This is a genomic window from Nonlabens ulvanivorans, from assembly GCF_000732625.1.
In the GTDB taxonomy this organism is placed as follows: Bacteria; Bacteroidota; Bacteroidia; order Flavobacteriales; family Flavobacteriaceae; genus Nonlabens; species Nonlabens ulvanivorans.
The window spans coordinates 1-57,671 of sequence record NZ_JPJI01000026.1; the positions used below are offsets into that span (position 1 = coordinate 1).

General features: G+C 35.2%; 44 protein-coding genes (1 of these 44 running past the window's edge). 32 read left to right on the forward strand and 12 right to left on the reverse strand.

Annotated features, from left to right (window positions below):
* Positions 1 to 98 precede the first annotated feature (98 nt).
* On the forward strand, positions 99 to 1,049 hold the full coding sequence (locus tag IL45_RS03825) for a hypothetical protein (RefSeq protein ID WP_036580567.1): 951 nt from the start codon (positions 99 to 101) through the stop codon (positions 1,047 to 1,049).
* 279 nt (positions 1,050 to 1,328) lie between these two features.
* Positions 1,329 to 2,111, forward strand: a complete 783-nt coding sequence (locus IL45_RS14690) for a DUF6090 family protein (RefSeq protein ID WP_051788633.1) — start codon at positions 1,329 to 1,331, stop codon at positions 2,109 to 2,111.
* A 336-nt stretch (positions 2,112 to 2,447) separates the two neighbouring features.
* Here the strand turns inward: IL45_RS14690 and IL45_RS03835 are convergent, their stop codons facing one another.
* Both IL45_RS03835 and IL45_RS03840 read right to left on the reverse strand, forming a co-directional pair.
* Entirely contained in the window at positions 2,448 to 3,149 is a 702-nt protein-coding gene (locus tag IL45_RS03835; protein WP_036580570.1) for a LytR/AlgR family response regulator transcription factor, read from the reverse strand.
* A 26-nt stretch (positions 3,150 to 3,175) separates the two neighbouring features.
* Entirely contained in the window at positions 3,176 to 4,192 is a 1,017-nt protein-coding gene (locus IL45_RS03840) for a sensor histidine kinase (protein ID WP_081866525.1), read from the reverse strand.
* A gap of 263 nt (positions 4,193 to 4,455) precedes the next feature.
* Between IL45_RS03840 and IL45_RS03845 the strand changes: the two genes are divergently transcribed.
* From IL45_RS03845 to ald, 3 genes are all read left to right on the forward strand, one after another.
* The gene (locus IL45_RS03845) at positions 4,456 to 5,343 is read left to right on the forward strand and encodes a DUF5694 domain-containing protein (RefSeq protein ID WP_051788635.1); all 888 of its coding nucleotides are present in this window, start codon (positions 4,456 to 4,458) and stop codon (positions 5,341 to 5,343) included.
* 279 nt (positions 5,344 to 5,622) lie between these two features.
* Positions 5,623 to 6,699, forward strand: coding sequence for a DUF6090 family protein (locus IL45_RS14695; protein WP_051788636.1), 1,077 nt, complete (start codon positions 5,623 to 5,625; stop codon positions 6,697 to 6,699).
* Positions 6,700 to 7,197: 498 nt separating this feature from the next.
* Positions 7,198 to 8,292: an alanine dehydrogenase gene (gene ald, locus IL45_RS03855; protein ID WP_036580572.1), complete on the forward strand. Its 1,095-nt coding sequence runs from the start codon at positions 7,198 to 7,200 to the stop codon at positions 8,290 to 8,292.
* Between the two features lie 133 nt (positions 8,293 to 8,425).
* Here ald and IL45_RS03860 read toward each other — a convergent pair whose 3' ends face one another.
* Together IL45_RS03860 and IL45_RS03865 are read right to left on the reverse strand one after the other, a co-directional pair.
* Complete coding sequence (locus IL45_RS03860) at positions 8,426 to 9,502, reverse strand: methyltransferase (protein ID WP_036580575.1); 1,077 nt, start codon at positions 9,500 to 9,502, stop codon at positions 8,426 to 8,428.
* Between the two features lie 260 nt (positions 9,503 to 9,762).
* Complete coding sequence (locus IL45_RS03865) at positions 9,763 to 10,014, reverse strand: type B 50S ribosomal protein L31 (protein ID WP_036580578.1); 252 nt, start codon at positions 10,012 to 10,014, stop codon at positions 9,763 to 9,765.
* Positions 10,015 to 10,159: 145 nt separating this feature from the next.
* On the opposite strand from IL45_RS03865, the gene IL45_RS03870 reads away from it, so the two are divergent.
* From IL45_RS03870 to IL45_RS03905, 8 genes are all read left to right on the forward strand, one after another.
* Positions 10,160 to 10,657 carry a DUF4199 domain-containing protein gene (locus IL45_RS03870; protein WP_160165383.1) on the forward strand — a complete coding sequence of 166 codons (498 nt, stop codon included), beginning with the start codon at positions 10,160 to 10,162 and terminating at the stop codon, positions 10,655 to 10,657.
* A 27-nt stretch (positions 10,658 to 10,684) separates the two neighbouring features.
* Positions 10,685 to 11,635 carry a glycosyltransferase family 2 protein gene (locus tag IL45_RS03875; protein ID WP_036580582.1) on the forward strand — a complete coding sequence of 317 codons (951 nt, stop codon included), beginning with the start codon at positions 10,685 to 10,687 and terminating at the stop codon, positions 11,633 to 11,635.
* 146 nt (positions 11,636 to 11,781) lie between these two features.
* Complete coding sequence (locus IL45_RS03880) at positions 11,782 to 13,494, forward strand: phospho-sugar mutase (protein WP_036580584.1); 1,713 nt, start codon at positions 11,782 to 11,784, stop codon at positions 13,492 to 13,494.
* A 3-nt stretch (positions 13,495 to 13,497) separates the two neighbouring features.
* Complete coding sequence (locus IL45_RS03885) at positions 13,498 to 15,318, forward strand: ABC transporter ATP-binding protein (RefSeq protein WP_036580587.1); 1,821 nt, start codon at positions 13,498 to 13,500, stop codon at positions 15,316 to 15,318.
* An 87-nt stretch (positions 15,319 to 15,405) separates the two neighbouring features.
* Positions 15,406 to 17,091: an RluA family pseudouridine synthase gene (locus tag IL45_RS03890; RefSeq protein ID WP_036580589.1), complete on the forward strand. Its 1,686-nt coding sequence runs from the start codon at positions 15,406 to 15,408 to the stop codon at positions 17,089 to 17,091.
* Positions 17,092 to 17,093: 2 nt separating this feature from the next.
* Positions 17,094 to 18,044: a tRNA dihydrouridine synthase gene (locus IL45_RS03895; RefSeq protein WP_036580592.1), complete on the forward strand. Its 951-nt coding sequence runs from the start codon at positions 17,094 to 17,096 to the stop codon at positions 18,042 to 18,044.
* Positions 18,045 to 18,102: 58 nt separating this feature from the next.
* Positions 18,103 to 20,298: a B12-binding domain-containing radical SAM protein gene (locus IL45_RS03900; RefSeq protein WP_036580594.1), complete on the forward strand. Its 2,196-nt coding sequence runs from the start codon at positions 18,103 to 18,105 to the stop codon at positions 20,296 to 20,298.
* 70 nt (positions 20,299 to 20,368) lie between these two features.
* Positions 20,369 to 21,802, forward strand: a complete 1,434-nt coding sequence (locus IL45_RS03905; protein WP_036580596.1) for a DUF6794 domain-containing protein — start codon at positions 20,369 to 20,371, stop codon at positions 21,800 to 21,802.
* Positions 21,803 to 22,079: 277 nt separating this feature from the next.
* On the opposite strand, the gene IL45_RS03910 is transcribed toward IL45_RS03905, so the two are convergent.
* The gene (locus tag IL45_RS03910) at positions 22,080 to 23,156 is read right to left on the reverse strand and encodes a WD40/YVTN/BNR-like repeat-containing protein (RefSeq protein ID WP_036580599.1); all 1,077 of its coding nucleotides are present in this window, start codon (positions 23,154 to 23,156) and stop codon (positions 22,080 to 22,082) included.
* Positions 23,157 to 23,297: 141 nt separating this feature from the next.
* Here IL45_RS03910 and IL45_RS03915 point away from each other — a divergent pair, with 141 nt between their 5' ends.
* Positions 23,298 to 24,506: an RsmB/NOP family class I SAM-dependent RNA methyltransferase gene (locus tag IL45_RS03915; protein ID WP_036580602.1), complete on the forward strand. Its 1,209-nt coding sequence runs from the start codon at positions 23,298 to 23,300 to the stop codon at positions 24,504 to 24,506.
* Positions 24,507 to 24,558: 52 nt separating this feature from the next.
* Positions 24,559 to 26,577 (forward strand): endonuclease, encoded by a 2,019-nt coding sequence (locus IL45_RS03920; RefSeq protein ID WP_036580605.1) that lies wholly within the window; start codon positions 24,559 to 24,561, stop codon positions 26,575 to 26,577.
* Between the two features lie 88 nt (positions 26,578 to 26,665).
* Here the strand turns inward: IL45_RS03920 and IL45_RS03925 are convergent, their stop codons facing one another.
* Positions 26,666 to 27,685, reverse strand: a complete 1,020-nt coding sequence (locus tag IL45_RS03925) for a hypothetical protein (protein WP_036580607.1) — start codon at positions 27,683 to 27,685, stop codon at positions 26,666 to 26,668.
* A 138-nt stretch (positions 27,686 to 27,823) separates the two neighbouring features.
* On the opposite strand from IL45_RS03925, the gene purL reads away from it, so the two are divergent.
* The 4 genes from purL (at position 27,824) to IL45_RS03945 (ending at position 34,225) form a co-directional block, all read left to right on the forward strand.
* Positions 27,824 to 31,465 (forward strand): phosphoribosylformylglycinamidine synthase, encoded by a 3,642-nt coding sequence (gene purL, locus IL45_RS03930; RefSeq protein ID WP_036580610.1) that lies wholly within the window; start codon positions 27,824 to 27,826, stop codon positions 31,463 to 31,465.
* Between the two features lie 187 nt (positions 31,466 to 31,652).
* Positions 31,653 to 32,249, forward strand: coding sequence for a hypothetical protein (locus IL45_RS03935; RefSeq protein WP_006796918.1), 597 nt, complete (start codon positions 31,653 to 31,655; stop codon positions 32,247 to 32,249).
* Between the two features lie 428 nt (positions 32,250 to 32,677).
* Positions 32,678 to 33,427 carry a DUF6090 family protein gene (locus IL45_RS14700; protein ID WP_170062951.1) on the forward strand — a complete coding sequence of 250 codons (750 nt, stop codon included), beginning with the start codon at positions 32,678 to 32,680 and terminating at the stop codon, positions 33,425 to 33,427.
* Between the two features lie 117 nt (positions 33,428 to 33,544).
* Complete coding sequence (locus IL45_RS03945; RefSeq protein ID WP_051788638.1) at positions 33,545 to 34,225, forward strand: hypothetical protein; 681 nt, start codon at positions 33,545 to 33,547, stop codon at positions 34,223 to 34,225.
* Between the two features lie 292 nt (positions 34,226 to 34,517).
* On the opposite strand, the gene IL45_RS03950 is transcribed toward IL45_RS03945, so the two are convergent.
* Positions 34,518 to 35,894, reverse strand: coding sequence for an NAD-dependent succinate-semialdehyde dehydrogenase (locus IL45_RS03950; protein WP_036580616.1), 1,377 nt, complete (start codon positions 35,892 to 35,894; stop codon positions 34,518 to 34,520).
* A 175-nt stretch (positions 35,895 to 36,069) separates the two neighbouring features.
* Positions 36,070 to 36,939 carry a helix-turn-helix domain-containing protein gene (locus IL45_RS03955; protein WP_036580618.1) on the reverse strand — a complete coding sequence of 290 codons (870 nt, stop codon included), beginning with the start codon at positions 36,937 to 36,939 and terminating at the stop codon, positions 36,070 to 36,072.
* 193 nt (positions 36,940 to 37,132) lie between these two features.
* On the opposite strand from IL45_RS03955, the gene IL45_RS03960 reads away from it, so the two are divergent.
* Together IL45_RS03960 and IL45_RS03965 are read left to right on the forward strand one after the other, a co-directional pair.
* The gene (locus IL45_RS03960; RefSeq protein ID WP_160165384.1) at positions 37,133 to 37,693 is read left to right on the forward strand and encodes a DUF3244 domain-containing protein; all 561 of its coding nucleotides are present in this window, start codon (positions 37,133 to 37,135) and stop codon (positions 37,691 to 37,693) included.
* 193 nt (positions 37,694 to 37,886) lie between these two features.
* The gene (locus tag IL45_RS03965; protein ID WP_316930404.1) at positions 37,887 to 39,077 is read left to right on the forward strand and encodes an MFS transporter; all 1,191 of its coding nucleotides are present in this window, start codon (positions 37,887 to 37,889) and stop codon (positions 39,075 to 39,077) included.
* Between the two features lie 78 nt (positions 39,078 to 39,155).
* Here the strand turns inward: IL45_RS03965 and IL45_RS03970 are convergent, their stop codons facing one another.
* A complete protein-coding gene (locus IL45_RS03970; RefSeq protein WP_036580625.1) occupies positions 39,156 to 41,594 on the reverse strand; it encodes a zinc-dependent metalloprotease in 2,439 nt (812 codons plus the stop codon).
* A 147-nt stretch (positions 41,595 to 41,741) separates the two neighbouring features.
* On the opposite strand from IL45_RS03970, the gene IL45_RS03975 reads away from it, so the two are divergent.
* From IL45_RS03975 to IL45_RS04020, 10 genes are all read left to right on the forward strand, one after another.
* On the forward strand, positions 41,742 to 42,467 hold the full coding sequence (locus IL45_RS03975; protein WP_036580627.1) for a phosphodiester glycosidase family protein: 726 nt from the start codon (positions 41,742 to 41,744) through the stop codon (positions 42,465 to 42,467).
* 114 nt (positions 42,468 to 42,581) lie between these two features.
* The gene (locus IL45_RS03980; protein ID WP_036580629.1) at positions 42,582 to 44,783 is read left to right on the forward strand and encodes a RelA/SpoT family protein; all 2,202 of its coding nucleotides are present in this window, start codon (positions 42,582 to 42,584) and stop codon (positions 44,781 to 44,783) included.
* Positions 44,784 to 44,788: 5 nt separating this feature from the next.
* The gene (locus tag IL45_RS03985) at positions 44,789 to 45,256 is read left to right on the forward strand and encodes a Fur family transcriptional regulator (protein WP_036580631.1); all 468 of its coding nucleotides are present in this window, start codon (positions 44,789 to 44,791) and stop codon (positions 45,254 to 45,256) included.
* Positions 45,256 to 46,527, forward strand: coding sequence for an adenylosuccinate synthase (locus IL45_RS03990; RefSeq protein ID WP_036580632.1), 1,272 nt, complete (start codon positions 45,256 to 45,258; stop codon positions 46,525 to 46,527). The genes IL45_RS03985 and IL45_RS03990 overlap by 1 nt, the downstream gene beginning before the upstream one ends.
* A 53-nt stretch (positions 46,528 to 46,580) precedes the next feature.
* Positions 46,581 to 47,534 (forward strand): DUF368 domain-containing protein, encoded by a 954-nt coding sequence (locus IL45_RS03995; RefSeq protein ID WP_036581992.1) that lies wholly within the window; start codon positions 46,581 to 46,583, stop codon positions 47,532 to 47,534.
* Positions 47,534 to 48,553, forward strand: coding sequence for a DUF368 domain-containing protein (locus tag IL45_RS04000; RefSeq protein WP_036580634.1), 1,020 nt, complete (start codon positions 47,534 to 47,536; stop codon positions 48,551 to 48,553). The genes IL45_RS03995 and IL45_RS04000 overlap by 1 nt, the downstream gene beginning before the upstream one ends.
* The gene (locus tag IL45_RS04005; protein ID WP_036580636.1) at positions 48,528 to 49,319 is read left to right on the forward strand and encodes a shikimate dehydrogenase family protein; all 792 of its coding nucleotides are present in this window, start codon (positions 48,528 to 48,530) and stop codon (positions 49,317 to 49,319) included. The genes IL45_RS04000 and IL45_RS04005 overlap by 26 nt, the downstream gene beginning before the upstream one ends.
* 63 nt (positions 49,320 to 49,382) lie before the next feature.
* Positions 49,383 to 51,443, forward strand: a complete 2,061-nt coding sequence (locus IL45_RS04010) for a DUF349 domain-containing protein (protein ID WP_200875682.1) — start codon at positions 49,383 to 49,385, stop codon at positions 51,441 to 51,443.
* 85 nt (positions 51,444 to 51,528) lie between these two features.
* Positions 51,529 to 52,251: a hypothetical protein gene (locus tag IL45_RS04015; RefSeq protein WP_036580638.1), complete on the forward strand. Its 723-nt coding sequence runs from the start codon at positions 51,529 to 51,531 to the stop codon at positions 52,249 to 52,251.
* Positions 52,252 to 52,366: 115 nt separating this feature from the next.
* Positions 52,367 to 52,867 carry a CIA30 family protein gene (locus IL45_RS04020; RefSeq protein ID WP_051788640.1) on the forward strand — a complete coding sequence of 167 codons (501 nt, stop codon included), beginning with the start codon at positions 52,367 to 52,369 and terminating at the stop codon, positions 52,865 to 52,867.
* Here the strand turns inward: IL45_RS04020 and IL45_RS04025 are convergent.
* From IL45_RS04025 to pfkA, 3 genes are all read right to left on the reverse strand, one after another.
* On the reverse strand, positions 52,864 to 53,721 hold the full coding sequence (locus IL45_RS04025) for a BadF/BadG/BcrA/BcrD ATPase family protein (RefSeq protein WP_036580644.1): 858 nt from the start codon (positions 53,719 to 53,721) through the stop codon (positions 52,864 to 52,866). The genes IL45_RS04020 and IL45_RS04025 overlap by 4 nt on opposite strands.
* Before the next feature lie 82 nt (positions 53,722 to 53,803).
* Positions 53,804 to 54,808 (reverse strand): type I glyceraldehyde-3-phosphate dehydrogenase, encoded by a 1,005-nt coding sequence (gene gap / locus IL45_RS04030; protein WP_036580647.1) that lies wholly within the window; start codon positions 54,806 to 54,808, stop codon positions 53,804 to 53,806.
* Between the two features lie 70 nt (positions 54,809 to 54,878).
* On the reverse strand, positions 54,879 to 55,865 hold the full coding sequence (gene pfkA / locus IL45_RS04035) for a 6-phosphofructokinase (protein WP_036581996.1): 987 nt from the start codon (positions 55,863 to 55,865) through the stop codon (positions 54,879 to 54,881).
* A gap of 116 nt (positions 55,866 to 55,981) precedes the next feature.
* Between pfkA and IL45_RS04040 the strand changes: the two genes are divergently transcribed.
* Positions 55,982 to 57,671, forward strand: partial view of a sodium:solute symporter family protein gene (locus tag IL45_RS04040; RefSeq protein ID WP_036580650.1) — the 5' portion only. The gene runs 41 nt beyond the window's last position; the window shows 1,690 of its 1,731 coding nt (coding positions 1-1,690); the start codon lies at positions 55,982 to 55,984; its stop codon lies off the right edge, out of view.

Here is a 57,671-nt window from a genome sequence, read left to right on the forward strand (position 1 = left end):
CAACCAATAACCAACATACAAAAGGTCTACGCGTACCGGCTAAAACGCCTCACTCGCCTTATACCTTTGCCATTGTACCTCATTTGAAAAAAAACTGAATGAAAATAATTGAAACAAAAAGACATCCGTTAAAATTCTACACAACTTTAACATTTGGCTTTCTGTTTTTATTTGCTCTAGGCTCATTTATGATTTTCATTGGTTTAAATAATGAAGTAAATGACCAATCAAAATACAAACATATAATTATGCCAATATTTGGCAGTCTAGTTTGTCTTTTAGCGATTTGGATGGTCTATTCATATTGGAAAAATTCACCAAAAATTACTATTGACAAGAATAATTTAAAAATTGGAAATGAAACATTTAGGTTAAACAGTATCAAAGATGTAATACTAACAGGCAAAATGCCTTTTCGTTTTATAATAAACTTTCCAATGGAGGGAACTGCAATTTTATTTGATGATGGTAAAGATAAAATTTTGTTCGATGATATGTATACAAATAGTTACGAAGTGAAATCTTTTCTCGAACAAGTTATTATCAACAAGCAAGAATTTAAAATAAATACACCAAAGAAAGTTAACAGTAGAGAACTTCGATTTGAAAATAAAGAAGTATTTAAAGGGAATCAGTTCACAAGTTTGAGGGGAATTTCACTTTGGGCATTAATAGGAACTTTTGCCTTCCCATTAATCATTAAAGGGACAAGTATGAAATTTGGAGCTTTAATATTCTTATGCCTTTTTGGAACTTTTTGGTTTGCTTTGCATTCTTGGTTAATGCACTATTTTGAACTAACAAAAAATTTCTTAATAATTCGAAACCACAATTTTATTTGGAAAATGAAAGTTTATGGCTTTTCTGATATAAAAGAGATTGTTTTCGAGACACAAGGTAATCAACCAAACTGTATGAGAGTTATAACAAATGATTTTAAAAATAATCTTTATCCAGCAGGAACATTAAGAGACAAAATTTGGTTGGAAATGAAAAAGAAGTTAGAAGCAAAAGGTGTGCAAGTAAGAAATGAATGTATTTACGAATAAAAAAACGAGGTACAACAAAGAACTGAGGTAAAAAACAACTCTTTTCTTCATTAATTTAAGACATTATTAATTTGGGCTCATAGAATCGATCTGTTGATTCTGGAGCCTTTATTATTTTCAATCTTCACTAGTCTTAGATTAAAAACTACCTCTATTTACTTAATAAACTGTAACTTAACAACCATTAACCAACATTAGATGGTACAGGCTTACCAGTTAAAACGCTTTACTCACCTAATACTATTGCCATTGTGCTTCATTACCAGAAACCGCTAACCCATGATAAAATTCTTTAGAAAAATTAGACAAAAACTATTAACTGAAAATAAACTCAGTAATTATTTTATTTATGCTATTGGAGAAGTTATTCTTGTTGTAATTGGTATTCTTATTGCCTTGCAATTAAATAATCTTAATGATATAAAAAAAGACAAAGGTGATGAAAAGAAATACCTTGCTAGAATACAATTAGATATTAAACAGGACTTAGCAGAATTAGAAAGGCTTTTTCAAGGGGATACTATTCAATTAGATGCTTATACTTTTTTGGGACGTTATTTGCAGTCAGATTCAATAGCCACAGACCCTATTGTATTAGTCACAAAGTCAGGTAATGCTTTTGGAATCCATTGGTTTGAAGGTAAAAATATAGTTTTTGATGACATGAAATCGTCTGGCAAAACAGGACTCATTACTTCAGATTCTTTAAGAAATAGTATTCAATATTACTACAGATTATTTGATGAAGTCATAAAAGAAGAGAGTGTACACAATAATTCAATCTTAAAATATAATGATAATATTTATCCTTTTTTCGAAACAGGTTCTGGATCAGATATTGGGATGCCGGAAAGGTGGAAAGAAAACTCGAATGAAAAATCATTTTATAAAATTTATAATTCCGTGATAAACCTAGATGAAGACCAAAAAAAAATAATTTCCGATAATTTTGGCTTGACGAAAGCTAACATTTTACTAAATCATAGAGTTCGACTGTTACTACATAAAGAGGGACTAAAGACAATTACGGCTATTGATGCTTATTTAAAACAAGAAAAATAACGAAAGCACAACACCGTATATAATTTATTGCTAGTTCTAGCCTACTTACGAAAATCCTCGCGGATTTTCTATTCAGTTTTTATTTACTAACTTAGTGACTTGATCACGCAACGAAATCATACACTAGACCGTTCTAGTCCATTGCCTGCGGCCGTAGGTTTTCGCTTTTGTAATTTATAATTACACTCTTGGGATTAGAAACTATAGAACTGCAATAACGCTGCGATAGATCAACCAGCTTTAGTAATTATAAATCACAAGTCTCCCAACCTACTCAATGTATTAGAATAGTATTAACTATCGGAAATCCTTTAAAAATTCAATAATTTTAATAATCTATTCTCTTCCAATTTTATATTGAAATTTTTTTTGGTAAGTTTTTGAAATAGGAATATACCTGTTGACAATAATAACACGATTCTTTTCAATAAAATCAATTTTAGAAATAGAAATAATAAAGGATCGATGAACTCTAATAAATTGATTTTCAGGCAAAGTCGATTCAAAATACCCCATGTTGTCTAAGGTTAATATTTTACCAGAACTAGTATTAATCTCTACATAATCATTCGAGGCCTCAAAATAGAAAATATCAGAAAAATTAATTCTCATTGTTTTATAGCCACTTTTAACAAAAATATATTCAGTACTTTTAATATTGCCTTCTTTTATTGAAACTTGAGTTTGCAATCGTTTCTTAAGCTTTTCAACACTTAATAAAAAACGGTCAAAGGATATTGGTTTCAATAAAAAATCAATAACATCCAAAGAAAAACTATCTACAGCATATTGATCATAAGCGGTTGTAAAAATAACTTGAGACTTATTATTGATTATCTTATGCAGTTGCATACCAGATAGTTCAGGCATTTGAATATCTAAAAACAATAAATCGATTGTATTATTATTCAAAAAATGAAATGCTTCGATAGGGTTGGTATAAGTTCCAACTAATATTAATTCTTTACTTTTCTCCACATAATCTGCAATTAATGCTGCCGCATGAGGTTCATCATCGATTACTAAGCATTTTATCATTCTATAGGTATTAAAAATTTGGAGGATTAAAATATAAGTTTCAACGATACATCAAAAATAGATTTGTCATTATGAATTACTAATTCACAGTTATTGCCATAAATTAACCCTAAACGTTTCTTGATATTTTTCAACCCTAAACCACCGACTTCATCTTTTTGCTTTTCGATGATGTAATTTATTACTTTAACATTCAGTTTCTTTTCTGCAATATCAATGTGAATTTTTAGAGGACATTTCATATCGCCATGTTTAAATGCATTCTCCACTATTGGTAGTAAAAGAAATGGTGGTATAAGAACTCCTGCTAGATCTCCATTTATTTTAAAATCAATATTCAAAGGGTAATCATATCTCATTTGTTCTAAATTAATATAATTATCAATAATATCAATTTCCTTCTTTAAGGGTATTTTAAATTCACTTTCATATAAACTGTAACGTAAAATTGTAGTCAATTTTTCCAATGCAGGCAGAGCTTTATTTGACTTTCTGTAAACTAAACTATAAATATTATTCAGAGTGTTGAATAAAAAATGAGGATTCAACTGTGCACGTAAAAATGCCAATTCTGTTCTCTTGTTTTCAACTAATAATCTTTGGGTTTGCATCTCATGGTATTTGCTACTTTGTATAAAGAAAAAAACTACTCCAAAACTTATATGCAAGGCTGCATAAAATAAATTTCCGAGAACATAAAGGCTCGGTGATATAGCATCATAATAGTTGTCAAAACCAAATACTTTCATGTAAAAAATTTCTTCGATAAAATAACGGATACTTACTACAAGAATAGAAACCATTATTAAACCGATTGAAACTTTTAAAAATGATTTTTTATAATAGTTATATAGCACTATATAAGCACCTAAGGCATAAAAAGAAAAAACTAAAAAACTAGAAAGTCGCAATAAATTGCCTTTTAATTCAAACCATTTTTTAAATAATTCAAAATTATCAATCTCCATGCTTGTTCTAAATTCATAAAACAAGATGTAAAACAGAAAATGATACAATAAAAGCTCTAAAATTTTTAATTTCATTATTAATCGGAATTAATCTTATACAACTGATTTATAATTATTTATAATAGGAAACAAATTAAATCAAGTTAGTCATTTTTGTATTATTTGTAAAAATTAATCTCTAAAAAGACTAATATATTCTGTCAAACAACAATTCAATTCGGTCAATTAAAGTTATTCTAGTGATCAATTTACAGAGGAAATATACTCTTCTATAGATTTCATTTTCATCAAAAGAATCCATCATCTAATTTGCTCCAATAACATAAAAATATAATATTATGAAAATGAAAGTATTTACAATCGTATCGATGATTTTTGCAATCGGAGTATGTCATTCCCAATCCAATGTTTTTATCGACCCAGACAGTATTTTGATTAAAAATGAATCACCATTAAAAGTATTACTTGTTGGGAGCTGGCATTTTGACTATCCAGGATTAGATGCGCATAAAGCTGAAAGTAAAGACAAAATAAATATTTATTCTGATGATAGACAAAAAGAATTAAACGAATTGCTAGACTATATTTCTAAATTTAAACCTACTAAAATCCTAGTTGAATCAGGAGCAAATACTGGGTATTTAAAATATAACTTCAATGAATATATGGATAAGAAAGCAAAACTTTATGCCAATGAGCGAAGCCAAATTGGTATGAGATTAGTTGACCGCTTTAAACTAGATACGATATATGGAGTTGATGCATGGTCACTACTATTAGAGCTAAATGATAAGAGAGATACACTTCAACAAATAGGATACACTGATAAAATTCTTGAAAGACATTATTTTGGAGGAGAAGACGAGATATCAAAAAAATACTCCGAATTTTATAATTACCGAAATGTTATGACTACTAAAAAAACTTTGCTCGAAAGTTTTTTATATATGAATTCAGAAAAAGTTATAAATAGAGGCTTTGGAGCTTATATCGCTGGAGGACAATTTGAGTCAGAAAACTTTGAAGGACCAGATGCTTTATCCATGTTTTGGATGAATAGAAATTTAAGGATTTTTAAAAATATTAAAGATATAGAATATGAAAAAGATGATCGAATTTTAGTGCTTTTTGGGGCTGGTCATATATCTATTTTACACTGGCTATTTAAATGTTCGCCCGAATATGAACTAGTTGATTTTGGCAAACTAGATGAACTGGATGACTAAAATAACTTTAGTAAGCAAAGAACTAACGAAAAACACAACACTTTTCTTCATTAATTTATGACATTATTAATTTGGGCTCATAGAATCGATCTGTTGATTCTGGAGCCTTTATTATTTTCAATCTTCACTAGTCTTAGATTAAAAACTACCTCTATTTACTTAATAAACTGTAACTTAACAACCATTAACCAACATTAAATGGTACAGGCTTACCAGTTAAAACGCTTTACTCACCTAATACTATTGCCATTGTGCTTTTTTACCAGAAACCGCTAACCAATGATAAAATTCTTTAGAAAAATTCGCAAAAACCTTCTCTCAGAAAATAAATTTAGCAAATACATACTGTACGCTATAGGCGAAATTGTACTTGTCATTATTGGTATTCTTATCGCGCTTCATATAAATAATAAAAACGAAGAGCGAAAAACCGAAAATAAGATTGTTTCAATTTTAAAAGAAGTACAACATGATTTAGGATTAGATATTCAAAAATCGGACGAGCTAATTGCCTATTATAAAACAAAAGATTCAATCATCAACCTAATACAAGCAAATAAACTTACCTATGATGACTATAAAAATGAAAACCGAAATGCTTTAAGATATGCTATCATGAATGCTTTTCATATGAAAATTCATGAAAATGGATATACTAATCTCACAGAAAATGTTGATAATGTACCAAAAAAGCTAAAAGCAGTTATTGAGCCATTAAACGAGATCTATATTTATAATAAATACGAAATAGACAAGTTCGATACTCGCGTGGACTTGATTACTGATAGAGTCATGGACGGGTTGGCTAAAAATAAAGAATGGTATTACAGATTAGATCAGCCTCAATTAGAAGATGAGATGATAGATTTTTTTCTAAATGATCCTTACTATAAAAATGATGTAGATCTATACCAAAATGCTGGCTGGACGAACTTGACAAATCATGTTACTATATTTAGAGAAAATGCAATTAATGCATACAAACAAATCAACTTACTTATTGAAAGTAATGAACCGCTTCCTGATTTTATACCACATAATTTAGTTCATCTAACAAAGGCACAACTAAATGAATATGTAGGAACTTATAAGGTTGTAAAGTTTGAAGGCTATGATGGTCCATTACCAGAATTAAACTATAAAATTCAGATACAAAACAATGACCTAGTAGGCGTTATGAATGGAGATCTTGGAGATATGGATTATTTCTATTTTAAAACGAAAGATAAGATATTTGGCCAAACTGATATTTACTTCAAAGGAGAGTTTGTAAGAGATAGTTTGAATGAAATTACATCTTTATTTGTTATGAAAAATGGAATGGAAGCTCACTTAAATAAACTTGAAACTAATTAGAACAAATTAATAACGAAAGGCTAACAAAGAACTGAGGTAACAAACAACTCTTTTCTTCAATAATTTAAGACACTATTGTTCTTGGCTCTATGTATCTATCATTTGATTCTAGAGCCTTTTTTTTCAGTTCTTTTTCTTGATTTATCGAGGCCAGATGAAAATCTGTATTTCATCATATCGCCTGGCCGATTTAGCTATAGCAATACATGATTTCAGAAACTGACCAATTCTATCAAAATATACTTGAATTTTTGATTTCATATAATTAGGATAAACTTCACTCAAAGAATTGTCTAATTCGTTTAGAAAAACTAACTAAAAACGAATAATTCACTATAGACTTAATCTTAATTAAAATCAATATACCCCATAAAAAATAGGGTTCAAATATTTAAAAACACACTTTTAAATCAATATACCCTATATAATTAATGATTTATACTTTTATAAGTCAATAAAAAGTCACAACTTCGGTTTTTTAATATAAATGGCTTAAAAATGATCGTAGGGATTCCAAAAGAGATTAAAAATAACGAAAGTAGAGTAAGTATGACACCTGCCGGAGTTTATGAAATGGTAAAAAACAACCACACCGTTTATGTGCAATCCACCGCTGGTGAAGGAAGCGGCTTTTTTGACAACGACTATAAAAAAGCCGGTGCGATCATAGTTAACACCATTGAAGAAGTATATACCATTGCAGAATTAATCGTAAAAGTAAAAGAACCTATCGAGCTAGAATATGATCTGGTGAGAGAAGGACAAGTGCTGTTTACCTATTTTCACTTTGCTTCTAGCGAGCCTCTTACGGCCGCTATGATAAAAGCCAAAGCCATTTGCATCGCTTATGAAACCGTAGAAGATCAAGAAGGCACCTTACCACTACTAACACCTATGTCTGAGGTTGCTGGTAGACTCGCCATACAACAAGGTGCAAAATATTTAGAAAAACCCGTAAAAGGAAGAGGTGTTCTATTAGGTGGTGTTCCTGGTGTTGCTCCTGGTAAGGTTCTTGTTTTAGGAGCTGGCGTGGTAGGAATTCAGGCCGCAAAAATGGCCGCAGGTCTTGGCGCACACGTCACCATCATGGATATTAATATGAAACGATTGCGCTATGTAAATGATGTAATGCCACCGCACGTCGTGACAGAATTCTCAAATGAATTCAACATCAGGAAACACATCAAGACGCACGACCTAATTATAGGTGGTGTACTTTTAAAAGGTGCCAAAGCTCCTAACCTAATCACACGTGACATGCTTAAAGAAATGCGTCCAGGTACTGTGATTGTAGATGTCGCTGTTGATCAAGGTGGTTGTGTTGAAACTACTAGACCTACCACACATGAAGATCCTATTTACATCATCGATGACGTCGTACATTACACCGTTGCAAATATGCCTGGTGCAGTACCCTATACCTCTACCGTGGCACTTACTAATGTGACCTTACCTTATGCGCTTCAACTAGCTCGTCATGGTTGGGAAAAAGCTTGCAGCCAGAATCCAAGCCTAGAAAAAGGACTTAATATCATATCTGGTAAAGTGGTCTACAACGAGATAAATGAGGCCTTTGGTTGGTCATCAAAATAGTGTTTTGTGTTCTATAAGATGATTAATATCACGCTTTCGCGAAAGCGTGATTAAAAAATCCATGATAACCAAATGATATCAAAGAGATCAAAACCAGAACTTACTGTTACCGTGACAAGTGGAAACAGATGTATTAATCACTGTTTTTATGAACCAAAACCCATAGTTCTACTTCTTCACTAGCACGCCAGTTTTGTTCTCTAGTAGTTTTATCTGAAGCAGCTTTAACCCTTTTTTTATAACATCGTTCTAATTGAAATCTGTCATGATGTGCGATCTCGTTTTCAATAGGATGATCATTAGTGACATCAGTTATTTGTGCAAGATTAGAAAATAAGATTAGTAGTTTTCCTTCTACAGCCAGTCGTTCTTTTGCAGCAGCAAAAAATTCTGAGAATAACTCTTCTGGGTAATACATCGCCTTATCGGTCCTATCGTTTTCTGAAGAAATGGGTAACCACGGTGGATTAAATACTATTAATTCTGTCTGTTTATCCCATTTACCAAATAATGGTGCATGATCCAGCTCTATCTTTCTAGAAAGCTTTGTATCGCCCATAAATTCATTAAGACCTATAATAGCATTAGGATTGATATCTGTCCCATATACTTTTTGAAAACCATGACCTACTAATTGAAAAGAAAGCGCACCACTACCTACACCTATGTCTATAGCTGCTTTTTTAGGACCTTCATATCGCTTTAACCAGTTATCAAAAACGGTTAAATGATCAAATCTAGTCGGGAAATAAACACCATAGTAAGGATGTATCTTATTTCTTAAGGTAGGTACCGATATTCCATTTTGATACCACTGCCAGGAACTATTTAATCCTTGAACTTGTGGAAACGTAAGTAAAAAATTAGTGTTACCGGTATACAGTTTTTCAAGCCAGCCTATAGCAGGTGCTTTTTTTACATCGATTTTATAATTGATGATTTCTAGAAGAATGAGATTAGACAGCTTGTGATAAGCAGCACGATACTCACGTTGTTCTTGAAATGTTTTATGGGGCATCTTACTTTTAAGATACTGCTGTAGTTCTTTAAGTAGTAGAACTCCATTGCTATAATAATCTGCAATAAGAACTGGTTTACCAGCTTCTAGCGCTTGAATGGTTTTCTTAATTTCTGCAGAAAGATTAAAAACTTCTAATCGTTTACCTGTTACAAATGGTGCAGGCTTATGGGCATTGATTTCTGTATTCATCAATTTGCGTTGTGAAGAACGAGTTGCAAATTAATGAGAAGAGCAAAGCGCGTGATTATATAACACTGTAAGTATAGTTACTTACCAGCAATCAGGCATTAAGTGTTTGCTAGAGTTCATTAGACTATCGTGACCGTATATGGCACTACAATAGGATTGTATTAATGAATAAATAATTATAAAGTAAAGGTACTTTTTAAAAAACAAAAAAAGCCTCGCACAAGGCGAAGCTTTTTAATATCGTTAAAATTCTAAGAAGATTACTTCTTGAATTTTGCATATTTAGTTTTGAACTTGTCAATACGACCAGCCGTATCTAAAAGTTTAGTCTCACCAGTATAGAAAGGATGAGAAGTACGAGAGATTTCCAATTTAATAAGTGGATACTCGTTACCTTCAAACTCAATCGTTTCCTTAGTAGGAGCTGTCGATTTAGTTAAAAATATTTGTTCGTTAGACATGTCTTTAAAAGCTACTAGTCTATAATCTTCTGGGTGAATTCCTTTTTGCATGATCTTAATCTTATTCTTTTGCGGCTGCAAATTTAATCATTATAATTAAATCTACAAATAGATTGCTTAAATATATCTGTGCAATTTATAGCTTTCGGGCGTAATGCAAACCATTATATTTGTATTTCTTAAAAAAAAGAACATTTTGGATCAAATAGTAAAGAAAAACGCTTTCATAGTAGGCCTTATCGGTGCGGTGGCAAATCTAGCTTTAGTCATTTATATATGGCAAATTCAAGCATTTAGCAGTGTAGGCTTAGGTATTGCCATGATGATATTACCTATTCCCTTTGGAATTGCCGCACAATGGTGGAGCAAGTCCAGCCTCAACAGTTATCTATCCTTAAAGCAAGGTGTCCTCGCTTTTTTCTTGTGTATGCTTGTTATTTTTCTGGTAGATTTTATCGCAAACTATCTTATTTATGTACAAATAGATCCAGGTGCACAAGCCATAGCCGAAAAAGCTACGGAAGAGTTTGCTCAGAAAAATGAAAATGCTCTCGCAAATCAAGATGTTTTTAAAAAACCTGTTTATAGTCTAGGCAGCTACTTTACTGGCTTTATTTCTAAACTATTGTTTTACACTATTTTTGGAATCTTATCAGCTTTAATTTTCAGAAAAGAAGCGCCACAACAGGCTTAGTTGTCATATTTATATAGAATCTCTTGCATGAATTTATCCATTGTCATACCGCTGTTAAATGAGGAAGAATCTCTTCCAGAATTACACGCTTGGATCCTACGCGTTATGGAGACCATGGACATCAGCTATGAGATCATTTTTATAGATGATGGTAGTACAGATGGCAGTTGGGATGTTTTGGATACGCTTTCGCGTAAGCATGAAACCACACATACCATAAAGTTTTTGAGTAATTATGGGAAATCACAAGCCTTGCATGCCGGTTTTCATAAGGCACAAGGCGAAGTCGTAATTACTATGGATGCAGACTTGCAAGACAGTCCAGATGAGATTCCGGAATTATACCACATGATTGCTGATCAACATCATGACCTAGTAAGCGGCTGGAAGAAAAAAAGGTATGATAGCGTTATTGCAAAAAATTTACCTAGTAAACTATTCAACTGGGCAGCACGTAAAACCAGCGGCGTACAATTAAATGATTTTAACTGTGGTTTAAAAGCATATAAAGCAACGGTTATTAAAAATATAGATGTTCATGGCGAGATGCATCGTTATATACCTGTGCTGGCCAAAAATGCTGGTTTTAGCGACATCGCTCAAAAAGAAGTGATCCATCAAGCTAGAAAATATGGAACGACTAAATTTGGTTATGAACGCTTCATTAATGGGTTTTTGGATTTGATTACCATTGCTTTTATATCAAAATACGGTAAACGACCTATGCATCTTTTCGGCGCACTAGGTGTTATTATGTTTATGCTAGGTTTTATAACCGCTGGTTATGTAGGGTTTTCAAAACTTTATAAAATGGCAAATGATATTCCTTATGGATTAGTAACCGATAATCCGTGGTTCTTTATTGCACTCACCACTATGCTATTGGGCGTTTTATTCTTTATTGCTGGTTTTCTAGGAGAATTAATTCTTAGAAATGGGAACCAAGTGAACCGTTACCGCATTGAAAAAGAAGTTTAAAATTTAGGAAGTAACCCCATTAAGGTACCTAGATTTTTCAAGAACAGATAAAATTGGACTGCACGGTATTGCGGTACACGCAAATCAGACCTGCCTACGACCTACTATTTTCTGTTATCTTTGTATTTCATTCATACGTCATAAAAATGGATAAAGAAGCTATTCTTAAAAATGCTCAATCATGGACTAAAGCTCCATTTGATACCGATACAATTACAAAAACACTTGCTTTAATTAGCGCCAATAACGCAGATTTTCAAGAATCTTTTTATAAAGATTTAGAATTTGGAACTGGTGGTATGCGTGGTATTATGGGTGTTGGGACTAATCGTATTAATAAATATACGTTAGGGAAGAACACTCAAGGTCTTTCTCAATATTTAAAAGAGACCTTTAAAGATGAACAAATTAAAGTAGCTATCGCCTTTGATTGTCGTCATAATTCTAAAGAACTAGCACAAGTAGTGGCAGACGTTTTTAGCGCAAACGGTATACATGTATATCTTTTTGAAGACTTACGCCCTACTCCATTACTATCCTATACCGTAAAAGCCAAAGATTGCCATGCTGGTATTGTACTTACTGCTAGCCATAATCCGCCAGAGTATAATGGTTATAAAGTATACTGGCAAGATGGCGGACAATTAGTGCCACCACAAGATAAAGCTATACTAGACCTTATCGCTTCTCTTCATTTTGAAGATATTAATTTTAATGGTAATCCAGATCTCATTGAATTATTAACGCCTGAGGATGATAATGCATTCATCGTGGACAGTATTAAAGCTGGTAAAATTGCTGGCGATGTAGATCGCTCTCGATTAAAAATAGTTTTTACGAGTTTACACGGTACGAGTATTACATTAATTCCAGAGACGCTAAAAAGAGCTGGTTTTACAGACTTGCACGTCGTTAAAGAACAAGCGATTCCAGACGGTAATTTCCCAACGGTAGCTTCTCCTAATCCAGAAGAACCAGAAGCTCTTAAAATGGCTGTAGAACTGGCAGATAAAATCCATGCAGACATTGTCATAGGAACAGATCCAGACAGCGATCGTCTAGGTGTTGCTGTACGAGATAATGATGGTAAAATGGTCTTGCTTAATGGTAATCAAACCATGATTGCCATGACAGACTTTCTTTTACAACAATCAGATTTAAAAAACGCGACGCAACCATTCATAGGATCTACCATTGTATCAACACCTATGATGCATGATCTAGCAATGGATTATCAAGTGGAATGCAAAGAAGGATTGACTGGATTTAAGTGGATCGCAAAGATGATTAAAGACCATCCACAACAAGACTTTATCGGTGGTGGCGAGGAAAGCTTTGGCTACATGGTTGGTGACTTTGTACGTGATAAGGATGCGGTTACTGCGGCATTGTTAGCTTGTGAGATGTACGCTTACGCGAAAGCGAACTCATCCACAACCTATCAAGAACTATTAAAACTTTACGTAAAACACGGCTGTTATCAAGAAAGACTTGTGTCTCTAGTTAAAAAAGGAATCTCGGGTGCTCAAGAAATCAAACAAATGATGATCGACCTGCGAGAAAACACACCAAAACAAATTGCAGGACAAGATGTCATTATAGTAGAAGACTATGCTGCGAGTACTAGAATAAACAAGGATTTAAATAAAACAGAAACACTAGAAGTTCCTAAATCTAACGTTTTAATCTTTTATCTAGCAGATGGCTCAAAGATTGCAGCGAGACCTAGTGGAACTGAACCTAAAATTAAGTTCTATATCAGTGTGAAAGCACCGCTAGATGATGTTGCTAATTATCCAACTGTGCAAGAACAACTTAACAAAAAAATTAACGGCATTCTAGCCGATTTTGATATTTAATTAATGAATTATTTCAAAGAGATTCTTGGGTATGCTAAGCCTTATAAAAAATGGGCGGTACTCAATATCATAAGTAATGTACTCTTTGCATTTTTTAGTACGTTATCATTTGTTTCCCTAATGCCTGTATTACAGGTGCTATTTCAAGAAACTGAAGAAGTTTATAACAAACCTGTCTGGACTGATTTTACAAAAACAAAAGAGTTTGTAGAAGGCTATGTCAATTACTACGTATCTGAAGTTGCAAAAAATGATCAAGAACAAGCGTTAATCTTAATGATTGTCTTAGTAATCAGTTTGTTCTTTTTAAAGAATGTATTTGGTTATTTAGGAATGTATTTCTTGACTTTTTTCAGGACTGGAATTATGAAGGATTTACGTGATGATTTATATAAGAAAATAGTAAATCTTCCTGTTTCTTATTTTTCTGAAAAACGTAAAGGTGATGTGATTTCTCGTGCCACCACAGATGTGATTGAGATTCAAAGTAGTTTTCTATCCATACTGGAGTTAATCGTTAAAGAACCGCTCAATATTATTTTTGCACTTGCCGCTATGTTGATGTTTAGCGTTAAACTGACTTTATTTGTATTAGTGTTTATTCCCATTAGTGGTTATATCATATCGCTTATAGGTAAACGATTAAAAAGTAAATCAGAACGTGTACAAAAGGAACAAGGTGCTGTTCTTTCTCAACTAGAAGAAACTCTAGGTGGACTTAAAGTCATTAAAGGTTTTAATGCAGAAGAACGCATGCAAGATAGCTTTGAGAAAACCACAAGCAGATTCCGTAGGTTTACCAACAGTCTTGATAAACGTAAAAGTTTTGCCAGCCCAGTAAGTGAAGTTTTAGGTATTGCCGTCATAGGTGTTTTATTATGGTTTGGTGGACGCATGGTTTTAGTAGATGGCACTATCGCTGGATCTACCTTTATTACTTTTATGGGATTAGCATATGCCATTCTTACACCAGCGAAAGCACTTTCTAAAGCTAGTTATGGTGTGAAAAAAGGTAACGCTGCAGCAGAACGTGTTCTTCAAATTTTACATACTGAAAACACCATCGTTGACCCAACTAACCCAATAACTATTGATTGTTTTAAGCAAGGCATTGACATCAATAATGTCACCTTTGCTTATGAAGACGAAAACGTATTAAAGAACTTCTCTCTTCATATACCCAAAGGAAAGAGTGTTGCCTTAGTAGGTCAAAGTGGTTCTGGTAAAAGTACTATCGCAAATCTACTTACTCGATTCTATGACGTGCAAGAAGGAACCATTTCTATGGATGGTCACGATATAAAAGATTTAAGTCTTAAAAGCTTACGTGATCAAATGGCACTGGTAACACAAGATTCTATCTTATTTAATGATACGATTGCTGTTAACGTTGCTCTAGCCAATAAAAACGCTAGTGATGAAGAAATCATTAACGCTCTTAAAATTGCAAACGCTTGGGAATTTGTAAAAGACCTTCCTGATGGGATCCATACTAACATAGGCGATAGTGGTGGAAAACTAAGTGGTGGACAAAAGCAAAGACTTTCAATCGCTAGAGCAGTGCTTAAAAACGCTCCTATCCTAGTACTTGATGAAGCGACAAGCGCACTGGATACAGAAAGTGAACGTCTGGTGCAAGATGCTCTTGAAAAAGTAATGAAAAACAGAACCTCTATTGTGATTGCGCACAGACTTTCTACCATTCAAAATGCTGACAACATTGTAGTTATGAATAAAGGAGAAATTGCAGAGCAAGGAACACATGCCGAATTGATTGAAATGAAAGGCTTGTATAACGGGCTAGTAGGCATGCAGAGTTTATAAAATTTTTAGACACTAATACTTGATCATAAACATATAACCTCACTGGTATTGAAAACCTGTGAGGTTTTTAAATAATAACTAGCTTTAATGCCTTCATTAGAAAATTGCTTTACTCCTTTTAAAACAGACATTTCTGGAATTTCTATTCCAGAGAAGTTTACGTTTCCGATTTTCTATGAGCCACATGAATTGTCCTTAATAGCAACCCGAGAATTGCAAGAATATTTAGAACAACCGCAAAACTGGCAGCATAACTTCTGGAATGAGAAAACAGGCGCTGGAGAAGCCGCAGGAAAAATGTTTGGTGTGCTAGTGGTACAAAACGAGAAAGGAGAACTAGGATACCTATCTGCTTTTAGTGGTCAGATCGATGGAACTATGGATATTCATCCCTTTGTACCAGCTGCTTATGTTGAGGATTTTGATAAAAGTTATTGTGATGGACAGTTTAAAGAATTTACAAAACTGAGCCATCAAGTTACCACTCTAGAGCAAACTCCAGAATACATTACCGCCTTAAATCATCTTCAAAAACTCAAAGAAGAGGCATTAATTTTACTGGAAACGCAACGCAAAAAACATAAGCTGCAATCTCGAGAACTTAAAGCACAACTTAAACAAAGCTCTAAAACTCTAGACGAGCAAGAACTTAAACAGCTTAAAGCTTTACAACACCAGCAACATCTCAATCAGAAGTTTCTCTATCGTGAATACGAGATCTATTTATTAGAAAAACAGCAACCATTTCAAGTTATCGTTGATCAATATCAATCGCAAATGGAAGCGCTCACCACGCAACGCAGGCAACAATCCCTAGATTTACAAGATTGGATTTTTAAACAGTATGACCTTCTAAATGCAAATGGAGAGCGCAAAAATGTTTTAGAGATTTTTAATGAGTTAAATCTAGGTGCTCCACCTGCTTCTACTGGTGATTGTGCTGCTCCTAAGTTATTGCAATACGCTTTTGCAAAAGCATTAAAACCCATTGCTCTAGCCGAATTCTGGTGGGGAAAATCATCTAAATCGCAAATCAGAAAGCACAAACAATTTTATCCTGCCTGCCGCAGTAAATGTGAACCTATATTAGGACACATGTTGCAAGGACTAGATGTAGAGGACAATCCACTACTGATCAATCCAGGATTAAATAAAACGATGGAAGTGATCTATGAAGATGAGGCCATCATCATTGTGAACAAGCCAGAAGAGTTTTTATCAGTTCCTGGGAAAACCATAAAAGACAGTGTTTATAGTAGGCTTAAGGAGTTATATCCAGATGCCACTGGACCTATTCTGGTTCATAGATTAGATATGTCTACATCTGGAATTTTAGTAGCTACTAAGAATCTAGAATACTATCACTTTATTCAAGAACAGTTTATCAATCGTACGATTTCAAAAAGATATGTCGCATTACTCAGTGGAGTTTTAGAGAATAACGAAGGAATGATTGAATTACCATTGCGCGTAGATCTAGATAACAGACCTACTCAACTGGTATGTTATGAATACGGTAAATCTGCTCGTACTAAATATCAAGTGTTAGAACGTAGGGAAAAAGAAACACTGGTTCACTTCTACCCGATTACTGGTCGCACGCACCAATTGAGAGTTCATGCGGCACATGCTAGTGGATTAAATGCACCTATTGTGGGCGATGATCTTTATGGAACGGCGACGAATCGATTACATTTACATGCCGAGTTTATTAAATTCATTCATCCCATAACGCATAAAGCGGTTTCTTTTAAAGCACCAGCACCTTTTTAAATATGTCTTTTACCCTACTCTCATCGCCACTGCAAGGCTTTACAGAATTCCGTTTTAGGAATGCAGTTCACAAATATTTTGGCGGTATCGACACTTTTTATGCGCCATACATCCGATTCAATAACAAGCCCGAAATAAGTAGTAAATACCAACGTGATTTACAATTAGAAAACAATTTTGTTCCAGAATTGATACCACAAGTCATGACTAATAGTGCTGACGAGTTTATCATAGGTGTTAAATATATTAGGTCATTAGGTTACAAAGAACTCAACTGGAATCTAGGTTGCCCTTATCCTATGGTGACTAAAAAAGGTATGGGAAGTGGTTTGATTTGTGAACCATCTAAAATTGATGCCATTCTCGATCGAGTTCATACAGAAACTGATGTGATTGTTTCTATGAAAATGAGAATGGGCTATCTAGAACCTACAGAGATACTGGATACATTCCCTATACTAGAAAAATATCCTATTAAAAGTATAGCCATTCATGCGCGCATAGGTAAGCAATTATATAAAGGTGGCGTAGATTTAGAATCTTTCCAGCGTTGTCTGGATACTTCTAAAACCAAGCTTTATTATAATGGGGACATCACTACGGTTGCCGGTTTTAGAAAAATGCAGGAACAATTCCCTATCATTGACCACTGGATGCTCGGTCGCGGTCTCATAGCAGATCCTTTTTTACCCAGTATGATTAAAAAAGATACAGAGATTTATCCAGAGAATCGCTGGGAAATCTTCCGTGAATTTCACGATACGATTTATCAAGAATATGATGCGTTCCTGCAAGGACCAACGCCTATAAAGATGAAAATGCAAGGATTCTGGGAATACTGGTCGCAGACATTTCCTAATCCGCAAAAAGCTTTTAAGGCGATTAAAAAAGCTAATAATCCTAGAGCTTATAATCAGGCTGTGAATGATAATTTAAAAACGGTAAATAGATAGTTTGTTTCACGCTTTCGCGAAAGCGAAATCATAAAAACCTACTTTTGTAACCTGCTTTATGGAACAAAGAGATCTACTGCTTATCACACCACCGTTTACCCAATTGAATACACCGTATCCAGCGACGGCTTATATCAAAGGTTTCTTGAATACCAAAGATGTCAGTGCATTCCAGATGGATTTAGGTATAGAGGTAATTCTTGCTTTATTTTCAAAAGATGGTATGGAATCTATGTTTGAAAAAGCATTTGATAATGAACGTATTATATCTTCAAACAGTCAACGTATTTACGCCTTACAAGATCAGTATTTACAAGTACTGGAACCTATAATTTCCTTTTTACAAGGTCATAATGAAACGCTTGCAAGACAAATTTGCACCCATAATTACTTACCTAGAGCATCTCGATTTGAACAACTGGATGATATGGAATGGGCTTTTGGGAATATGGGAATGCAAGATAAAGCCAAGCATCTCGCTACTTTATATTTAGAAGACCTATCAGATTTCATCAAAGAATGTGTGGATGAAAATTTTGGTTTCAGCCGCTATGCAGAACGTTTAGGAATGAGTGCCAATAGCTTTGACGAGATCTATGAACATCTCGAGAGCGACCTTACTCCTATTGATCAAATCACTATAGATATTCTAGAAAAAAGAATTCAAGAAGTACAACCAAAACTGGTTTGTTTATCCGTACCATTTCCTGGAAATTTATATAGTTCTCTGAGATGTGGTCAGTTTATCAAGAAGCATTATCCGAAGATTAAAATTGCTTTTGGCGGTGGATTTGCTAATACCGAATTGCGCTCTGTTACTGATGTGCGCGTGTTTGATTTCATAGATTACATCGCACTCGATGATGGAGAATTGCCATTAGAATTAATAGTAAACGATGTTTTAAATTGTGAAAAACAACGCGTTTTTAAACGCACCTTTATTTTAGAAAACAATAAGGTGGTTTATAAAAACAACAGCACGGCTAGCGATTACAAACAAAGTCAAGTTGGCACACCAGATTATAGTGGTTTACTACTGGATGAGTATATATCTGTCATAGAAATTGCAAATCCTATGCATAGTTTATGGAGCGATGGACGCTGGAATAAACTGACTATGGCTCATGGCTGCTATTGGGGAAAATGTACTTTTTGCGATGTCTCACTAGATTATATCAAACTCTATGAACCAGTTGCTGCTGGAATCTTAGTAGATCGCATGGAGCAATTGATTGCTCAAACTGGAGAAAGCGGTTTTCACTTTGTAGATGAGGCAGCGCCACCTGCATTAATGCGCGCTGTAGCACTAGAGATTTTAAAAAGAAAACTATCCGTCACGTGGTGGACCAATATCAGATTTGAAAAGAACTTTACTCAAGATTTATGTCACTTATTAAAAGCTAGTGGTTGTATAGCCGTTTCTGGTGGACTAGAAGTAGCATCAGATCGTTTACTGAAATTAATTGACAAAGGAGTTACCGTTGCTCAAGTAGCCCAAGTCACCAGAAACTTAACCGAGTCTGGTATCATGGTACACGCTTACTTAATGTACGGTTATCCTACTCAAACGGTTCAAGAAACCGTGGACAGTCTGGAAATGGTGCGACAACTATTTGAATTAGGAATAATACAAAGTGGATTCTGGCATCAATTTGCGCTTACAGCACATAGTCCTATAGGTCTGAATCCTGAGGAATTTGGTATTACTCCACAGCTCAATCCTATATCATTTGCTAATAATGATGTACAGTTTGATGATCCTACTGGAGTAGATCACGAGCAGTTTAGTTATGGATTGAAGAAATCTTTATTCAATTATATGCACGGAATAGGTTTTGAGCTTGATTTACAAGACTGGTTTGACTTTAAAGTCCCTCAAAGTCAAATTGATCCTCATTATATAGAAGACTGCCTAAATCAAGAGACCTATAAAGCTCCTAAATCAAATCATAAAATGGTATGGCTGGGAAATGCTCCACTTGTTGCTACTTCTACAATTCATAAAAAGGGTAAAGAAATCAGCTCTTTAAAACTTCAATTTCACCAAGCAACTGATTGGTTTGAAATTGAGCTAGAAGAATCTAAGGCTGATTGGTTGATAGAGCAATTAGAGAAGTCTACACCAGAAGCCAGCACAATAACGACTTATGGTAGTATGAAGAACAGTTATGAGTCTCAATGGGAACAATTTGAAACGTTTTGGTTTTCAGAACCTATGGAAGAACTTAAAGCAAATGGGTTTTTAATCTTATAAAACACTCACTTCAAAGTTTTGACCCTATAAAATATTGACATCAAAGTAGTTTTATGCTTACTTTGTGAACATGAAAAGAGCATTTAATTATAAGTACATCGTACTTATGCTGTTGTTGTTAGGGACATCAATAGCTACCGCGCAAGACGGACTCAATAGCATACCAGTATCTGAGACCTTTTCTGAAAACGGTTCTTATAAAATAAAATCTATTGCATTTGATAATACACCTGGAAATATAGATGGTGTTTCTTATGTGTATGATGGTGATCAATTGATGTATCAAATACCGAGATCTTTTGACATGTTATTAGACAACAGTACACGTATCGTGCTGTCTAATGATGGGAAAATTGTTGTCTATTACCACAACAAAAAATATAGACCCGAGAAAGAATTTGACAATGTGGTAGTTTATAAAGAAGGTTTACTCTTCGGTAGTTTTACCACGGAGCAATATGCAGCATGTAGCAGCAAAGAAAATGATTGTACGGTATTGTATAATAATTATGATGCAGTTATCGATTACAAGCGAAGCGATTATGGTAAAGCAGACTATAAAAAAGTCTTGCGTAGTATGGATGAAGATGAAGAATGGTTGCATAACAAAATGCTGGTGATAAAAGACAACATCATATATACCGTTAGTGGCCAGAAGAAAATAAGTGTTTTTCATACTGACGATTTAGTGTTAGAAAAAAATGTAGACTTTGAGAAACTCTATCCGTTTATTAAAGACTTTCCTAGTCCAAAAACAGTCATTCTTAATGTGCCTAAAACAAGAATGACCATCGATCAATTCACTGAAAAAAAATCTGGTGAAACATTAAATCGCCTTTTAGAAAAAAGATACAATTTAAAGTCTGTTTCTAAAAATAATAAAAACGCGGCAAAAGAGTTTCAACTCTATAACATTTCCATGTCTGGATACATGACTCGTTTTGGCTTTTTGGAACTCACTTCTTTGAATATAGACGCAAAATTTGACAAGGAAGATCTTGTAAAATACATAGATGACATCAATTTTGATCCAGCCACTATTGATAATGTATTACCTAAGCAGTACTTCAACTATTATGCAATGAGTTATCGCAATCCTAACGATAATGTTGCTCGAGATGAAAAGATAGCTCATGATAAAGCTTTAAAACAAGAAAGAATAAGAAGAGAACGATTAGACACTATCAACGGCTTTTTTATTCCTAGATCTCTAGAAGAATCTTTTCTTCAATTAGATAAAATCATGCCTGAAAAAGAACGCAAAATTCTTGTGTCTCTAGAAAATCAACCCGATAAGTATAATTCTGACACAGGCGGATTGGGTATATGGATCAGAACCAATTGGGGAATCATTGATGGATCTAGATTACAGACTTACTTCAATGAACGTAATTTATTCGATCCTAAAAAGATCTCAGCTATTATCGTAGCACAATATATCAAATACTTAAAAAAGGAATCTCAGGTCGCAAGAAACTGGGAAAGAACCCATCCTAGAATTTAGAGCAAAAAAAAAGAGAGGACTCCTCCTCTCTTTCTAAGCGATCTCCACCGCTTTATTTTAATAAACAACGTTTGTATTTCAAAGACTTTGCTTATTTACTTAAACCGTGTCAAATATACAGCTGTGTTTAAGTATTCTGTATTTAAACCATGTTTTTTAACGATAAAAATATCGATAAAAAGCTAGTTCACTGACTCACAGTTTATTATTAAAATATTAAAAATGCATTTCATCGATTAACACTTTGCACTTTAACATAGATTAACGACTTTCATCCTTACTTTCTATCGATTTTAAAACTTGAGATACGATTATTACCTGCAAGATAGCCGTTCATCGAATCTATCATTTTAACCGTATAAAATCCTTTATCAGATAATTGTTTCCAATCCTTACCTTGATTACCACTCCACCATATCCCTGGAGAACCTACTGCAAGTAATTCCTGGCCATTGGTATCTGGAATAAAGATGATATCACTGCAATATCCTGGTCCTGCATCATTAGAAAGGAGATTCCATGATTTACCTCCATTGCGAGTTATTGCTTTGTTATACTTATTATCTTCTTTCTTATTCCAATCGCCACCTATGATAACACCTAGATCCTCATCATAAAAATCTACAGCATAAATTCCAGTCATTTCTCCACCAGCAATAATAGGAGTATTAAAAATTTGCCAGTTAGAACCTCTATTATCGCTATAAATAACGCGTGCCATCGCACCACCGGTCACTAACCATACCTGATCACCTAAGATTTTAATATTGGAATTACTCGCCGCAAACGCCGCCTCACCTGGAACAAAATCTGGTAATTCTGTACATTGAAGTTTTCCCCATGTTTTACCACCATCATAAGTCTTGATAATAGAGAAACATCCACCCATGGGATCACCCATTGCAATTCCTTCATCATCGTTCCAAAATTTCATAGAATCATAAAAGACACGTTCTTCTACTTCTGTATAAACATGTTCTACAGCGCCATCCTTGTGCGCTATTTTATAAATAAGCGCAGGATTACCAGCCGTTAATATATAAGTGTAATTAGAAGTAGTCGCTATAGATCTAAACTCAACATCCTCATCTTCATTAAGTTTAATAAGCCCACGTGTAGGTGATCCAGTAGTCACATCAATACTACCATAACTACCTTTACTACCTGCATACCAGTAATTTCCATTACCATAATCTAGCGCTCTAACACTTATAGAATCAGTTAATATTGGTGTGATCTCAATAGTAGCATCTTGAGCTACAACTTGAACCACCTCTTTTTCAAGAGTCTTATTTTCAGACTCTTTACACGATAACACCGCTATAGCAGCAAGGATATAAATTATTTTTTTCATGTTACAAAAATAATGACCTTTTTAAAGATTTGACGATTTAATTACACGCTTTCGCGAAAGCATATCCCAAAACAGCTTCATCTACTAAAAAAGGAGCTCTCATTTTTTAAAGATGAGCAGCAATAAACGTATTTTTGCAAAATGAGATTTCATCATAATTTAGTTCAGGCTACCGTAGACGCATTGCATAACATTTTTAACGATGGTAAATATGCAGATCAAGCGATTCAAAAAATATTAAAACGTGATACTCGTTGGGGTTCTCGTGACAGAGGTTTTATTGCAGAAACCACCTATGATATCGTAAGATATAAAAGGTTGTATGCAGAGATTGCCAATGTACACGAACCTTTTAAACCTGTCGACCTATGGCGCATGACTGCCGTATGGATTGTTCTTAAAGGTCATGCTGTGCCTGCATGGGAAGAATATTACAATACTCCTGAACGACGTATTAAAGGTCGATTTGATGAGTTAAGTAAAAATCGTGTTTTCAGAGAGTCTTTACCAGACTGGATGGATGAGCTAGCCCTTAAAGAATTGGGTGGTATCTGGGAAAAAGAAGCTAGTGCATTAAATAAACAGGCAGATGTGGTCTTAAGAGCTAATAGCTTAAAGACGACTCCTGCAGAGCTTAAAGAAAAACTTCAGTCAGAAGAAATTGCTGTAAGTCAGCAAGACCGCTTTCCAGAAGCGTTAATCCTTAAGGAAAGAGCAAACGTTTTTATGACGCAGGCTTTTAAAGATGGACTTTTTGAAGTGCAAGATGCTGGATCACAAACCATCGCCCCATTTTTACAAGTAGAACCTGGAATGCGCGTCATGGATGCCTGTGCAGGTGCTGGTGGTAAAGCATTGCATCTCGCAGCATTAATGGAAAATAAAGGCCAGATCATTGCGACAGATATTTACAAAAGCAAATTAAACGAGCTGAAGCGTCGCGCACGTCGTGCAGGTGCACATAATATAGAAACTCGTCTGATAGATTCTACTAAAGTCATTAAGAAACTAGCCGGTAAAATGGATCGTTTACTTATAGACGCACCATGCAGTGGTCTCGGTGTTTTACGTCGTAATCCGGATGCAAAATGGAAATTACAACCTGAGTTTATAGATGAGATAAGAGCAACACAACAAGACATCTTACAACGATACAGTACAGTGGTTAAGCCAGATGGTATGATGGTATATGCCACTTGTTCTATTCTTGCATCAGAAAATGAAAATCAAGTTCAAGAATTTTTAAAATCTGAAGCTGGTGCAACGTTTGAATTAGTAGAAGAGCAATCATTACTAGCTCATAGAGATGGTTTTGACGGTTTCTACATGGCATTGATGAAGAAAAAATAATAATTACGACAATTATAAAGTATCGTCACAACGCTACTATAATCCCTATTATATGAAAAACTTTGTTTTCTTTATCCTATTTATAAGCTTTACGGCTTTAGGACAGATTCCTACTGGCTATTATAACACTGCAAATGGGTTAACCGGTTATCCGCTTAAGACAGAATTAAAAAATATTATTACTGCCGGTCATAATCCTCAAAGTTATGATGCACTATATACTTTATATGCAACATCAGATAATGACGATTACTATGATAACGGGACACAAACCAATACCATTCTAGATATTTATTCTGAAAATCCTGCAGGTGCAGACTCTTATAACTTTGGATTGACACAGGACTGTAGCGGTGTTAGTATTACACAAGAAGGATTATGTTATAACAGAGAACATATTTTTCCGCAAGGATTTTTTAATAGCTCTGCAAATCCTACTCCACGTCATGATGCGCACCATGTGATTCCTACAGATGGTTTTGTAAATAATGGACGTGCTAATTACCCTTTTGGAGAAGTAGGAACGGCTCAAACTACTTATGCTAACGGTAGTAAATGGGGAAATTCCATATCACCAGGTTATACCGATCGAGTTTTTGAACCTATTGATGAATTTAAAGGCGATGTGGCTCGTATGATGTTATACTTTGCCACTCGTTATGAAGATAACTACAATGATTCTTCATGGGATAATCCTAATGCCTCGAACTATGATCCACGTGATGGGTCACAAAATCGCTGGTACGAACAATGGTTTATCGATCAAATGTTGATCTGGCATGCACAAGATCCTGTTAGTCCACGTGAGGTGGAACGTAATAATGAGATTTATAATTTTCAAGGTAATAGAAATCCTTATATAGATAATCCACAATATGTAGCAATGATATGGAGTGGAACTGGTGGTTCTGGTAGCGGAACTTTATTCCCTACTCTATCTGGTACTTATGTGGACATCAATGGAAATTCTATTGTTGATGCTGGTGATGAAATTCAATATACTTATGATATCGCAAACATTGGTACAACAACACTTTATAATTTAAGAGCTACGTCGCCACTAGGAACATTTAATCCTGGTAATCAAGTGGCTAGTCTTGCGGCTGGACAATCTTTAAACAATCCATTTGGTACATTTACCTATATATTAACGGCTGCAGATGCTACCAATAGTTGTGGTTGTATCACTAATCAATTATTACTTGCCGCAGATTATAACGCCACGGGTACTAACGGTACTTTGAATGTAGCAAGTGATGATCCTAACAACTTTACGAATAACGATTCTGACGGTGATAATCTACCAGATGATTTTACCATCGTGACCTACCCTAATGGTGGTTCTGGTGTTGCTGGTGACTTGTTCATATCAGAATATATAGAAGGTAGTGGTAACAATAAAGCTATTGAAATCGCAAACTTTACAGGTGCGTCTGTAGATTTATCTAATTACACCTTGCAAATAAGCACTAATGGTAGTGGTAGCTGGGCTAGTCCTAGAGCATTAATGGGCACACTGGCTGATCGAGATGTTTATTTAATTATAAACAGTGGAGCAATGTTGAGTGTACCTGTAGTTCAAGCAGATGATAATACAAGTAGCGCTCCTATAAACTTTAATGGTAACGATGCCGTAGGATTGTTTAGAGCTGGAGTATTACTAGATGTAGTTGGAGATCCTAATAGCAGTGCCGACTCTGAAAAAGACCAAACTCTAGTGCGCAAAGCTAGTGTGACTGGTCCTAATACCGTATTTGATAAAGTAGGCGAATGGGATGTTTTCACACAAGATACTTCTAGCGATTTAGGTACTCACACCTATGGAAGTACTGCTAGTTTAGAGGATAATGCATTCATCAACTTAACTATATATCCTAATCCATCCAATGGTGTCTTTCGTTTTAATAATGATGAGTTGATAGAAGATGTAACCGTTTATGACGTTTCAGGAAGAAGAATTAAAAGCAACTATTCCAATAATGATGGTTTAATTATCAATCATACAGGTATCTATTTTGTGAACGTAATGTCTCAAGGACAAAGCAAAACCTTTAAAGTTATCGTAAGGTAATTGCAATTCACATACCTCATAAAAAAAGAGCCTTTTTTCAAGGCTCTTTTTTTATGGATAAACTGATCGTGATACACGTCTTAAATTATCATTGATATAACAATGGTCTCACACGATACCAGCCATTTTGTTTATCATATATAATCACCGTGCGACCATCTGGACTATGAAATGCGCTCATCACACTATCATAGGATTTAAACTTTGCCGTTTTGCCGTTGAATTCAAGAGTATAATAATCATAGGTTACCGGATAAAAACCAAAAACATAATGATTACCGGAGCCTCTATTTTCTATAACCGCTTGATCAAACATCGTTAAATGATCTACAGATGTGTGGTTAGAAGTACTGAACTTTTCAACCGCTGGTAATTGATCAATATCTTCAAGCAATCTAAACCAGTCTATTCTTGATTTAAATTCATCATGCCATCGATGCGCTTTGATATCTTTAGGAATATAAAAATCACCATCCTGCGTTTGAATAATTAAGCCACCTAGTTTTACATAGCCGTTACTTAAGTAAGCATCATTATCCAATGTGTGATAGCCTGTTATATCAGGAATTACTCGATTTTTAATCTGGTCATAATGGTGCTGGGCAGCGATTTCTCTAACAGAATCTTTACCTTTTTCAGTAGCTCTTTCCATCACTTCAAAATCATATTGCGGTGCTAGTTCTGCTAGCTTTGACTCATAAAACCTTTCTTTAAAAAAAGGATGAACTACTAGATCTTGAAACCTTTTTTCTAGATAGTGCACTTTAGCAATTCTATCATCTTCTTTTTTAAAATAAACAAATCCGTCTGGTGATACGTAGTAATACTCGCTGATTTTTACAGAATCCAGTTTGTCAAATGACTGGTCCATTCGTACTGCATAAATCTCTTTTTCTTTAAATGAAATTCCCAATAGATCATCACCTATGACATATACTTCTTCAAAATTAATGTGATATTTCTCTAGTTCAATTCCTGTTCCGTCAACTTCAGGAAATTCAGCCATATCGGGATATTTATCATCTTCTGTAGTGCTATAACCACAACTGGTTAATAGGGAAATGGTTAATAATAAACAGAAAACATTGTACAGTTTCAGTAGCCTCATAGCGGTCAAAGATATTTAAATAAAACAGATTACTGTATTGTAAACAAGTCGTTAATAATTACGCTTTCGCGAAAGCGGAAACCCTAAAAATAAAGTCCTAAAAAAGTATCTTTGCAATAGCCCATAAAAGCGCTCATAATGATTCATTTTTACGGAAATCCGTCCAAGTCAGTTTACGCAGTACAAACCCAAGCACCGATCTCTGCAGAGGATGATCAAAAATTACAATGGCTTTTTGCCGATGCTCCAAAACTAGAAGCCGATGCTTTATCGGGATTCTTTACCGGACCACGTGCAACCACCATTACTCCATGGTCTACAAATGCTGTAGAAATCACCCAAAACATGGAAATTAAAGGAATTCTAAGAATAGAACAATTCCATACTTGTGAGGAAAGCTCACCGTATGATAAAATGTTATTGCAAAAATTTGACGGTCTTAACCAGTCACAATTTGATATTAATGTAACTGCAGATGGTGTTTTAGAGATAGATGATATCGCTGCTTATAACATGCAAGAAGGATTGTCGCTAAGCGATGATGAAATTGATTACCTGATCCAGCTTTCTGAAAAACTAGATCGTAAGCTTACAGACAGTGAAGTTTTTGGCTTCTCTCAAGTAAATAGTGAGCACTGTCGTCATAAAATATTCAACGGTACTTTTATTATCGATGGAGAAGAGATGCCTACTTCCCTATTCAAATTGATTAAAGAGACTTCAAAACGCTGGCCTAATGGTATCGTGAGTGCTTACTCTGATAACGTAGCCTTTGTAGAAGGTCCACAAGCTGAACAGTTTGCTCCTAAAACAGCAAATAAACCAGACGTTTATCAGACCAGTCTTTTTGATTCGGTAATATCATTAAAAGCAGAAACACACAACTTCCCTACTACTGTAGAGCCTTTCAATGGTGCTGCAACCGGTTCTGGTGGAGAAATACGTGATCGTCTTGCTGGTGGACAAGGTTCTTTACCACTTGCAGGAACAGCGGTTTATATGACCAGTTACTCGAGATTAAATGAAGAACGACCATGGGAAAACGGCTTTGAAGTACGCAAGTGGTTGTATCAAACACCTATGGATATCTTAATCAAAGCATCAAATGGTGCGAGTGATTTCGGTAACAAATTTGGCCAACCGTTAATCACAGGTTCTGTATTGACATTTGAACATCAAGAAGGTGATCAAAACTTAGGTTTTGATAAAGTCATCATGCAAGCTGGTGGTATAGGTTATGGAAAGAAAGAACAAGCCTTAAAGAAAACTCCAGACGCAGGCGATGACATCATCGTAATGGGTGGAGATAATTATAGAATAGGAATGGGTGGCGCTGCCGTAAGTAGTGCAGACACTGGTGCACTAGATTCTGGTCTAGAATTAAATGCCGTGCAACGCTCTAATCCAGAAATGCAAAAACGTGCTGCAAATGCGATACGTGGACTGGTAGAAAGTGATAACAATCCTATTAAATCGATTCACGATCATGGTGCAGGTGGACACTTAAACTGTCTGTCAGAACTGGTAGAAGAAACTGGTGGTGTCATCGATGTAGATGCCTTACCGGTAGGTGATCCGACACTATCTCGCAAAGAGTTAATCGGTAACGAGTCTCAAGAACGTATGGGATTAGTGATGGATACAAAAGACACACCTGTACTAGAAGAAATTGCTGCTCGCGAGCGTGCACCATTATATAAAGTAGGTAAAGTTACAGGAGATAATAAATTCACCTTTAGTGAAAAAGATGGTCGCAGTCCTATGGATCTGGCACTAGAAGACATGTTCGGGTCTAGTCCTAAAACCATTATGGATGATAAAACCATCAAACGTACCTATGCACCAGTAACTTATGATGGTAAAGACTTTAACCTTTACCTCTATCAGGTATTACAACTAGAAGCAGTTGCCTGTAAAGACTGGTTGACTAATAAAGTAGATCGCTGTGTGACTGGTCGTGTGGCCAAACAACAAACTTGTGGAGAACTACAATTACCACTAAATAACGTCGGTGTTATGGCGATGGATTATAATGGTAAAAATGGAGTGGCGACCACGATAGGTCACGCACCAGTTGCCGCATTAATCGATCCAGCTGCAGGTTCTCGCAATGCCATTGCAGAGTCGCTTACCAATCTAGTATTTGCGCCATTAGAAAAAGGCCTAAAAGGCGTGAGTCTAAGTGCTAACTGGATGTGGCCATGTAACAATCCTGGTGAAGATGCCCGTTTATACAGCGCTGTAAAAGCCGTTAGTGATTTTGCCATTGAATTAGGAATCAACATTCCTACTGGTAAAGACAGTCTTTCTATGAAGCAAAAATATCCAGATATGGATGTGCTTGCTCCAGGAACGGTGATTATCAGTACCGTTGGGTCTTGTGATGATATTTCTAAAGTCGTTGAACCTGTACTACAACGTGATGAAAACGCACCTATCTATTACATCAACATGAGTGGCGATGACCATAAGTTAGGTGGATCTAGTTTTGCACAAACGCGCAACACGATAGGTGATGAATGCCCTACGATTGTGAATAGTGACGCTTTCGCGAAAGCGTTTACCGCAATACAAAATTTAATAAAACAAGGCAAAGTGCTCGCAGGACACGATGTTGCTAGTGGTGGATTGATCACCACATTACTAGAGATGTGTTTCCCATCACTAGGAGTAGGAATGGATCTGGACCTGAGCGGTGTAGGCCATGATATGGTAAAAGTCCTTTTTGCAGAAAACGCAGGGATCGTATTACAAGTAACCGATGAAAGTGTGGAAAGCGAGCTGTTAAAAGCCGAAGTACCTTTCTATAAAATAGGTCACGCGATTGATGAGGCTGTACTAGACATTAACGATCATATCATTGATGTAGATGACATGCGTGATGTGTGGTATGAAACCTCACGACTGCTAGATCAACAACAATCGTTTAATGGCATGGCCGATGAGCGTGCGGTGAACTATGTAGAGCAACCACTAGAATTCAACTTTCCAGCGCATTTTACAGGAAAACTGCCGGAATTGCCTCAAAAACGCATCAAAGCAGCGGTAATACGTGAAAAAGGAAGTAATTCTGAAAGAGAAATGGCACGCGCCATGTACCTCGCAGGATTTGAAGTAATCGATGTACACATGACCGACTTAATTGCTGGACGTGAGACACTAGAAGATGTACAGTTTATAGCCGCAGTAGGTGGATTCTCAAACAGTGATGTATTGGGAAGTGCCAAAGGTTGGGCTGGTGCTTTCTTATACAACGAGAAAGCTAACACAGCATTAAAGAACTTTTTTGCAAGACCAGACACGATGAGTATAGGTGTTTGTAACGGTTGCCAACTCTTTGTAGAGCTAGGATTAATCAATCCAGACCATGACGAAAAGCCTAAGATGTTGCACAACGCTAGTGGTAAGTTTGAATGTAATTTCACCAGTGTAGAAATTGCCAAAAACAATTCTATTATGTTACAATCTCTAGAAGGTAGCAAACTAGGAATATGGGCGGCACATGGAGAAGGAAAATTCCATTTACCTAAAGACCGCAGTGCTTATCAAATCCCAGCGACTTATGGTTATGACAGTTATCCAGCAAATCCTAATGGATCTGACTATAACGCTGCGATGTTGAACAGTGAAGATGGACGTCACCTAGTAATGATGCCACACTTAGAACGATCTACATTCTCATGGAACTGGGCACACTACCCTACAGACCGCAAAAATGACGAAGTAACGCCATGGCTAGAAGCATTTGTGAATGCTCGTGTTTGGTTAGAGCGCAAGTAATATTTTAAGCTTTGTGAGAAACGGATAAGTCGCTTTTAAGTAAGGGCTTATCCGAATATCTATATGGGATAAAGAGTATATTTAATTCGATATAATAAGTTAGCGAACATTTATGAATGAACAACAAAGAACAAGCATAGAAGCCTTATTATTAGTTAATGACTTGTAATTTTCGAATCCAATCAGAATGAAAGAATTAATTATACCCTTTGCCACTGCAGTTGGTTATATGCTGAAAGTCTTAAAATCTAACGTGAAAATTGACAAGTTTAACCCTGAATTTAAAATGATTAGACACGGAAATTATTTTGAATTCATCAATTCTGTAAAAGGAGAAATACCTCATTCAGTAGTTTATAATAAAGGGAAAATTACATCCGACAACATCGCAAGAAATGATGACTTTGATTTTTTGGGATTATTTAATGCTAATCCATCTCTCCAAAAATTTTATATAGATTGCTACAAAGAGTACGGAAAAATAACTGATACTGATATTCCGGATTCGATATACGGAATTGCTGCATTGTTTGAAATAAGCCTAAGAATGCACGCTAACAATCATAACCTGATTGAACCGAGAGAAAACTTAAATGAAGTGATTAATAAATTGACTAAATTCAAAAACTTAAATAAAGACGAAACAAATAAATTACATCAAGGAAGAAGGTTTATTAATATGGTAAAACATTTTAACAATCAATTTCCAACATGGAATGAAGGAATAGATTCTATGACGATCGCTTACGAAATAGTCAAAGAAAAAAAATTGACGATTATATGAAAACTATAGATCCTTCAAAAAACTGAGGTAAAACGATTACTACCACTTCGCCAATTTGATACAATCTTAACCTAGGCTCATAGAATCGATTCCTTGATTCAAGAGCCTTTTTTTATGTCTTGTTAGTGAAGGATTGAAGTAAAACAGAAACCTGTATTTCTGTATATGGATAAGTCAATAAAGCTATAGCCATAGATGAATGCTCACTTTAATTCTTTCTAGTTGGTATGTAAACTTTTTAAGAAAAGGACTAAGGTATTATAATTAATCCATTGGTTATAGATTACTTAGGTGATCCTTGTAGATTTTAGATTCGTTTTTATTTACTAACTTTAGTACATAACTACCTAGCGAAATCAATCGTTAGACCAGTTGCCTTTATGAAGACCAACCACTAACCAATGATCAAATTCTTTAGAAAAATCAGATTGAAACTACTTTCCGAAGGTAAAACCGGAAAGTATTTTAAATATGCCATCGGCGAAATTGTTCTTGTCGTGATTGGAATTTTGATTGCATTATCTATTAATAATTGGAACCAGTACAGCAATGACCGTGAAAAAGAAGTTGCCATACTAAAAGAACTTAAAAAAGAATTTGAAGAGAACTCCATTAGGTATAAAGAAACAATAGAAGCACAAACATTTACGATTAAGTCTAATCAATCATTTATGGATTGCTTAGAAAAGAAAAATTTAAATTATAAAAGAGACTCTATAGGTTATTTTATAATGTATGGTCCACTTAACTACTATAAAGCAGAACCGGTCATAGGAGCCTATCAATCCATTAACGCGAGTGGAAATATAAGTCTCATTCAAAATTCAGAATTAAAATCCAAGTTAGCTGCATTTGACTCTGAAATATCCCAAGGCTTTGAAGATGAATCAAGTTCCATGAGTCTTTTGAATTTACTACATGTTGAAGTTAGTCCTATACTCGAACCATTATTGACTACAGAAATCAGAGAGCGAGTAGGATTAAAACAACCTCAAAATATGGATGTAGAATATCAAAATAATGCGCTTTTAAAATTATATGAAAACCAAAATATTTTGAGCCTTGTCTTAATAAGAAGTCAAATGGAAAATAATAGACTCATGCTACAGAGGAAGATGCTGACTTATACAGATGAAATTATAGAATTAATAAATAATGAATTGAATACTAAAAACTAATATCAGTATAGCAAAGAACAGTGATTAAAAACAACGCTGCACCTTAGTAAATTTGAATGGAAACATACCGCTAATGTCATACAAAGACATGAGCAGCAGGCTAAAAAATCAAACCTTATGAATAACAGAATTAACGGATACACAGAATCGAAATTCCAACATTTAATTTTTATCGCAACTATTTTAATGATGGTAGTCACTATTTCATGCAAAGAAGCATCTCAACCAATCCAAACTACTGACAGTGAAAAAAACACAGCAAGTGATTTAATCACAAAAATAAATGCTGTTCAAGAACAAATAATGGTACAAGGCAATATATCAGAAGATGAAGAACAGGCTTTATTGAGTTTATGTAGCATAGTATCTAAAGATGATGGTATGGCCGTCTATACTTCTGACGATAGTATCATATTAAAAGATGTAGAAATGGCGCCAGTTTATGATGGTTGTGAAAATCTCCCTATAGAAGAAACAAAAGCATGTTTTGATCATAAAATATCGGCTTTTGTAAAGCGAGAATTCAACTTGAGTATCTCTAAAGATTTAAATCTCACTACGCCTAAAAAGGTAGAAGCTTTCTTTATCATCGATGAAAATGGTGATGTAACTGGCATGAAAGTTAGAGACTCTGAAGTTAATATTCAGGCAGAAATCTTAAGAGTGCTTAGAAAAATTCCTGTGATGGAACCTGCAACCCAAAATGGGAATAGTGTTTCTGTATTATGTTCGATAGTCATCACCTATGGAAACGATATTGATGTGGTTGTTACCTATATTCCTGAAAGACCCAACTAAACTTTTAAATATCATCTAATTAGAAAAGCTGCTACTGAAACACATAGAACTTATCACGCTGCCTCATTTTTAATTGGAAATCTTACTATTCTGGGTTTCTAGTATAAATAGGTTGATTGCTTCATCTTTCTTTATGTGAATTTTAAGACCTCAGCATTGTTGTTGTGCTAGCACTTTACTAAGTCACTGTAAAGAAGTAACTGTGATTACGCTTTCGCGAAAGCGAAATAATTAAAACAAAAAAACCACTGCTCTCACAGTGGTTTTTTCTATATCTGATGTTATATCAATATTATAAAATACTGATTCCTTTTACGTTTACAAATTCTTTAATACCAAAGCCGCCATGTTCTCTACCATAACCAGAATCTTTCACTCCACCAAATGGCATATCTACCTGAGCTAGTCCAAAAGAGTTGATGAACACCATTCCTGTATCAAAATGATTTTGTGCTAATTCAACGGCTTTATCTTCATCTTTAGAGAAGATTCCACCACCTAGTCCAAAAGGACTGTCATTTGCAATGCGCATGGCATCGTCTTGATCCTTTGCTTTTATTAAAGACGCAACTGGTCCAAATAGCTCGTCATCATAAGCCGGCTGTCCTGGCATTACATTGCCTAATACGGTAGATGGATAATAATAACCATCACCATCTGGTATTTCTCCACCGCACAATACCTCAGCGCCGTTTTCTATACTTTCTTGTACTTGATTATGAATTTTTTCTCTCAAGTCTTTTCTAGCCATAGGTCCTAATTGTGAATTTTCATCCATAGGATCTCCATGTTTGATATTACTCATGCGCTCTACAAAGCCTTTTTTGAATTCTTCATAAACAGCATCGACGACTATAAATCTTTTTGCAGCGATACAGGTCTCACCATTATTATAGATACGACCACGTGTACAAGTTTTTACAGCTAGTTCAATATCTGCATCTTCAAGCACGATATAAGCATCATTACTACCTAGTTCTAATACGGTCTTTTTAATATTTTTACCTGCTTGCTCACCGATCTTGCTTCCACCACTTGAACTACCTGTAAAAGTAACACCACGTACTAATTCGTGCTCTATTACTTTCTCACTGACATCATGATCGATAATCAATACTTTGAATAGATCTTTAGGTAATCCAGCTTCTTCATAAATCTCTTTTAGTTTTAAGGCACTACCCGTTACATTTCCAGCATGCTTTAATAAAATACCATTACCGGCCATCAGGTTTACAATCGAATATCGTACCACTTGATATGCTGGGTAATTCCATGGTTGTATACCATAAATAACACCTATCGGGTCATAAGAGACAATTCCTTTTCCGCCATTTTGCAACTCCTTTTCTTCATTTGCCAATTCTTTTGCTCCAGTTGCAGCGGTATATTCACAAATACCGGCACACAGATCTAATTCTTGTTTACCATGTTTGAAGAGTTTCCCCATTTCTTCTGTCATCAATTGCGCAAATTCTTCTTGATGCTCTTTAAACTTCTCTCCTATTTTCTTTATAATTTTACCTCTTTCTTCAATAGGTGTCGCTTTCCAGTTTTTAAAAGCTTTATGGCAATTCTCTACAGCTTGCAAGGTTTGCTCTTCAGTCATTAAATCATATGACTTGATATCTTTTCCGGTTGCTGGGTTTATGGTTGTGATTTTATCGCTCATTGTTTTTTTATTTAAATATAGAGCTGCACAATAAGCTTTCCCGTTAAATAAATGAGAATAGTCACTATATGAGCGATAAATTAACGAGCTATTATAGGTCTATTAACAACTTAACCTATTAATCGTTAAAATTAAAGTGATTTAAATATTGAAACACTAAAAGCGATATCACATATTATTGAAGTATTTGCTTGAGCTCTTGTCGATATTTACTAGCACTTTTACCAGTGAACTCTTTAAATATTTTATTGAAGTGTGAGAAGTTATTAAATCCACAATCAAAACAGATATCGGTTATACTAAGTTGTGTTTCTGACAATAGCTTTGTAGCATGCACCACCCTATACTCATTTACAATTTTAGTAAACGTTTTACCAGATGTCTTTTTAAAATAGCGACAAAAAGCCGGCACGGTCATACTGACCTGACTAGCAATTTCCTCTAATGGTATGTGGTTTTGAAAATTTTGATTGATGTACTTATAAATGATTTCGGTCTTAGAATTGTCTTGCAATTCAGTCTCAAACGTAAAACTCTCTGCATTTAAGATTTCATAATCATCAGTAATGGCTAGTTCATTTAATATATCTAGCAATAATAATGTTCTAGCAAATCCTTTCAACTCGTGTAGCTTATGAATTTGTTCTCCTAACTGCTCTTGTGTTTGTTGTTTAAAAAGCAAACCGTTCTTTGCTCTTTCAAATAGGTGTTTAATCGATTCCATCTCTGGAACATTAAAAAAGCCGTCCCCTAAAAAATTAGGTAAGAACTGCACTAGTAATTCAGATCCATGGTTAGGTCTATCTGTATATCCTATATGTGGTAACATAGAACCTATCAATAACAATTGACTGTCATTATAATAGGACATGTGGTTTCCTATATGGCGTTTTCCTTGACCTTCATTAACGTATACTAATTCAATCTCGGGATGAAAATGCCAGAAAGGTTTTAGTTCACTACGTTCTGTTGTACTTTTTTGAACAAAAATAGAATTCCCAAAATCTGGATTAACTTTCTTTAAAGTGGGCTTTTTAAGTAACATATGACTTCTATTTAACAACACAAAGGTCGGGCTAAATCTCTTAATTATATGTTATTTTAATACGAAAACGTTATAGTTTAACCTATAGAGTTAATATAGCATATAACATAGTCAAATCTGTTGTTTTCTAAGCATGCATAGCACTTTAAATTTGTCATGTAAATCATCATTAAAATATAAAAAGATGAAAACAATGAAAAATTTATTAATTATAGCCCTTATGTTAACGACTTTAACAAGCTATGCGACGAAATTGACAAACACTGTACCTGCAACAAATGTAACTACCGTACAGTTTAACAATGTGAAGAAAGGTCATTTACTGACTATTAAAGATGCGACAGAGGCAACTCTTTATAGCGAGACGATACAATTAAGTGGTAATTATAAACAGCAGTTTGATTTAACCTCTCTAGAAAATGGAACTTATAGAATTGAGCTAGATAAAGACAGCCAGGTATTAAGTCAACAATTTAATGTTAACAATGGTATGGTAACTTTCTCAACAGAGAATGTGTTCTATAAACCTATTGCAATGCAAAAAAACAATCAAATTCTAATATCACAATTAGCTTCTAGCGATGAAGTATTAGATGTACAGATTTACTATAATGACAGTTTAATCCATGAAGATGAGATATCAGACGCTGCGGTGTTGAATAGAATTTACCAATTATCTTCTGATAAAAAAGGTGAATACTTCATTGTAATGAAATCTGCTGGGAAGACCTTTTACAAGTCTATCACGATTTAAATCGTTTCATAATTTATGAAAGGGCTGCTTTAATAGGCAGCCTTTTTTTATGGCCTATATTCTGTGATATCTATTTATTACATTTACTTCAAATCGTAATAGCATTTTAAGTAAAAGACAAAAATCATTCAATATCATTCTCCTCATTCTTGCTGGAGAAGCAAATTTTATTCTACCCTTTGTACTAGCTCGCATCTTTAGACCTACGGTACTAGACCTATTTGAACTTAGTAATTTAGAATTAGGAGCTTGTTTTTCAGTTTATGGCATCGTGGCTTTTATCTCATACCTATTGGGCGGTAGCCTGGCAGATAAGTTTCAACCACGCTACTTAATGGCTTTCTCTTTATTTCTAACAGCGTTAGGTGGAATATACATGTCTACATATCCGTCATATTTAGGACTAAGCATTCTTTATGGTTACTGGGGTTTTACGACTATATTCCTCTTCTGGGCAGCAATGATTAAAGCGACCAGAGTTTGGGGTGGACAACACCGACAAGGTATCGCCTTTGGACTACTGGATGGTGGTCGTGGTTTAGTTTCGTTTGCCTTTGGATGGTTAGGTATTCTTATTTTTTCAATACTATTAGTAAATGAGATCGAAGTTTCTAGCTTACTAGAACGTAAAGAAGCATATCGATACGTCGTTCTTATTTGTTCTATCATCATCACTTTAATAGGCGTACTATTGATCATCGTATTAAAAGATAATCCCAATCAGCAAACTAGTAGTCCAAGAATAATATCTACCCGTCAGGTCTTCAACAATTATCTTAAAGTACTTCAATTACCATCAGTTTGGTTATTGATGATTATTATACTGTGTGCTTATACTGGTTATAAAATCACAGATATTTATTCTCAATATGCTAATGAAGTCATGGGATATAATGAAACAGATGCTGCCGCTATAGGTAGTAATTTACTGGGCATACGTATCATCATCGGTATCATCATAGGACTACTGGCAGACAAAACTCGATCTTCATTAATGATGATCATCAGCTTTGCAATTACCATCATAGGAGCGTTAATATTTGCATTAGGTTTTATAGAGGCTCATACCACGATTCTTTTTGGTTTTACAATAATAACAGTTGCTACAGGAGTATATGCTTTTAGAACGCTGTACTTCTCTGCCATACAAGAAGGAAAAATACCTATGGCCGTTACCGGTACTGCGGTAGGACTTATATCATTAGTAGGGTATACGCCAGATATATTTATGGGTCCGGCAATGGGAATACTATTAGACGATTCACCTGGCGCGCTAGGTTTTCAAAAGGTGTTTCTAATGCTTGCTATATTTGCTTTAGTAGGATTAATAGCCGCATATCTTTTTCATCGTTTAAATACTAAGCAACTACCGCAAGATCTGTAATGATTCCGCTTTCGCGAAAGCGGAAACAAAAAAAGCAGCCTTCTCAGACTGCTTTTTGAAATATGAAATCAACTTACATTATCTAGGATTCAATATTAAATCAACTCGAGCTAACAAATCTTCATAATGGTATTTATTGACCTGATTAGATGCTGAATTTCTCTTACTGCGTAGGGTAGATTGTAAGGTGTTTAATTCACCTCTTACTAATGCTCTAACATCACTTTGTGGGATATTATAAGAACTACGAGTAGAGTTTTCTGTCATAAGGTAAGCTAGTCGATCGATATAAACTCTTTGTAGATTTCTCTTATAGATATCTGTAGTAGATTTTGAAAAGATTCCTTTTCTAACATCTTGAAGCATTTCTAGTGCCGTGTAATAATTAGTATCTACAGTTTCAGAATTAATTAATCTACCGATGCGATCAAAGCTCAATAAACTATTTAATTGACGAGCCTGTATCGATCTTAACCTTTCAAAGTAACCTTGAGGCGCTATATTTTGAACGATATTTTTATCAACTAGCCAGCTAGGTGTATCAAAGACATTATCTATAACCCATTGAACAGATTCTTTTTGGGTCTTTTTATCTACCGTACTATAAACAGTTCCAGACTGTGATGGCTTTTTAAGATCTTCATTAACGCCACCTACATTAGTCACTACATGACCAGCATATCTAGAATACACGCCTAGTAACTCACCATACAATTCTTGTAAATCGTCATAATTGTCTGTTTGATTAGACGTCCATGAAGATAAATTTTGCGCTACGTATTTCAAGTTTTTCATTCCATAAGTACTCGCTTTAATAGGATCGTTACCTATCGCTTCTGTTTGAGATTGTGGATCAAAACGGCTGCTCTGACGACCAAACTTATATGTAGGATCACCAGCTTTTTCCATGATCCAACTATTTAAAGTAGCCACTTCATCTTCTGGAGATGCAGCATCAGGAATCACACGATAACCCCAATTAGTTGCATAATGATCATAAGGTCCCATCTGACGTACAAACCTGATATTCTCATCACCAGGTTGTGCGATATAGTTATAACGAGCATAATCCATTAAACTAGCCGCGATACCGTTTTCTTGAGTAAAGGCACCGTTTCTATAATCCTCTACATCATATGCATAACTAGCAGCCATATTGTGAGGAAAACCTAATGCGTGTCCTACTTCATGAGCGATTACTTGGCGCATCATTTCACCCATTTCTTCTGTATCTGTATCTAAAGTACGAGCACTAGGATTAGCTGCTCCAGTTTCTAATAGATATCTGTTTCTATAAGATCTTAAGTGATTGTGATACCAGATGATATCACTTTCAATAATCTCTCCACTACGTGGATCACTTACAGATGGTCCTACGGCGTTACGTGTTGTACTAGCTACATATCTCACTACAGAGTATCTAATATCTTCTGGGCTAAACTCTGGATCTTCCTCTGGTGTAGGCGCATCTCTCGCGATAATCGCATTTTTAAATCCTGCGGTTTCAAAAGGCTTTTGCCAGTCCTCAATACCTTGTTTGATGTATTCTTTTAGGTTTTCTGGTGTACCTGGATCTAGATAATAGATGATAGGCTTTATAGGTTCTACTAATTCTCCTCTCGCATAAGCTTCTGGATCTTTAGGCTCTAATCTCCATCGACGTATATAGGTTTTCTCATCTGCTTTTAACGCTTTACTAGAATAGTCAATTTGATCTACCGTAAAAAACCCTACTCTAGGATCAAATAATCTAGGTTGCATAGGGACTTCTGGTAACAGAATCATCGACTGATTTACCTGCATACTTATAGAACCTACAGAACTGTTAGATGGTGGCTCTGACGCTGTAAAAGTAAAATCTTGTTTTACTTCTATATTCTCTGGAAATGACTTTACAGAATTGATAAAGCTGCGGTTCTTATCTAAGCTTCTCACCTTATACTGCTTTCTTAATCGAGAACTTAATCCACTTATGGAGGGAACATCAGTACTTAAAAATTTAGTCACATTGATCACTACGGCAGTAGAATCTGCACTGAAAGTTTCTATATCAAACGCATACATGATAGGCTCATAATTGTTAACCTTTACAGAATTTCCTATCGCTGCTGTAGAATCCAATGCTACCTCACTATAGGACTTTACCTTAAGTAAGATCTTATTTTGAAAACGTTCCCATGCAACTACTTGTTGATTTGTTTTACTACCAGCATTCATGTATCCACCACCTAGATTAGATGGTATTTGTGCAATACGTGTCACCCATAACATATCTTTTTCAAGCATGTCGTTAGGGATCTCATAGAAAAAATCGTCTTCTACTTGATGTGTTTTAAACAATCCATCATCGGTTATCGCATCAGTAGTAATGACCTTACTGTAGGATTTGAATTTTGGTTTTTTCTTGCTGGTTTTTTCTGATTCAGTTTTTGCAGCAACTGCCTTTTGTGCTGTCTTACAAGATGTAGAGAACGCAAAAAGGAACATCATTGCTATGAGTAAGCCTGATTTTTTCATGTGATTATGATAAAGTAAAATTTAGGACTACAAAATATATCATCTTACTGTTCTTATCATAAATGCTATGAAAACGTTAACAAACATTAACAAATTCAAAAATCTGTTATTACAATCCCATACCTTTAAAACTCAAATCTATCATCGATGAATTATAGACACTTCCTTTTCATATTATTACCTACACTTTTCATCTCTTCTTGCCATAATGCTCAAGATTTAACGATAGAAGATGAGCGTTTTCATATCAAGGTGATTGACCTTAATAATCAAAATCTAGAGTTATACTGGTTAAATAATAAAGGGGAAAAGATTGAAACCTTTAATAATCTTAAAAATCATCTCGACCAGAATGGAGATAGCCTTATCTATGCCATGAATGCTGGGATGTATCTTAAAGACCACTCACCGCAAGGCCTTTATATAGAAAATGGAATTATTCATAAACAAATAGATACTACCACTACTGGATATGGTAATTTCTACTTGCAGCCCAATGGCATTTTTTACCTAACTAAAGACGGAACAGCAAAGGTGACATCAACACAAGATCTTACCGACTTGAGTAATATTAAATATGCGACACAATCTGGTCCCATGCTAGTTATAGATGGAATGATTCATCCCGCTTTTAATAAAGGTTCTAAGAACGTTCATATACGCAATGCAGTGGGCATTTTACCAGATGGACGTTTATTGCTAGTCATTTCTCGAGAAAAGATAAACTTCTATGATTTAGCTACTTTTTACTTACAGCATGGCTGTAATAATGCCTTATATCTGGATGGCTTTGTTTCTCGCATCTATGATCCTGCAAACGGCATTGAGCAAATGGATGGAAGATTTGGGGTAATGATAGGTGTGAAAAATTAATGTTTTTAAAGTAATGAAAAGTATTTCGGTTACGCTTTCGCGAAAGCGTCAAAAAACCTAACAATCTGCTCTTAAAACCATTGTCTTTTAAAAAGAGAAGTGTAACTTTACTATATGACAGAACTAGAAATTCTAGAAGAGAATAAACGCATCGCGCAAGGCTATAAAGACTTACTTAAAATAAGTTATCAAACGCTTACAGACGAAGATAAAAAGCTGATTAGAAAGGCTTTTGACATTGCTGTTGAAGCGCATGCACCACAACGTCGCAAATCTGGAGAAGCTTATATTTTTCATCCTATTGCAGTGGCAAAAATTGTGGCAAAACAAATAGGTCTAGACGCCAGTGCAATAGCCGCTGCCCTTTTACACGATGTGGTGGAAGATACAGAGTACACGCTAGATGATATTGAAAGACTATTCGGTATTACCATCGCAAAAATAGTAGATGGCCTAACAAAGATTGCACACCTTAAAAAAGATGCAGACATCTCTCAACAAGCAGAGAATTTCCGTAAAATGTTACTAACTCTTAATGAAGACATTAGGGTTATTATTATTAAAATAGCTGACCGCTTGCACAATATGCAAACTATGGACAGTATGCCTGATTATAAACAGGTGAAAATTGCAAGTGAAACCTTGTATATCTATGCTCCTATCGCTCACAGATTAGGACTTTATAATATTAAGACAGAACTAGAAGATCTAGGATTAAAATATACAGAACCTGATGTTTTTAATGACATACAGAAATCTATAAAGGAATCAAAAGAAGAGCAAGATCAGTTTATTGAAGACTTTGCTGCTATTATAGACGACTCTTTAGAAAAGGAAGGACTAGAATATACCATTAAAGGTAGACCTAAATCTGTTTTCTCTATACGTCGCAAGATGTTAAAGCAAAACGTATCTTTTGATGAAGTCTATGATAAATTTGCTGTGCGTATTGTTTTCCGTAGCGATAGAGCAAATGAGAAGTTTCTCGCCTGGAAGATTTATTCTATAGTGACAGATCATTTTAGGCCTAATCCTGTGCGATTGCGAGACTGGATCAGTAGTCCTAAGTCTACTGGTTATGAAGCATTACACATTACAGTGATGGGACCAGATGGACGCTGGGTTGAGGTGCAAATACGTAGTGAACGTATGCACGAAATTGCCGAAAAAGGGTATGCCGCGCATTATAAATATAAACAAGGTAATCAAGAAGATGGACTAGATGTCTGGTTGAATAGATTGCAAGACGCTCTAGAAAATGCAGATTCAAGTGCGATTGATTTTGTAGAAGAATTTAAACTTAATTTATATAGCAAAGAGATTTTTGTTTTTACTCCAAAGGGTGAATTAAAATCTTTACCTAAAGGTGCTACACCATTAGATTTTGCTTTTAGTATCCATACAGAGGTCGGACTTAAAACTCGTGGTGCGAGAGTAAATGGTAAATTAGTACCATTATCACATGAATTAAATAGTGGTGATCAAGTCGATATTATTACATCAGAGAATCAAAAACCTACTAAAAACTGGCTGGATTATGCCACTACTGCTCGAGCGAGGCAAAAAATTAAATCTGCTCTAAAGGATGATCAAAAAGACATCGCTCTAGAAGGTAAAGCAGTTCTTAATAGAAAATTGCGATCACTAAAGATTCCATTAGACGAGAAGTCTATTAATCAAATGGTTAACTTCTTTAAGTTAAAAACGAGTCATGATTTATTTTATCGTGTAGGTTTAGGTACCATAGATAATAAGATGATTAAAGAATATGCTAACAGTCGCAGTAATGCATTGTATTCTTTTATCAAAAATAAAATAAGAAAGCCTAAGGAGAATCCTGATATTCATAAAGAAGAGGTTACAGAAAATTATGACCAGTTAGTTTTTGGGAAAGATCAACAAAAACTAGATTACTCTTTTTCAAAGTGTTGTAATCCATTGCCGGGCGATTCTGTCTTTGGATTCATAACTGTCACAGACGGAATTAAGGTTCATAAAAATAATTGTCCTAATGCTATTAGTATGCAAAGTAAATTTGCATATCGTATTATGAGCGCAAAATGGATCGATTCTAGTCAACAAGAGTATCGTGCAGACGTAATACTCACAGGAATTGATCGCATGGGATTAGTTCAAGAAGTGACCAGAGTTATTTCTGAGAATATGCACGTAAATATTAGAAACATTAGTTTTACAAGTAATGATGGTATTTTTAAAGGAGAAATCACTGTTGTGGTTCCCCATAAAAATATGCTCATAAGATTAATGGAAAATTTAAATAAGCTTAACGGGATTGATAAAGTCACGAGAGTATAAAAAATATGAGTAAAATTATTAACAGTCTAGAGAACGAACAGGAAATAGTGAAGAATGTATTCACTCAGTTTCTTACCGATAATAAGCATCGCAAGACACCTGAACGTTATGCCATTTTGAATGAAATTTATGCTAGTGAAGACCATTTTGATGTGGAGTCATTATACATAAAAATGAAGAATCAAAACTATCGTGTAAGTCGCGCCACGCTTTATAATACTATAGAATTATTATTAGCCAGCGGTCTGGTAAGAAGACATCAATTTGGTCAAAATCAATCACATTATGAAAAGTCATTTTTTGATAAACAACATGATCATGTAATCCTTACAGATACCGGTGAAGTTATCGAATTTTGTGATCCGAGAATAGAGTCAATAAAAAAGACTATTGAAGAGATTTTTAATGTTACAATTACCAATCATTCTTTATATTTTTACGGCCTTAAAAACACAACTGAAAAACAAGACTAATGGCAGTAGATTTATTGCTCGGCCTTCAATGGGGCGATGAGGGAAAAGGAAAAATAGTAGATGTATTAACTGCAGACTATGATATCATCGCGAGATTTCAAGGTGGACCTAACGCAGGACACACTCTAGAATTTGATGGTATTAAACATGTTTTAAGAACGATTCCTTCTGGGATTTTTCATGACAAAGCTATCAATGTTATAGGTAATGGAGTTGTTATCGATCCGGTAGTTTTTGTTCAAGAACTAGATGGGCTAGAACAATTTAAAATAGATTATAAGAGTAAATTGATCATTTCAAGAAAAGCTCATATCATTTTACCGACACATCGTTTACTAGACGCTGCATCTGAAACATCTAAAGGTAAAGCAAAAATAGGCTCGACTCTCAAAGGTATAGGACCTACTTATATGGATAAAACAGGCCGTAATGGTTTGCGTATAGGTGATCTAGAACAGGATAACTGGAAGGAAAAGTATCGTAATCTAGCAAATAAGCATGAAGCATTAATAGGTTTTCATGATGTTCAAATTCAATACGACCTTGCCGAGTTAGAGAAGGAATTCTTTACAGCAGTAGAGCGATTAAAAGAATTAACATTCATCGACTCTGAAGAATATTTCCAAAACGCACAACGCAATGGAAAAACAATACTTGCAGAAGGTGCTCAAGGTTCTTTGTTAGATATTGACTTTGGTACATATCCATTTGTAACTTCTTCTAATACCACAGCTGCTGGTGCCTGTACTGGACTAGGTGTTGCACCTAACCAAATAGGTGAAGTTTACGGAATTTTTAAAGCTTACACTACTCGTGTAGGTAGTGGACCATTCCCTACTGAGTTGTTTGATGAGGTAGGTGCCGAAATGGCTAAAGTAGGTCATGAATTTGGTGCGGTTACAGGTAGACCACGTCGTTGTGGATGGCTAGACCTTATTGCTCTCAAATACACTTGTCAGATCAATGGCGTTACACAATTAATGATGATGAAAGGCGATGTACTGTCTGGATTTGATAGTTTACAGGTTTGTACTGGTTATGAATATAAAGGAGAAACCATCCATCATTTACCATATAATATCGAGGCCGAAAATGTAACTCCTATCTATACTGAATTTCCTTGTTGGAAAGAGGATTTAACAAAAATGACTGATCCTTCTCAATTCCCTGCAGAATTAAATGAGTACATCGACTTCCTTGAAAAAGAATTAGAAATTCCTATCAAAGTGGTAAGTGTAGGTCCAGATAGAACACAGACTATCCATAGATAATTTTTAAAAAGCCTCTTTGAGGCTTTTTTTTGATACCATTAAAAAATCAAGCTTTGAAAAAATATATCGCTACAGCAATTAAAGGAATCCTTATGGGCGCAGCAGATGTTGTGCCAGGTGTTTCTGGTGGTACTATCGCTTTTATCACTGGTATTTATGAAGAACTCATAAAAACTATTGATGGATTAGATATAGGTGTTTTAAAATCATTTTTTAAAATAGGTATAGCTGCTACTTTTAAAAATTATAACCTAGGTTTCTTACTATCATTGATTACTGGAATCGCAATCAGTATTCTAAGTTTATCTAAGTTAATTACTTATTTATTAGGAGCACATCCTATTCTAGTTTGGTCCTTTTTCTTTGGATTAGTACTTGCTAGTATTTTATATATAGCAAAACAAATTACTCATTGGAATGTCACAGCCATCACCATAATGGTAATAGGTGCTGCCCTATCCTACTGGATCACCGTTGCTGAGCCTGTTGCCTCTCCAGAAAGCTGGTGGTATTTATTATTTTCTGGCTTTATCGCTATTATTGCTATGATTCTGCCAGGAGTTTCCGGTGCTTTTTTACTACTCCTACTGGGTAGTTATGAAACGGTTTTAAGTTCTATCACAGGATTTACAGAAGCAATACTTGCCGGCAATTGGAGTGTTGCATGGGATTACTTTACTAACTTATTAATGGTAGCGATAGGCGCAATCTTAGGGATTAAACTATTTTCTAGAGCGCTGACCTGGCTGTTTGAAAATCATAAAAACTTAACTCTGGCATTGCTTACAGGATTTATGATAGGTTCTCTCAATAAATTATGGCCATGGAAAATGATTCTGAAAACTAGAATCAATTCACACGGCGAGGAAGTTCCATTTCTAGAAAAAAGTATTTTACCACAAAATTTTTCTGGTGACGCTCTTATTTTATATGCTGCAATACTAATGGTTATAGGATTTTTGCTTATACTTATATTAGAAAAAGTAGCTCATAAAAAAACCGACTAGTGCGACAACCTACCCGCAGTTTCAGCGATAAATTCTACTTAGTTTTAAAAGGTATTGCTATGGGAACCGCAAATAAGGTTCCTGGAGTAAGCGGTGGCGTTGTGGCATATGTAGCTGGATTTTATGAAGAGTTCATATATTCTTTTCAAAAGCTCAACCTTAAGGCACTTAAACTATTATTTAACGGTAGGTTTAAAACGTTCTATGAATATATTAATGGTCGTTTTTTATCCTTAATTATTCTAGGAGAAGTCCTCAGCTACTTTACCGTAAGTAAAGGATTTGATGTACTTATTAAGAATTATCCCATACTGGTCTGGTCTGCATTTTTCGGGATGATTTTAGGCTCTGTATATTACATTTCGAGAGGTTACGATGCCTGGACACGCAAGAATATTATGATTCTAGCCATAGGTACCGCCATAGGTGTTGGAACCTCATTACTAGATCCCGCAACAGATAATACTAACTTATTCTTTGTCTTTTTCTGTGGTATGGTAAGTATTTCAGGGATGACCTTACCAGGTCTGAGTGGCAGCTTTATACTTATCCTGTTAGGCAATTATGTATTACTATTAGTAGATAGTATAAATGCTTTCTTTGATACCATGGTCGCTGTTGTTCAATGGGATTTCTCGTGGTGGAATGATCCCATTCACATGGATTTACTAGCCATATTAGGCGTTTTTCTATTAGGATCTTTTGTAGGGCTTATTAGCTTATCACACCTATTAGGCTGGACCTTTAAACATTATCGCAACGAGACTAATGCGATGATTATCGGTTTTATAACGGGATCTTTGGGCGTGGTATGGCCATGGAAAAAAGAAATTTATACCACAGACATCGCTGGAAATTATATGACAGACGCGAGTGGGAATCCTATACTAGAAAATTACAGTCGTTACTGGCCAGACTTAACAGCATTACATACATGGCTAGCAATAGGGCTTATATTTGCTGGTTTCTTAATCGTATATCTTATTGATAAATATGGACAACAAGCAAATCCCGCATAGCGTTTTTGGTCTTATAGGCCAGAGATTGGACTACAGTTTTTCAAAAGCTTATTTTACAGAAAAATTTGAGAAACTGGGATTAGAAGATCATGAATACCGCAATTTTGAGATTGCAACTGAGGCTGATTTATTACGCTTTCGCGAAAGCGTGACCTACAACCCTATCACTAAAACCACCAACGGTAAAAACGAGATTATACGTGGACTTAATGTCACAATTCCATATAAGGAATCGATGCTTAAAATCTGCGATCAACTGACACCTGAAGCTCAAGCTATAGGCGCTGTAAATACCGTTGTAATAGAAGACAATAAATGGATAGGCCATAATACTGATGTCTATGGATTTGCAAAAAGTCTAGAACCGTTTTTACCTATTACACAAAATGCTTTAATCCTAGGCACAGGTGGTGCATCAAAGGCGATTTCTTATACATTAGATGCTCTTAAAGTTCCGCATTTATTTGTCTCTCGCAATCCACAAGGTGAGTATAGTATTCCCTATGAAAAGATCGATGGCGATGTTCTTAAAATTATCTCACTAATTATAAACTCTACGCCTGTTGGAACATTTCCTGATGTGGAAGACAAGCCTAATTTACCATACGACCATTTGAACAAAAATCATATTTTATATGATCTCGTCTACAATCCTAGTAACACTATGTTCATGAAAATGGGAAAGGTAAAAGGTGCTCGAGTAACTAATGGTTATCAGATGCTGGTTCACCAAGCAGAGAAGTCTTGGGAATTGTGGAATGACTAATCCTGTAGAATGATTGCCATATCTAGTGATTCTCTTTATCTTGCACTCCTTTAAATCTATTATATGGATACGAATGACAACCTGCACAACGATGCAGACGGAAATTTAGAAAACGTGAATAACACTGACCAGAACACACAAGACATGCCAGAAAAGGACATGAATACAGACCCTTCAACTGCTGTAGAAGAAACCAAAGTTACTCCTCAAGAGAATGTAACTAGTGAAGAAACTACAGAAACACCTGTTGCCGCTGTAAAAGAAGAAGAAAGCACGAGTGATAATGATGACGAAAGTGATGATCATGCTGAAGATGTAGATGCTCAAACTTTACCTGATACAGACTATAATACATTAGAAATGCCAGCTCTAGTAGCATCTCTAAGACAATTGATACAGGACTTTCCTATCAACACGATTAAAACTCACGTAGACGATATTAAAAAAGCTTTTGAATCAAAAGATCAAGATGCTGAAAAAGAAGCTCGTGAAGAATTCGTAAAAGCAAATCCTGCTACAGAAGAAGCACCTGCACCAGAATTTGAATACAATAATCCTATAAGTAAAGAATTTAACGATTTACATAGCTTATATCGCAAGCAACGAGGTGAGTTTCAACGCCAGCAGCGCAAGGAACAAGAAGACAATCTTGAGAAGAGAAAAAACATCATTGAGTCTATTAAGAACTTAATTGATGAAGAAGAAAATATAGGGACTACTTTTAAAAAGTTTAATGCTTTACAGCAAGCGTGGAAAGATACTGGTAAAATACCTCATGATGCTTATAACATTGTATGGAATGATTACCGCCTGCACACTCAAAACTTCTATGACTATATAGACCTTAGTAAAGAATTACGTGATAAAGATTTTGAGCGCAATTTAGATTTTCATAATAAAATTATTACTCGTGCCGAAGAGCTGGGTAATGAACCAGACATCCATAAAGCATTGCGTGAATTACAAGAGTTACATCGTATGTGGAAAGAAGATGCTGGACCAGTTGCCAAAGAACATAGGGATCCTATCTGGGATAAATTTAGCGCAGCTACTAAAGTGATACATGATAAGAGACAAGCTTATTATGAAGAACGTGATAAACTAGCCGAGAAAAACCAGACGATTAAACAAAATATAATCGCTGAAATCAAGAAGATTACTGCAGCTGGAGCAAAGAATCATAAAGGATGGCAAGATCGTTTAGAGGAAGTTAATGCCCTTAAAGAATTATTTACACAAACTGGACCAGCTACAAAGGCTTTAAACAACCACTTGTGGGAACAGTTCAGAGTTGTCGGACGTGAGTTTAACCATGCCAAAAACGCGTTCTATAAAGATCTTAAAAAAGATCAACAAGATAATCTGGATAAGAAAATGAAACTTATTGAGATTGCAGAGCAACATCTGGCTGGTGATGATTTTAACGGTTCTTTACCTGTGATGAAGCGTATTCAGAGCGAATGGAAAGAGATCGGTCATGTACCTAGAAAGGTAAGTGATAAAATATGGAAGCGTTTCCAGGCAGCTTGTAATGGCTTCTTTGATAAGAAAAATGCACAAAAGAAAGAAGAAAACGCTGAGGAAGCAGCAAACTTTGAAGCAAAGATGAAAGTCTATGATGCGTTAAAAGAAATGTTGCCACAAGATGATCAAGAGGCCATGAAAGCTGATGTTGAAAAACACATGGCAGATTGGGCAGCAATAGGTCGCGTTCCTTATTCAAAACGTCATATCCAAGATAAGTTTGACAAACTATTACAGGCTAAATTAAAAGCAGCTGGAATGAGCGCTGTAGATGCAGAAATGCTTAAATATCAATCTAAACTTTCTAGTTTAGAATCTGGAGATGCTCGTGATTTTACTAACGAACGTTTTTACTTGAGAAAACGTCGTGATGAGATTCAGGATGAAAAAAGGCAGCTAGAGAACAACATGCAGTTTATCAATACTAAGGATGATAAAAACCCTTTTGTAATACAATTGAAAAAGAACACTACGGCTTTAGATAAAGAATTAGACTTAATAAAAGAGAAGCAAAAGCAACTTAATATTCTAGAACGTCAGATGAAAAAAGCAGAGGAAGAAGCATCAACAGATGATGAATCTTCAGAGGCTACAGAATAGTTCAATTCTTTTTATTACCATAACTTTAAAGCACCAGTCTATTCTGGTGCTTTTTTATTTTTGTTGTTCACTAAACTAGTTGTTTATGTTTAAATTTTTAAAACGTCTTTTTGAAACACCATCAGGTGACTATGGATCCTTAATGGATAGTCGCGATCCAGAGGTACACCTATCTCAAACGACCATCAATACAATAGTCGAAGCTTTGAGACCTATCCTATTACCTGCTATGATAATTGAGCAATCAGTCGTAGAAAATGATAAATTACCACAATTGCCCGCGGGCAGCATATGGCCTACCAATAAAAAAGATAAACCTTTACATTATCAAGGCACTATTTCTTCAAATGAATTTAAGGTTGTAATATTTCAACATGAAGATGGCTTAAAAAAAGATCATACCAATCTGCAATACTTCTATTTCAAAAAAAATCAATGGTATGAATTAGAGGAATTATCACCTACTGATTCAAATCTGGTTTCTGATCAACGCTATAAGCAGTCTAACATCAATTCTCTTCCTATCTGGGAAGAAATTATTCATCGTTATCCTGAAATTCATAAATTAATAGTTAAACTGGCGCCTAATCATCCTTGGACACTATACAAAAGGGCTAAAAAAATTCTTTGTGATAAAAAGATAACTCAACAAATAAATGGCTATCCACAATGGATGATTAATGATATAGATTTCAGAAAAATAAAAGAATTAACGTTCTTATTTCAAATAGAAGACCTTAACCATACCGTTGTGCATTATTATTTCACAGATGGAAAAGAAATTCAACAATTTATACAAAGGCAATAGCTATTGAACAATGAGATAAGTTAAATATTTCTAATCATCAGAAAGCTTTACCTCATCAACCGACTTATCTTTTATGATACGTCTTCTCATTTTATTATTAATCCCCATAAGCAGCATGTATACTTCAGATATTATCAATTTTGGTAAAGATGGGAATACTATGGATTGGGTTATTATAAACGATGGTGTCATGGGTGGTTTATCACAAAGTACTGCTGTTTCCTATGATAATTACGTTTTATTCTCGGGTACCACATCGTTAAAAAATAATGGTGGATTTGCCAGTTATCGCAGTCCCTACGGGAATTATAATCTTAAAGATTATAAAGCCGTTGAAATTAAGTTTAAAAGTACTGGACGCTCCTTTTATTTTCAATTAGACGCATATCGCTCTTGGTGGAATCCTAATTACAAACATCAATTTTCTAGTAATAATAATGAATGGATAACCGTTCAATTACCTCTAACTGAATTTAAAGAATATAAGGTAGGTCAACAAACTGGAAAAAAAATATCCCAATCACAACTAGACGATGTCTTGCGATTGGGAATAATTTTATTAGATAAAAAAGAAGGTACGTTTGAATTACAAATAGACTACATCAAGTTTATTTAGGCTTTCAATTTATTTCTATGGTAATCAACAAGACCTTCTATCGGTCTACGAACAATATTACCAACCTCATAGCCAAATTCTGCCGCGACTTGCTTTATTCTAGCTTGGGCAAAGTGAGCAATACTACCTACAAAGTGTACTTCGTATGATTTTATTTCTTCTCTAAATTGTAAAATCATATTACGTGAAAATTTACGCAATCCCTTTCTTAGCAACTTTTTAATGTAACGTTCTTCAAGGTTTTGAAAAATAAACTCTGCATGATGAGCAAGAAAAGCATTAGGATTAGGTTGCTTATAGAGATGGAATTTTAAGTAATCGGGATCCATATTATAAGCCTTTTCAAATTTCTTCATTAAATCCGACGGCATATTTTTAAATCCATAATCTCTCAATAGATTTTTTCCATACCAGTTACCACTAGCTTCATCCATAAGTGTATACCCTAGAGAAACTACACGTTGCTCAATAGTATCGCCGTCGCTGAAACAACAGTTAGAACCAGTTCCTAGTATACAAACGATACCGGGCTCATCACCTACTGCGGCATATACTGCTGCTGCTGTGTCTTCTTTAACGGTTACCTGCGCGTTTGAAAAATAGTTTTTTAATAAATTTTCCAAAGCTAGTCTAGGCTTTTCAGTACCACAACCAGCACCATAGAAAAATAGTTGCTCTACTTGATCTTTGTGAGCTACTAATTCTTCACTTTCTAGAATGCGCAATGGTAATTCTTCGATAGTAAGAATCGCAGGATTCATACCACCAGTTTTTACTTTAAACAATTGCTCTCCATTATTATCAAGTGCAATCCAGTCGCACTTAGTAGAGCCACTATCTGTAATTAAAATCATAAAAAGTTATTTAATAAAGTCTATCCTTGAGCTGGATAGAAAAAAGAAGGCTATCGATGTAGAATCAATAGCCTTTTTAAAATTATAGCGAGTGTACTTTCTCTGCTAGGTCAACTAACTTATTTGAATATCCAAACTCGTTATCATACCAGCTTACTAATTTAAAGAACGTGGAGTTCAATTCAATAGCAGCACCTGCATCATAGATACTAGTTCTAGCATCACTTACAAAATCCTGAGATACAACAGCTTCATCAGTATATCCTACTACACCAGCCATAGCTCCTGTAGACGCATCTTTAAACGCTTTGTTAATTTCTTCTAGAGAAGTCTCTTTACTTAATTTAACCGTTAAATCTACTACAGAAACATCAACAGTAGGCACACGGAAAGCCATACCCGTTAATTTACCTTTTAACGATGGAATTACCTTAGTTACTGCTACGGCAGCACCAGTAGTTGCAGGTATAATATTATTCATAGCACTACGACCTAAACGATAGTTCTTCTTGCTAGGACCATCCACAGTTGCTTGTGTTGCCGTTGCAGCATGTACCGTAGTCATTAAAGCCTCTGCTATACCAAAGTTATCATCAAGAATCTTTGCCATAGGCGCTAGACAGTTTGTAGTACATGAAGCGTTAGATACAATTTTATGATCTGCTGTTAATTCATTGTCGTTCACACCCATAACAAACATAGGCGCTGTTTTAGATGGTGCAGATATTACAACTTTCTTTGCTCCTGCATCGATATGTGCTTGAGCACTATCTAAATCAGTGAAAATCCCTGTACAGTCTGCAACAACGTCTACTCCTACTTCATCCCATTTTAAGTTCTTTGGGTCACGCTCTGCAGTGACACGTACCTGTACACCATCGATGATTAAGTTTCCATCTTTGATTTCAATAGATCCACCATAACGTCCATGTACAGAATCGTATTCTAGTAAATATGCTAATTGCTCCACATCTACTAAATCATTGATTGCTACTACTTCTACGTTGGCACGTTCTAGAGTTGCTCTAAATACGATACGACCTATGCGACCAAATCCATTGATTGCTAATTTCAGTTTTTTACTCATATTATTTAATTGTTAGTTCTTGTTAATTGTTGTTTGCACGCTTTCGCGAAAGCGTATTTAAAAAATTCTATTAAACCGTCATAATATCAGATACTCTTAAAAGCTCTGTGTCAATTTCAGTTTTTCCTTTAACAGCCATATCCAATGGACATAACTCTATCTTATTATTATTGATACCGACCATGTAATTAGTCTTACCTTCTAGAAGGCTTTCAACAGCTTTAACACCCATGCGACTCGCTAGAACACGATCCCAACATGATGGTGATCCACCGCGTTGCATGTGACCCAGCACCGATACACGTACCTCATACTCTGGCATGTTCTTCTCTACATAATCTTTAAGTTCAAATACATTATCGCCGGTTTTATCACCTTCTGCTACGACAACGATACTAGAAGATTTACCAGATTCACGACTACGCTTTAAACTCTCTACCAGACGATCTTTTCCCATATCTTCTTCAGGGATTAAGATTTCTTCTGCTCCAGCACCTACTCCAGCATTAAGAGCTATATGCCCTACATCGCGTCCCATAACTTCTACAAAGAATAATCTATTATGTGAACTAGCGGTATCTCTAATTTTATCGATACATTCTACTACTGTATTTAATGCTGTATCAAAACCTAGCGTTGAACTGGTCCCATAAATATCATTATCTATAGTACCTGGTATTCCCATTACAGGAAAATTAAATTCTTCATTAAAAACCATTCCACCGGTAAAACTACCATCACCACCTATGACTACTAGAGCATCCATACCTGATGCCTTTACATGCTCATATGCTTTCTTCCTTCCTTCTACCGTGCGAAATTCTTGTGAGCGTGCGCTTTTAAGTATAGTTCCTCCTTTATTAATAATGTTATTGACACTACGTGCCGTCATTTCTTTAAAGTCTCCTTCTATCAGTCCTTGATAACCACGATAAATACCTAAACATTCTACACCATGAAATGCACAGGTACGTACTACAGATCTTAAAGCAGCATTCATCCCTGGAGAATCGCCTCCAGAGGTCATTACACCTATTTTCTTAATCGTTTGATTCATTGCGTTTTTCATATAATCCATGCTAATCTAGCAAAGAATCCTTAATGAAACTCATGTTTTATTCTATATTTAACCAATTCTAATAATTCAAACGTTATCGTTAATAACTTTTACCTATGGCACTAGAACTCATTGACTTCCTAATCATCATATCGTTCTTTTTGGTCTCCCTTTTTGTAGGAATTGCTGTCTCAAAGAAAAGTTCTAAGAACGCTTCTTCATTTTACTTATCAGGGCGCAATATGCCGTGGTGGCTTTTAGGAGTTTCTATGGTCGCAACAACTTTTGCGGCAGACACGCCTAATCTAGTCGCAGGAATTGTGCGAGACACTGGTGTTGCAGGAAATTGGGAATGGTGGGCTTTTCTACTTACTGGTATGCTAACTGTCTTTTTCTATGCTCGATTGTGGCGACGTAGTGGAGTTACTACAGATTTAGAATTCTATGAATTAAGATATCAAGGTAAAAGCGCTGCGTTTTTAAGAGGTTTTAGAGCGATCTATCTAGGTGTTATATTCAATATCATTATTATGGCTACTGTTTGCCTAGCAGCTATTAAAATAGGTAATGTTATGTTTAACTTTACAGCTGGTGAGACACTGTGGATTGCATCCATAGTTACCGTTCTTTATTCTTTACTAGGTGGACTAAAAGGTGTTTTAATTACAGACTTTATTCAATTTATAATAGCCATGGTAGGATCTATATGGGCTACTATGTACATTCTAGACTTACCTGAGGTCAATGGAATGCAAAACCTCATCACGCATCCTAATGTCGCGAGTAAGATCAACCTATTGCCTGACTTTTCTAATACAGAGTTGATGATGGGCATCTTTCTAATACCTCTTGCAGTTCAATGGTGGAGTACCTGGTATCCTGGTGCAGAGCCTGGTGGTGGTGGCTATGTGGCACAACGCATGCTTGCTGCAAAGGATGAGAAAAATGCTACATGGGCGGTATTATTTTTCAATCTAGCACACTATGCACTACGCCCATGGCCATGGATTATAATAGGTCTGGCTTCTCTTATTATATATCCTAATTTAGAATCACTGGCAACAGCATTTCCTAATCTAGATCCTAAGTTTGTAAAAGATGACTTGAGTTATCCAGCGATGCTCACCTTTTTACCAGCGGGATTATTAGGTCTAGTCATTACCAGTTTAATAGCAGCCTTTATGAGTACGATATCCACTCATTTAAATTGGGGTTCTAGTTATGTGGTGAACGATTTCTATGCGCGGTTTGTAAAAAAGGACGCTAGCGAAAAACAAAAGATTATAGTTGGTAGAGTTTCTATCGTTATTATGATGGCTTGTGCTGGTTTACTATCCCTAGTTTTAGAACAGGCCAAAGATGCTTTTGACCTAGTCATACAAATAGGTGCTGGATCTGGTTTACTCTTTATATTACGATGGTTCTGGCATCGTATAAATCCATGGAGTGAAATTACGGCTATGGCTAGCTCGCTAATCATCGCCATGATCTTTTTTGCAGACAGCCGTTTAGACACGCAATTATTTGCAAACTGGGCAGGATATGAAAAGATCTGTTTTAATGTTGTAATAACCACCACGGCATGGCTTATCGCCACATTTGCTACCAGACCTACACAGGCAGAGACTTTAGATCATTTTAATCACGTCATCTTTGGTAAAGAATCAAAGTTCCATAATTTTCCAATAAAAATATTAGGCTTTTTTATGGGAATCATCGGTGTCTATAGTCTCTTATTCTCAATAGGCAAATTTCTCTATGGAGATGTCGCCATGGGTGCTAGTCTTATGGGACTATTTATCATAT

What these genes read in the sequence shown, in the direction of transcription:
- IL45_RS03825 (WP_036580567.1), top strand. Translation starts at nt 99, where the DNA reads ATGAAAATAATTGAAACAAAAAGACATCCGTTAAAATTCTACACAACT.
- IL45_RS14690 (WP_051788633.1), top strand. Translation starts at nt 1,329, where the DNA reads ATGATAAAATTCTTTAGAAAAATTAGACAAAAACTATTAACTGAAAAT.
- IL45_RS03835 (WP_036580570.1), bottom strand. Translation starts at nt 3,149, where the DNA reads ATGATAAAATGCTTAGTAATCGATGATGAACCTCATGCGGCAGCATTA.
- IL45_RS03840 (WP_081866525.1), bottom strand. Translation starts at nt 4,192, where the DNA reads ATGAAATTAAAAATTTTAGAGCTTTTATTGTATCATTTTCTGTTTTAC.
- IL45_RS03845 (WP_051788635.1), top strand. Translation starts at nt 4,456, where the DNA reads ATGAAAATGAAAGTATTTACAATCGTATCGATGATTTTTGCAATCGGA.
- IL45_RS14695 (WP_051788636.1), top strand. Translation starts at nt 5,623, where the DNA reads ATGATAAAATTCTTTAGAAAAATTCGCAAAAACCTTCTCTCAGAAAAT.
- ald (WP_036580572.1), top strand. Translation starts at nt 7,198, where the DNA reads ATGATCGTAGGGATTCCAAAAGAGATTAAAAATAACGAAAGTAGAGTA.
- IL45_RS03860 (WP_036580575.1), bottom strand. Translation starts at nt 9,502, where the DNA reads ATGAATACAGAAATCAATGCCCATAAGCCTGCACCATTTGTAACAGGT.
- IL45_RS03865 (WP_036580578.1), bottom strand. Translation starts at nt 10,014, where the DNA reads ATGCAAAAAGGAATTCACCCAGAAGATTATAGACTAGTAGCTTTTAAA.
- IL45_RS03875 (WP_036580582.1), top strand. Translation starts at nt 10,685, where the DNA reads ATGAATTTATCCATTGTCATACCGCTGTTAAATGAGGAAGAATCTCTT.
- IL45_RS03880 (WP_036580584.1), top strand. Translation starts at nt 11,782, where the DNA reads ATGGATAAAGAAGCTATTCTTAAAAATGCTCAATCATGGACTAAAGCT.
- IL45_RS03885 (WP_036580587.1), top strand. Translation starts at nt 13,498, where the DNA reads ATGAATTATTTCAAAGAGATTCTTGGGTATGCTAAGCCTTATAAAAAA.
- IL45_RS03890 (WP_036580589.1), top strand. Translation starts at nt 15,406, where the DNA reads ATGCCTTCATTAGAAAATTGCTTTACTCCTTTTAAAACAGACATTTCT.
- IL45_RS03895 (WP_036580592.1), top strand. Translation starts at nt 17,094, where the DNA reads ATGTCTTTTACCCTACTCTCATCGCCACTGCAAGGCTTTACAGAATTC.
- IL45_RS03900 (WP_036580594.1), top strand. Translation starts at nt 18,103, where the DNA reads ATGGAACAAAGAGATCTACTGCTTATCACACCACCGTTTACCCAATTG.
- IL45_RS03905 (WP_036580596.1), top strand. Translation starts at nt 20,369, where the DNA reads ATGAAAAGAGCATTTAATTATAAGTACATCGTACTTATGCTGTTGTTG.
- IL45_RS03910 (WP_036580599.1), bottom strand. Translation starts at nt 23,156, where the DNA reads ATGAAAAAAATAATTTATATCCTTGCTGCTATAGCGGTGTTATCGTGT.
- IL45_RS03915 (WP_036580602.1), top strand. Translation starts at nt 23,298, where the DNA reads ATGAGATTTCATCATAATTTAGTTCAGGCTACCGTAGACGCATTGCAT.
- IL45_RS03920 (WP_036580605.1), top strand. Translation starts at nt 24,559, where the DNA reads ATGAAAAACTTTGTTTTCTTTATCCTATTTATAAGCTTTACGGCTTTA.
- IL45_RS03925 (WP_036580607.1), bottom strand. Translation starts at nt 27,685, where the DNA reads ATGAGGCTACTGAAACTGTACAATGTTTTCTGTTTATTATTAACCATT.
- purL (WP_036580610.1), top strand. Translation starts at nt 27,824, where the DNA reads ATGATTCATTTTTACGGAAATCCGTCCAAGTCAGTTTACGCAGTACAA.
- IL45_RS03935 (WP_006796918.1), top strand. Translation starts at nt 31,653, where the DNA reads ATGAAAGAATTAATTATACCCTTTGCCACTGCAGTTGGTTATATGCTG.
- IL45_RS03945 (WP_051788638.1), top strand. Translation starts at nt 33,545, where the DNA reads ATGAATAACAGAATTAACGGATACACAGAATCGAAATTCCAACATTTA.
- IL45_RS03950 (WP_036580616.1), bottom strand. Translation starts at nt 35,894, where the DNA reads ATGAGCGATAAAATCACAACCATAAACCCAGCAACCGGAAAAGATATC.
- IL45_RS03955 (WP_036580618.1), bottom strand. Translation starts at nt 36,939, where the DNA reads ATGTTACTTAAAAAGCCCACTTTAAAGAAAGTTAATCCAGATTTTGGG.
- IL45_RS03960 (WP_160165384.1), top strand. Translation starts at nt 37,133, where the DNA reads ATGAAAAATTTATTAATTATAGCCCTTATGTTAACGACTTTAACAAGC.
- IL45_RS03970 (WP_036580625.1), bottom strand. Translation starts at nt 41,594, where the DNA reads ATGAAAAAATCAGGCTTACTCATAGCAATGATGTTCCTTTTTGCGTTC.
- IL45_RS03975 (WP_036580627.1), top strand. Translation starts at nt 41,742, where the DNA reads ATGAATTATAGACACTTCCTTTTCATATTATTACCTACACTTTTCATC.
- IL45_RS03980 (WP_036580629.1), top strand. Translation starts at nt 42,582, where the DNA reads ATGACAGAACTAGAAATTCTAGAAGAGAATAAACGCATCGCGCAAGGC.
- IL45_RS03985 (WP_036580631.1), top strand. Translation starts at nt 44,789, where the DNA reads ATGAGTAAAATTATTAACAGTCTAGAGAACGAACAGGAAATAGTGAAG.
- IL45_RS03990 (WP_036580632.1), top strand. Translation starts at nt 45,256, where the DNA reads ATGGCAGTAGATTTATTGCTCGGCCTTCAATGGGGCGATGAGGGAAAA.
- IL45_RS04005 (WP_036580636.1), top strand. Translation starts at nt 48,528, where the DNA reads ATGGACAACAAGCAAATCCCGCATAGCGTTTTTGGTCTTATAGGCCAG.
- IL45_RS04010 (WP_200875682.1), top strand. Translation starts at nt 49,383, where the DNA reads ATGGATACGAATGACAACCTGCACAACGATGCAGACGGAAATTTAGAA.
- IL45_RS04015 (WP_036580638.1), top strand. Translation starts at nt 51,529, where the DNA reads ATGTTTAAATTTTTAAAACGTCTTTTTGAAACACCATCAGGTGACTAT.
- IL45_RS04020 (WP_051788640.1), top strand. Translation starts at nt 52,367, where the DNA reads ATGTATACTTCAGATATTATCAATTTTGGTAAAGATGGGAATACTATG.
- IL45_RS04025 (WP_036580644.1), bottom strand. Translation starts at nt 53,721, where the DNA reads ATGATTTTAATTACAGATAGTGGCTCTACTAAGTGCGACTGGATTGCA.
- gap (WP_036580647.1), bottom strand. Translation starts at nt 54,808, where the DNA reads ATGAGTAAAAAACTGAAATTAGCAATCAATGGATTTGGTCGCATAGGT.
- pfkA (WP_036581996.1), bottom strand. Translation starts at nt 55,865, where the DNA reads ATGAATCAAACGATTAAGAAAATAGGTGTAATGACCTCTGGAGGCGAT.